Below are 57,671 nucleotides of genomic sequence, written 5' to 3'. Positions count from 1 at the left end.
GGCGTTGGCCGCCGTCCGCCGCCTGGCCGCCGATTCCGAACTGCCGCCGGTCAACCTGTACAAAAACAACACGGACAACAAATCGGTCTCCTACGGCTCGCACGAGAACTACCTCATGCCCCGCTCGGTGCCGTTCGGCGAGATCGTCCGCGGCCTCACGCCGTTCTTCGTCACCCGGCAGATCATTTGCGGTGCCGGGCGGGTGGGCCTGGGCCAGGACAGCGCCCGGGCCGGCTACCAGATCAGCCAGCGCGCGGACTTCTTCGAAACCGAGGTGGGCCTGGAGACCACCATCCGCCGGCCCATCATCAACACCAGGGATGAACCCCACGCCACCGCGGACAAATACCGCCGGCTCCACGTCATCATCGGCGACGCCAACCTCAGCCAGGCATCCAACTTCCTCAAGTTCGGCACCACCGCCATGGTCCTGAGCCTGATTGAGGCCGGGCTGGCGCCGCGGATCGAAGTCCACGAGCCCGTCGCCGCCCTCCAGGCCATCAGCCACGACACCTCGCTGACCACGCTGCTGCGCCTGGGCGACGGCCGACGGATCACGGCCCTGGACCTGCAGTGGATCTACTTCGAGGCCGCCTCGAAACACGCGCAGGACACCGGCGTCGCGGACGCCGTGGACGGTGACGGGCACACCCATGAAGTGCTGGAACGGTGGTCCGCCACATTGAGCGAGCTCGGCGGTGACCGGGCCGCGGCCGCGTCCTCGGTGGAGTGGCTCGCGAAGCTGTCCTTGCTGGAGGGCTACCGCCAGCGTGACGGCTTGGACTGGGACAGTGCCAGGCTGGGCCTGGTGGACCTGCAGTGGGCCGATATCCGCCCCGAAAAGGGGCTCTACTACCGCCTGCTGGCCCGCGACCGGATGCAGCGAATCGTCGACGACGCCGCGATCGCCCGCGCGGTGACGGAACCGCCGTCGGACACCCGGGCGTACTTCCGCGGACGCTGCGTCAGCCGGTTCGGCGCGGACCTCGCGGGAGCCAGCTGGGACTCGGTGATCTTCGACGTCCCCGGCCGGGGCAGGCTCCAGCGGGTCCCCACCCGCGAGCCGCTGCGCGGAACCGAAGCCCTCACCGGCGGCCTGTTTGCCCGGCACCGGGAGGCCGGGACGTTCCTGGCCGAACTGCTGGGACTCAGCCCCGGTTCCTAGGAATAAAGGCCCCCGCCGGCGCCCCCGGCGTGGCACTATTGCTACAGGATGTCCCTTAGGAGAAAAGGGACGGACATGAAGGAGAAAACAATGGCAGGCCAGGAGCAGCAGCAGCCGCAGTCGCGGGACACCGAGGTTGACGAGGACGTCCCCGCCGCGCCGCCGGCCCCCGCGGACGCCCAGGCGTCGGCAGCCACCCAGGGCGTGGACGATCTCCTCGATGAGATCGACGGCGTGCTGGAGTCCAATGCCGAGGAGTTCGTCCGCGCCTTCGTCCAAAAGGGCGGCCAGTAGGAGCGCCGCCGGCCGCCGGATGAGGGCGGCGGGAGGGGCTAAGGGCCGGAAGAGTCGTTGATCCACCACGTTGAGGGAGAGCGYTAGTGCAGGAAACAACAGCCAACCGAGTAGCAGCCAACGCGACGTCCTCATTCACCGAGCATCTGCAGCGCGAACGGCCTGACTTAATGCCCTTTGGCCAAATGCYGTWCARCCAGCTGCCGGCCACCGGGCATRCCGCCCAGCCGGCGGCTGSGCTGCAGGYCCCGCACGGCACGACGATCGTGGCGATGACTTATGCCGGGGGAGTGCTGATGGCCGGCGACCGCCGCGCGACGATGGGCAACGTGATCGCGAGCCGGCACATCGAAAAGGTCTTTCCCGCGGACCAGTACTCCGTGCTGGGCATCGCCGGAACAGCCGGAATCGCCCTCGACATCACCCGGCTGTTCCAGGTGGAACTCGAGCACTACGAGAAGATCGAGGGCACGCTGCTCAGCCTGGACGGCAAGGCAAACCGGCTCGGCGCCATGGTGCGCGGCAACCTGCCCATGGCCATGCARGGCCTCGCKGTCGTCCCSTTGTTCGCCGGATTCGACCGGCCCGCGGGCTTTGGCAGGCTCTTCTCCTAYGACGTGACGGGCGGCCGCTACGAGGAGCAGGAGCACCACGCCGTGGGCTCCGGCTCGATGTTCGCCCGCGGCGCGCTGAAGAAACTCTGGCGCCCCGGCCTTTCGGAACAGGACGCCGTGGCGGTCGCCGTCGAGGCCCTGTACGACGCCGCCGACGACGACTCCGCCACGGGCGGGCCCGATCCGGTCCGGCAACTATGGCCGGTGGTGTACATCGTGAACCGATCAGGCGCCTTCCGCGTCCCGGAGCGKGATCTCGCCGCCGTCGCCGGCCGCATCATCGAATCCCGGGCCGTCGCCCAGCGGGAGGCCTGAAATGACCCAGCAGTTCTATGTATCGCCCGAACAGCTGATGAAGGACCGTGCGGATTTCGCACGGAAGGGCATCGCCCGCGGACGCTCGGTGGTCGTCATCAGCTGCAGGGACGGGATTGCCCTCGTGGCCGAGAACCCGTCTCCGTCGCTGCACAAGATCGGCGAGATCTACGACAAGATCGCGTTCGCCGCCGTCGGCAAGTACAACGAGTTCGAAAGCCTSCGCCAGGCCGGGGTGCGCTAYGCCGAYGTCCGCGGCTACTCCTACGACCGGGAGGACGTCACGGCCCGCGGCCTCGCGAGCGTATACGCGCAGAGCCTCGGCGCKGTGTTTACGGCCGAACAGAAACCCTTCGAGGTGGAACTGGCCGTGGCCGAGGTCGCCCAGACYCAGGAGGCGGATCACCTGTACCGGCTGACCTTTGACGGYTCCATCGCCGATGAACAGGGCTTCATTGTGATGGGCGGCCAGGCGGACAAGGTTTCCGAAGCAGTCGCGGCGGGCTGGCAGGGCGAACTGGACTTCGCGGGCGCCATCCGGCTGGCCCTCGCCGGACTCGTGGCGGACAAGGAAACAACCACGCTGCCGGCGTCCGCGCTGGAAGTCGCGGTACTGGACCGGGCCTCGGAGAGCGGACGCGGCACCCGGCGGGCATTCCGCCGGCTCGAGGACCCGGACATCGTGGCATTGCTGGCTGAGGAGAAGTGAGATGGACAAGCGCATATTCGGCATCGAAACCGAATTCGGAATTTCCTATTCAAGTCCGGAGTCCCGGCCGCTCGCGCCCGARGAAGTAGCCCGCTACCTCTTCCGCAAGGTGGTCAGCTGGGGACGGTCCTCCAACGTGTTCCTGACCAACGGTTCGCGCCTCTACCTGGACGTCGGGTCCCACCCGGAGTACGCCACTGCCGAGTGCGACGACCTCGCCCAGCTGATCGCGCATGACCGTGCCGGCGAACTGATCCTCTGCGACCTCGTGGACGAAGCCCAGGAGCGGCTGGCGGCCGAGGGGTTCAACGGCACCGTCTACCTGTTCAAGAACAACACGGACTCGGCCGGGAACTCCTACGGYAGCCACGAAAACTACCTCATCCCGCGCCGCGGCGAATTTTCCCGGCTCGCGGAGATCCTGATCCCGTTCCTCGTGACCCGGCAGCTGATCGCCGGGGCCGGCAAGATCCTGAAGACCCCGCACGGGGCCACCTTCGCCTTCTCCCAGCGGGCCGACCACATCTGGGAGGGCGTCTCCTCCGCCACCACCCGTTCCCGGCCCATCATCAACACCCGGGACGAGCCGCACGCCGACGCCGAGTTCTACCGCCGCCTGCACGTGATCGTGGGCGACTCCAACATGTCCGAATCAACGGCCCTGCTCAAGGTCGGYACGGTGGACCTGATCCTGCGGATGATCGAGGCCGGGGTGATCATGCGCGACATGCGCATGGAGAACCCGATCCGGAGCATCCGGGAAATCTCCCACGACCTMAGCGGCCGGGCACTGGTCCGGCTCGCCAACGGCCGGCAGCTCACCGCCCTGGAAATCCAGCGCGAGTACCTGGGCAAGGTCRYGGCGTTCGTGGCCGAGCACGGCGCRCACAACGCACACGTGCCGCTGATCCTGGACCTTTGGGAGCGGACGCTGGACGCCATCGAAAGCGGCGACACGAGCACCATCGACACAGAAGTGGACTGGGCGATCAAGAAGAAGCTCATGGACAACTACCGGGAACGGYACGGGCTGGGGCTGGACGCGCCCCGGATCGCGCAGCTGGACCTGACGTACCATGACATTTCCCGCGGCCGCGGACTGTTCTACCTGCTCCAGGCGCGCGGGGCCGTCCGCAGGATWGTGGAYGACACGGCRGTCAAGGATGCKGTGGATGCCCCGCCGCAGACCACCCGGGCCAAACTCCGCGGCGACTTCGTCCGGCGTGCCCAGGAGCTCGGCCGCGACTACACGGTGGACTGGGTCCATTTGAAGCTGAACGACCGCGCCCACCAGACCATCCTGTGCAAGGATCCGTTCCGGAGCGTCGATGACCGGGTGGATGCGCTGCTGGACTCGATGGGCTGATACTCAGCTTCGCACGTTATTCTGAGGTAGGGCCGCCTGGCGGCCGCCGCTTTCTTTGCCGCGGGAAACCGAACGGCACTGAGTCCACCCTGCCTCGACGAAAGTTTCCAAGTGCGCCGACTACTAGCAATTCTTCTTCCCGGACTGCTGCTGCTGACCGCCTGCGGCGGCGGCGAAGCGCCCCCGGCTCCGGAACCCACCAGCCAGTCCGCGGGTGAGACCGCGAAGCTGGACTCGGTCAAATTGACGGAGAACGGTGACAAGAAGGCCCCCGGTGTCGAATTCACCAAACCGCTCGATGTCAAGGAACCCACCGTCAAGGTGGTCACCGAAGGCAGCGGCGACCGGGTCAAGGCCAACCAGATCGCCAACATCTCGATCGTCGCCTTCAACGGCAAGGACGGCAGCACCCTCGAAGACACGTTCCCGAACGATCCCGAGCCGCTGGAGCTGAACGACGAGCTCAAGAGCAGCAGCCCCGTGATCTACAACGCGTTCGTAGGCGCCAAGATTGGCTCCCACCTTGCCCTGGCCGTCCCCGGCCAGGCCGCAGCCGAGGGTACCGAGGCCAAGCCGACCCAGCTCCTGATCGTCAAGGTGCTCTCCGCCAAGGACGCTCCGCCGGTCCTGGACAAGCCTGAAGGCGACGCCGTCACCCCGCCGGCCGGGCTGCCGACCGTCAAGGAAAACGACAAGGGCATTCCGGARATCTCCGTGGCSGGCGTCAAGGCTCCCACCGCGCTSGTCTCGCAGGACCTCATCAAGGGCAAGGGCCAGGCCCTCAAGGAGACCGACACCATCACCGTGAACTACGTCGGCGTCGCCCTCGCCACCGGCAAGGTCTTCGATTCCAGCTTCGACAGTGGCAAGAAAGCCACCTTCCCGCTGACCGGCGTCATCAAGGGCTGGACCCAGGGCCTGACCGGCAAGACGGTCGGCTCCCGCGTCCTTTTGGTGGTCCCGAAGGACCTCGCCTACGGTGATCAGGGCCAAGGCGACGCCAAGGGCGACCTCGTCTTCGTCGTCGACATCCTCGGCGTCAAGTAATCCACCGCATCCACAACACGTCACCCCCAAAGGAGCACCCATGTCATTTGGACAGCGCAACCTCGACCGCGAAAAGCCCGAAATTGACTTCCCCGAAGGAGACGTCCCCACCGAACTGGTCATCACCGACCTGATCGAAGGGGACGGCGCCGAGGCCAAGCCCGGAGACACCGTTTCCACCCACTACGTGGGCGTTGCCTGGTCCACCGGYGAAGAATTCGACGCCTCCTGGGGCCGCGGCGCGCCGCTGGACTTCCGGGTCGGCGTCGGCCAGGTCATCCAAGGCTGGGACCAGGGCCTGCTGGGCATGAAGGTCGGCGGCCRCCGCCGCCTGGAGATCCCGTCTGAGCTCGCCTACGGCTCCCGTGGCGCCGGCGGAGCAATCGGCCCCAACGAGGCCCTGATCTTCGTCGTGGACCTCGTCGCCGTCCGCTAAGCACGGACGCCAGCTACGCGGGATAAACCCGTCGYCTGATTCAGCCCGCTGAATCAGGCGCACACGGCGCAAAGCGCGGTAACAATCGGAAAAGTTCTTCCGGCTGTTACCGCGCTTTCGTCATTTTCCGGGACGGGCTTTAGTACCCTTGCGAGGTGTCCGCCTCACGTACAGAACGCCTCCTGAACCTGCTCATCGCCCTGCTCAATACCAAGTACGGCCTGCGCCGCAGCGAGCTGCGYGAAAAGGTCTACCACGACACGACGAGCACGGACGTGGCCTTCGGSCGSATGTTCGARCGGGACAARGGCGAGYTGCGCCAGTTCGGGTTCGACGTCGAAACCGTCACGGACACGGGCTGGGGCTCCGACGACCCGGCGACCACCCGCTACCGGATCGGCAARGAATCGAACCGGCTGCCCGACGTCAGCCTCACGCCCGAGGAATGCACCGTCCTCATCCTCGCAGCGCAGCTCTGGGAGCACGCCGCCCTCGGCTCCGCCGCCGTGGACGCGGTCCGCAAACTGCAGGCCGCCGGCGGCCTGCCCGACGCCGAACTTCCCACCGGAGTCCAGCCGCGCATCCGCCCCGCAGGCCAGGCCTTCGAAGACCTGGTCGCCGCGATGCACGCCCAGCACCCGGTCAGGTTCAGCTAYCTCGCYGGCAGCACGGGCGAGGAGCAGGAACGACTGGTGGAGCCCTGGGGCCTGGGCAGCCGCTTCGGCCAGTGGTACCTCGTGGGCCACGACCGGGACCGGTCGGACAAACGGTTCTTCCGGCTGTCCCGMCTGACGTCCGCCGTGACRGTTCTGGACAAGGAGAGCTTCACGCCGCCTCCCGCCGGCTTCAACGTCCGCGCCGAACTGGCCGCTCTGGCCGAATTGCCCGTGCAGACCGCCGTCGTCGACGTCGAGSAAGGACGGCTCCTGGGACTSCGCAAACGCGCCCTGCCGGTCACGGACCCGGCACAGGAMCCCGGGGAGCCCGGATCCGRGGGAMACCGGCYCGGAGGACTCCGATCCGGGGGAYGGCGGCGCGCGGCCGGCACGGACCGRCTCRCGGTGACCTTCCGCGACGCCGAGACCCTCGGCGAGGAGCTGGCYTCCTACGGTCCCCGGGTCACCGTGATTTCGCCGCCCGACGTTGCCRCMGCCGTCCACCGCCGCCTCAGCGCCGCCGCCGCGTTCGTTGCCCGGCCGGCGCCCGAGGTGGCGTTCCCGGARGCCGGGCGCGCCGGCCGGCCCCGCAAGCGGACCTCCGAGGATCAGCTCAAGCGGATGCTGCAGCTGGTGCCCTTYCTGGTCCACAACCAGGGACTGCACATCAGCGAGGTGGCCGCCCGGTTTGGGATCACCCGCAAGGCGCTCGAGGACGACCTGCGGATCCTGATCTGCTCGGGCCTGCCGGAAGGCTACCCCGACGATCTGCTGGACATTCAGTGGGACGATGACCACGTGTTCATCACCCAGGACCTGGACCTGACCCGCCCCGTCCGGTTCACGGTGGACGAGGCCTGCGCCCTCCTGACCGGCCTGGAGACCCTCAACGGCTTGCCCGAGATCGCCGAAGGCGGCGCGCTGGAATCCGTGACGCTCAAGCTCATGGCCGCGGCGGGGGAGGAGGGGCTCAARGCGGCCGCGCTCTCCGGGCCCGAGGTGGCCCCGGGCAACACCGAGACGCTCGAAACCGCCCGCGCGGCCATCGAGTCCGGCGCGCAGCTGCACCTGARGTATTTCTCGCCGCAGCGCGACGCCGTGTCCGAACGCGAYGTGGACCCCTTGCGGCTGTATTCGCTGGACAACACGTGGTACCTCGAGGCGTACTGCCACTCMGCCAACGGCCTGCGCAACTTCCGGCTGGACCGGATCGAAGCCATGGCGCCCAACGGCCGGCCCGTGGCAGCCACGGCAAAGCCGGCGGACAGCTTCCCGGTGAAACTKTTCACCCCGAACGACGACGACACGGTGGTGGTCGTGGAGCTTGCGCCCCGTGGCACCGGACTCGCCGACGACTATTACGCCGAGCGGACCGCGGCCCTGCCCGGCGGCGGCCTCCTCGCCGAAATCCGGTTCGGCAGCACCGACTGGCTGCCGATGTTCGTGGCCCAGCACGGCGGGATGGTGCGGATCCTGCAGCCGGGSGCCGTCGCAGAGGCGTCCCGGGAGTGGCTCGCCGCGGCCCTGACGCAATACGAAGACTCCTCCGATCGCCCGATAGACTGATCCGCATGCCTTGGTGGTCCTGGATCGTGATTTGGATAGCGCTCGTCGCGCTTTCGCTGCTGTTCTTCGGCGTGCTCGGCYTGCGGCTGTACCGGCAGGCCACGACGACGCTTGAAGAACTGASTGAAGCCGCGGAMCGCTTTTCCCAGGTGCCCTCATTTGCGGACCCCGGATCGGGGCACACAGCGGCCGACGCCGACGCACCGGGCGGCGCGGACGCAGCCCCCCGGCCCGAACCCGGGAGCGCCGTTTTTGCCTCGCCYGCCCGGATGCGTCATGATTACCACGCRTCCAAGTTCWCCCGGCAGAACGCCCGCCGGTTGCGCCGCATCCAGCGCAAGAAGGACCGCGGGCAACCCCAGGCACTGCGCGACATCGAAACGCGTTAGACATAGGATGTATTCAAACGAAAGGACCTCCCCACATGAGGCTTGAAGGCTGGCATCTCATCATCATCATCGTTCTGGCATTGGTGCTGTTCGCTGCGCCGAAGCTGCCGGGCATGGCCCGCAGCCTGGGCCAGTCGATGCGCATTTTCAAGTCGGAAGTCCGTGAAATGAAGAARGACGGCTCCTCCGACGCCAAGGATGGCTCCGAGCCGGTCGAAGGCCGGGTCATCAACCACCCGCAGGCCGGCGCTCCGGAAAGCCGCACGGGCGACGGAACCGACGTTCCGCCGTCGACCCGCGCCTAAGACCGCATGGCAGTAACCATGAGCCGTCGATCGAACCCCGAGGGGAGGATGGCGCTCCTCGACCACCTGAAAGAGCTGCGCAACCGGCTCTTCAAGGCGGCAATCGCCGTCGTCCTCGGGACAGTGGTGGGTTTCTTTGTCTACCAGCCGATGCTGTCGGCGCTGATCAAGCCCATCCGCGACCTGAACACGCACGAGGGCCGCCAGGCCACCCTGAACTTTGACGGCGTCGCGAGCTCCTTCGACCTGATGATCCAGGTGTCCGTGTTCCTTGGCCTGATCATCGCCAGCCCGGTGTGGCTCTACCAGCTGTGGGCCTTCATTGTGCCCGGGCTGCACAAGAAGGAACGGCGCCTTGCCTTGTCCTTCGTGGCAGCTGCCGTGCCGCTGTTCCTCGGCGGYGTCCTGCTGGCCTGGCTCGTGCTGCCCAACGCCGTGCGCGTCCTGACCGACTTCACCCCGTCGGGCGGCTCCAACTTCATCAGCGCCCAGGTGTACCTGTCCTTCGTCCTGCGGCTGCTGCTGGCCTTCGGCATCGCTTTCCTCCTCCCGGTGGTCCTGTTCGGGCTGAACCTGGCCGGCCTGATCAAGGGCCAGCAGCTTCTCAAGAGCTGGCGGATCACGGTGTTCCTGGTGTGCCTGTTCGCCGCGATGGCCGCSCCCGGCGCCGACGCCATGAGCATGTTCTACCTGGCCGGCCCCATGCTGGCGCTGTTCTTCGCCGCGATCGGGCTCTGCCTGCTCAACGACCGCCGGCGCGAACGGCGTGCCGTCAAGCGCGACGCCGAGACSGAAGCCACGGCCGACCACGCCACCCCCRGCTCCGAGCTGGAGAATCTCTAGCCTTTCGCGCATTAGGCTGGAAGCATGTCGTCACACCCCGGGCCGGAATCACCGTCCGAACGTTACCGCGCCAGCGTCGAGCGGGCCGCCGAAGCCAAGACCTATCTGGGCGGATTCATCCGGACGCTCGAATTCGAGCTCGATGACTTCCAGCGTGAAGCCTGCCTGTCCCTGCAGGCCGGGCGCGGCGTCCTGGTGGCCGCCCCTACCGGGGCAGGGAAAACGATCGTGGGGGAGTTCGCCATCTATCTGGCACTCCAGCGCGGGCTCAAGGCGTTCTACACCACACCCATCAAGGCGCTGAGCAACCAGAAATACTCCGAGCTGGCCGCCAAGTACGGCGCCGCCCAGGTGGGCCTGCTCACCGGCGATACCAGCATCAACGGCGACGCCCCGGTGGTGGTCATGACCACCGAGGTACTCCGCAACATGCTCTACGCGGATTCGGACACCCTTGATGACCTCGGCTTCGTGGTCATGGACGAGGTCCACTACCTCGCCGACAGATTCCGCGGCGCGGTGTGGGAGGAAGTCATCATCCACCTTCCCAGCGAGGTCCAGGTGGCCTCGCTGAGCGCSACGGTGTCCAACGCCGAGGAGTTCGGTGCGTGGCTGGACACCGTCCGCGGGCAGACCGACGTGATYGTCTCCGAACACCGCCCGGTGCCCCTGTGGCAGCACGTCATGGTGGGCCGGAAGATCGTGGACCTGTTTGCCGGCGACACCAGCTTTGACGAAATYGCCCCCGCCGGCGAGGTMGAAGGAAGYGAGGCCGGCGCCGCCCAGGMGWCGGCGACCACGGCGTCGCTGAYCGCCTCAACGMAGCCCGCCGTCACTGCGGAGTTGCCCGGCCGGGCCGGGTTCGAGGTCAACCCGGAACTGCTGTCCATGGCACGGGCCGAGAGCCAGATGAATTTCCGTGGCCGCTTCGGCCACGGCGGCCGCAGCCAGCGCCGGAATCAGCGCAGCCAGCGCGACGAACCCCAAAGTGCCCAGCGCAGCCCGGTGCGGAAGGCCAGCCGGCCGCAGGTCATCGCCAGCCTGGACCGGCAGGACCTCCTGCCGGCCATCACSTTCATCTTCTCCCGGGCCGGCTGCGATGCCGCCGTTGCCCAGTGCGTCGCGGCCGGACTGTGGCTGACCACCGAGSMGGAACAACTKCTCATCGCCCAGCGCGTCGACGAAGCCGCCCAGGACATCCCCTCTGACGACCTCGACGTCCTCGGCTTCTGGAGCTGGCGGGACGGCCTGATGCGCGGMCTCGCGGCGCATCACGCCGGCATGCTGCCCACGTTCAAGGAAGTCGTGGAAAAGCTGTTYGTCGACGGACTGGTCAAGGCCGTCTTCGCCACCGARACSCTCGCCTTGGGCGTGAACATGCCGGCCCGCTGCGTCGTGCTGGAAAAGCTGGACAAGTTCAACGGCGAGGCGCACGTCAACATCACGGCGGGGGAGTACACCCAGCTGACGGGCCGCGCCGGMCGCCGCGGAATCGACGTCGAGGGCCACGCCGTCGTCCTGTGGCARCCGGGCACGGATCCGGCYGCCGTCGCGGGCCTCGCCTCAMGACGGACCTACCCGCTGAACTCCAGCTTCCGGCCCACATACAACATGTCGATCAACCTCCTGGCGCARTTCGGCCGRCCYCGWGCGCGGGAGATCCTCGAATCCTCCTTTGCCCAGTTCCAGGCGGACCGTTCCGTGGTTGGGCTGGCCCGTCAGGTCCGGAGCCGGGARGAATCGATCGCCGGATTCAGCAAGGCRATGACCTGCCATCTGGGCGACTTCACCGAATACGCGCGGCTGCGGCGGGCGCTAGGCGACGCCGAGACGACCGCCTCCCGGAGCACCTCCCGGGCCAGGAAGTCCCTCACCGAGGACTCCCTGAGCCGGCTGCTTCCAGGGGACGTGGTGGACGTCCCCGCCGGCAAATCACCAGGCCTCGCGGTGGTGCTCAGTTCCGACCACGAGTCCCGGGAACCSCGCCCCGCCGTGATGACCCTGGACAACCAGCTGCGCCGGATCGGCCTGCACGACGTGGAGGGTCCGTTGTCGCCGATCACGCGGATCAGGATTCCCAAGTCGTTTAACGCCAAAGTGCCCAAATCACGGCGTGACCTGGCGTCCTCGGTGCGCAACGCCATCCGCGAGCACCGGCCGCCCGCGCCCCCGCGCCGCGACGACGACTTCGGCCGGGCCTCCGCCGCGCCCAACCAGGAGAAGCGGATCGCCGAGCTGCGCCGGGAGCTCCGCGCCCACCCGTGCCACGGCTGCAGCGAACGCGAGGACCATGCCCGGTGGTCCGAGCGCTGGTGGAAACTGCGCCAGGAAACGGACGGGCTGATCCGTCAGATCCAGGGCCGGACCAACACCATCGCCAAGACGTTCGACCGCGTGTGCGGCGTCCTGACCGGCTACGGCTACCTGGAGACCTCGGACACCGGTGCGCTCTCCATCAGTGCAGACGGGCAACGGCTGCGCCGGATCTACGGCGAAAAGGACCTGCTGATTTCGCAGTCCCTGCGAATGGGTGCGTTCAACGACCTCGACGCCGCCGAAATCGCCGCGCTGGCCAGCGTGCTGGTCTACCAGGCCAAACGGGAGGACCGTGGGCTTCGGCCCAAGATGCCCAGCGTGTCGCTGGAATCCGCGGTGGATACCGTGGTGCACGAATGGTCTGCCCTGGAGGACGTCGAGGAGGCCAACAAGCTGCCGCTCACCGGCGAGCCCGAGCTTGGCCTCGTCTGGCCGATCTTCAAATGGGCCAAGGGCCGGCACCTCCAGGACGTGCTCAGCGGCACCGACCTGGCGGCGGGAGACTTTGTCCGCTGGGTCAAACAGGTCATTGACCTGCTGGACCAGCTCGCCGACATCCCGAACCTAGACCCCCGGATTGTCCGGCTCTGCTCGGAGGCCATCAAACTGATCAAACGCGGCGTCGTCGCCTATTCCTCCGTGGCCTAGGGCCGCAGCAGTGGGGCCGCGCCCGGGGCCTCGACTGCGTTTTGTGAGCTTTCCGTGTTTTTTGCGCCTTATTGAGTTTGCCGAATTTTCGATCGCGCCGGCGTTGGGCCGGCCACCAGCTACAAGGAGTGCCCGCCCCATGACCGATTCGCCGGCCGCCGCCCGCAACGTCACGCTGTACCGCAATGGCTCCGTCTACACAGCGGCCGATCCCTTTGCCACCGCCATGCTGGTCGACGGCGACACCGTGGCCTGGGTCGGGTCCGAGCAGGCTGCGTCCTCCATCGCGGACTCCAGCATGGAGATCATCGATCTGCAGGGCGCGCTCCTGGCACCGGGTTTCGTCGATTCCCACGCCCACCTGACGGAAACAGGAATCGCGCTGGACGGGCTCCAGCTGGCGGGCGTGCGCTCGGCCGCCGAACTGCTCGATGCTGTTGCGGCTTCCAGCGCCTCCGCCTCCGCCTCCGTATCCGGTACCGTCCTGGGCCACGGCTGGGACGAAACCACGTGGGCCGATCCCACCCTGCCCTCCCGGGAGGAAATCGAACGCGCGGCCGGCGGCCGCCAGGTCTATCTGTCGCGCGTGGATGTCCACTCGGCCCTCGTGTCCAGCTCTCTGGCGGCGGCTGCGAGGCTGGACGGCCTCGACGGCGACGGCGGCGGCGGCCAGGTCAAGCGCGGGGCGCACACCGCCGCCCGCCTGGCGGCCCGCCAACTCCCGACGGCCGCCCTGCGCGCCTACCAGCAGCAGGCCCTCACAGAGGCGGCCGCCAACGGGTACGTTGCCCTCGCCGAAATGGCCGCCCCGCACATCGGGAGCATCGAGGACTTGCAGGTCGCCTCGGCCTGGAACACCACCCCCGGCGGGGAGAACCATGCAGACAACGCGGCCGGCATGGCGGTGCCGGAGATCCTGCCGTACTGGGGCGAGCTCGCCACATCCGAGGAACATGCCCGCTCCATCCTGGACGGACTGGGTATCGCGGTCCTGGGCCTGGCCGGCGACCTCAACATCGACGGCTCCATCGGCTCACGAACCGCGTCCCTCCGCGCGGACTACGCCGACGCCCCCGGAGAGCGTGGCAGCCAGTACCTCTCCGTCGCCGACGCAGCGGCCCACCTTGCGGCGTGCTCGCTCCTGGGGATCCAGGCAGGCTTCCACGTGATCGGCGACGCCGGCCTGGACGCGGCCCTGGACGCCCTCGACCTGGCTGCCGCCGAGGTAGGTGAGCAGCGCGTCCGCGCCGCAGGGCACCGTTTCGAGCACGTCGAACTCGCCGACCCTGCGGCCATCAGCCGGCTCGCACGCTATTCGATTACCGTCAGCGCCCAGCCGGTCTTCGACGCACTGTGGGGCGGTGAGAACAGCCTGTACCAGCAGCGCCTGGGTTCCCGGCAGCTGGGAATGAACCCCTTTGCAAGCTTCTACTCAGCCGGTGTGCCGATCTGCTTCGGCAGCGACAGCCCGGTGACGCCGCTGCGGCCGTGGTCCAGTGTGAGGGCCTGCCTGCAGCACACCAACCCTGCGGAGCAGATCTCCGCCCGGGCAGCGTTCCTTGGCCACACCCGCGCCGGCTGGCGGGCTGCCCGCTACCCCAACCCGATGGCCGGACAACTGGTGCCGGGGGCTCCGGCCAGCTTCGCGGTCTGGGAAGTCGAGGAACTCATGGTCCAGGTCTCCGACGGAAGGGTGCAGTCCTGGAGCACCGACCCGCGCGCCCGGACGCCGCTCCTGCCTGCGCTGGACACCGGAAGCGACCCTGTCTGCCTCCTGACCGTACGAGACGGCCAGCGGCTCTACGCCAGTGGCACCCTCGGCGCCTGAGCCGTTCTCCTAAACTGGGCACCCGAAGCGGGCGGCCGCCGTCGGGCCCCTGTTACTAAAGCCCGTCATCAAGGCCCGTCATCAAGCCTGCGGAGCCGAAACATTCCCCCGCGCCGCTCTGCCCTGAACTGGAACGACGGACATAAGGGCAGGTCACGACTCGGTTGACAGATCGGGCCGCCCCCGTAGCATTGAGGGGCAACGGCGGCTTGCGTATGGCGTAGGCTCCGGCAGTCCCCGGTCCATTCCAGGTTGCCGCACCCGCGGGAACTTATACTGGTCATGACCACGGGCACCCCCAGGGGGCGGGTCTACTTCGCAGCAGAAAACGGTTCCGGCGCCGCAATTTTCAGGCCTGACGGAACTGGCCCGAAGCGGGTGGACCTGCCCGGGCGATGATGCGGGCCTGTCATGCGCGCACAACTCCCTATAATGGGAAGTTGCGCCTGAATTTCCCGAACGATCGTCTTTCGGCGCACCGACCGCTCCCTTCAAGGAAAGGCCTCGCTGTGCGTGTCCTCACCATCATCCCCACCTATAACGAGCTGGAATCGTTGCCCAAGACCCTCGGTCGCCTGCGCACAGCCGTGCCCGCGTCCGACGTGCTGGTTGTCGACGACAACAGCCCCGACGGCACGGGGCAGCTGGCAGACCGCATGGCCGCCGAAGACGGCCAGGTCCACGTCCTGCACCGCGCTGGAAAGGCCGGGCTCGGAGCCGCGTACATCGCGGGCTTTAAGTGGGGCCTGGACGCCGGCTACGACATCCTCGTGGAGATGGACGCCGACGGCTCGCACCAGCCCGAACAGCTGCCCCAGCTGATTGAGGCCGTGGAGCAAGGCGCAGACCTCGCCATGGGGTCGCGCTGGGTGCCCGGCGGCAGTGTGGTCAACTGGCCCATCTACCGGCAGGCCATCAGCCGGGTCGGCAGCACCTATGCCCGGATCATGCTGGGCGTGAAAATCAAGGACGTGACCGGTGGTTTCCGCGCGTTCCGCCGGACCACTCTGGAGAAGCTAAACCTGGATGCGGTGGACTCGGTGGGCTACGGCTTCCAGGTGGACCTGGCCTGGCGCGTGGCCAAGCTCGGGCTGACGATCGTGGAGCGCCCCATCACCTTCGTCGAGCGCGAACTCGGCGCTTCGAAGATGAGCGGCAACATAGTGGTCGAAGCCATGATCAACGTCACCAAATGGGGACTGACCGCCCGCTGGAACAAGCTGCGCGGCAAGCAGGACGGCAAGTAGGACCACCGGCAGCGCGGACGGCTCCCGTCCCGCAAGGCACCTAAGGCGCGCAAAGCACGCAAGGCAATTGCCACAGAAAAGGGCCGGGCCCGCATCAATCAACTGWTGCGGGCCCGGCCCTTCCCGTAGCGTGTGTGCCGGGCTCTAGGCTGAGCGGCGTTCGCCGCGGCGTTCGCGCAGGATCGTGAGGCGGTCTTCGAGGATCTGCTCAAGCTCGGGAAGCGTGCGGCGCTCCAGCAGCATGTCCCAGTGCGTGCGCACTGCCTTTTCGTTGCTGTTTACGGGGCGTTCGCCGTCCACCAGCAAGGCTTCCTTGCCCGTCTTAGAAACCCAGACCGGGGGGATTTCGGCTTCCGAGGAGAACGTCACGAACACCTGCTCGCCGTCCTCGCAACGGTATTCAACCCGCTGGCGCGGAGCCGGTTCGACGCCGGATTCGGTCTCCATGCTCTGTGCGCCAAGGCGCATACCCCGCAGGCTGCGATCGCTCATCTTTTCTCCCTCTATTCGGTTCGCAGGGTCAAGCCCTGCGTTGTCCGGGGACCGTCGGGCGCCGGACTTCTGGTTGCACAGCGCTGTACCGTGCCTGGCCCGTGTGGCCCGGCCAAATGACAGTCACCAGTGAACAAAACTGTTTGGAACGTCATTGGAATCAACGCTGTGCGGAGCGTATTTGTTCCGGACGACTGAACGGACCGGACAAATATTCAAGTATACGGGAGTGGTGTGGGTGAGGTAAAGCGAGTACCCATGCAGCGCGAACTGCGTAGGCTGTACCCGGCCAATCAGGCCTTAAGCTGATTGGCCCCCGCAACCGCGCCGGAAAGGCGGGGCTGCGGGGGCCGACAGGTGCGGGGGCTAGGACCGGCTTACTTGGCCATCAGCCGCGGCGGGCGCTGGCTGCGGAGCAGCCTCCGGCGTCGACGGCTCCTGCGCCTGGGCCGGGACGCCGCCCAAGACGCTGCCTATCCCCTTGAGTGCCTCGCCGATCTCGCTCGGAACAATCCACAGCTTGTTCGAGCTGCCTTCGGCGATCTTCGGGAGGGTCTGCAGGTACTGGTAAGCCAGCAGTTTCTGGTCCGGGTTGCCCTTGTGGATCGCGTCGAAGACCTTCTGGATGGCCTGCGCCTCGCCGTCTGCCCTCAGGATTGCKGCTTTGGCGTCGCCTTCGGCTTTCAGGATGGAGGACTGGCGCTGGCCTTCGGCGGTGAGGATTGCAGACTGCTTGGTTCCTTCCGCGGTCAGGATAGCGGCGCGGCGGTCACGCTCGGCCCGCATCTGCTTCTCCATCGAATCCTGGATCGAGTGGGGCGGATCGATCGCCTTGAGCTCCACCCGGGAGACGCGGATGCCCCASCGTCCGGTCGCYTCGTCCAGGACTCCGCGGAGCTGGCCGTTGATCTGGTCGCGGGACGTCAACGCTTCCTCGAGGTTGAGTCCGCCGACCACGTTGCGCAGGGTGGTGGTGGTGAGCTGCTCCACGGCCTGGATGTAGTTGGCGATCTCGTAGGTCGCGGCCCGGGCGTCAGTGACCTGGAAATAGACCACGGTGTCGATCGAAACAACCAGGTTGTCCTCGGTGATGACGGGCTGCGGCGGGAAAGAAACCACTTGCTCACGCAAGTCCAGCAATGGCAGCAGGCGGTCCACAAACGGAATCAGCAGGGTAAGGCCGGGATTCAGGGTGCGTTGGTATTTGCCCAGCCGTTCAACGACGCCGGCCCGGGCCTGTGGAATGATCCGGACCGACCGGACCAGCACAATAATTACGAACACAATTAGTACCAGCAGCACAATCGCGACTGCGATATTCATACTTCACCTATTCCCCAGTTGTTTGATTTTGGTCCCGCGCCTTGCAGATCCGCGGCCTGCTGCCTGCAGGTGACCGCAGAACTGGCGTCCCCTATTGGATGGCCGATTCCGGCTGCGGCGCCACGATGGCAGTGGCACCGTCGATGGCGCTGACCACCGCCTGTTGGCCGGGTGCCAGGACTCCTGATTCGGACCGCGCGCTCCAAACGTCCCCGCCAATTTTGACGAGCCCGCCGCTTTCGCTCACCGCCTCCATGACGACGGCGGATTCGCCGATGAGTCGCTCAATGTTCGTGCGTTGATCTGCAGGGCCTCGATGGAGGTGTTTAAGTGCCACCGGCCGGACAAAGCCGATCATCAGCAGGGATGCCACGCAGAAGGCAATAATTTGAAGCCACAGATCGGCCCCCGCGAAGTCCGCTACTAATCCGGCGAGAGCGCCGCCGCCGAGCATGATGAAAAACAGGTCCAGGGTGAGCATCTCGACCACGGCAAACAGGAGAAACAGGGCGAGCCACAGCGCCCACCAATTCTCGACCAGCCATACAGACATCAATTCCCCCTTGAGTTCCGGGAGCTGAAGGCACAGCCCCCCAGTACTGTATTTCCATCCTATGCGGAAGGCAGAGGGCTGGGACCGGCAGGCGGAAATTCATGGCCAAAGTGGCCAAGTCGTTATTTCCCGGGGCAATTTCTCCGTCCGGAGTCCCCGCCCTGGTGGGCTAGGGGCGGCCTGAACCGCTCCGCGGCACCCCGGGAGTGTTCACGCGACGGGTTCAAAAACGCTGATCCGGAAGCGTGCCGAGACGGCGGTCCGCTCCGGAAGGCCGGCCTCGAGGGCACCGAGCGCGGCACGGTCCAGGTGATGGCCTGCGGGCCCCATGAACGCAAGGTTGGCTACATCACGCGGGCTCAGGGACAACGGCAGGTCCAGATCCCGGGATTCGACGGGCGCGAAGTGCTGGCCCAGGGACGCCACGAGACGCTCGTCCTTGCCCGGCTCGATCCCCAGCATCCCGGCCTGCCCGGCAATCTCGGCCAGATGGCCGGGCCGCGGCGTGACCACCACCAGCCGGCCGCCGGGTCGGAGCACCCGGGAGAACTCGGGCGCGTTGCGCGGCGCAAAGACCACCATGACGACGTCGACGGCGTTATCCGCGACGGGCAGCGGCTGCCAGACATCCGCGACCAAATTCACGGCTTCCGCGTTCATCCGTGCGGCGCGGCGCAGTGCGAACTTCGAAATGTCCAAGCCGATTGCCGCGGCCAAGTCACCGTCCTGCCGATCCACTGCCGTCAGATCGAGCAGGGCCCTGAGGTAGTGGCCGGTTCCCGTTCCGGCGTCCAGCACCACCGGGGGGCGGGACGTCGCCTCCATGACGGCGGGCGCGGCCATCCGTGCGACGGCTTCGGCCAGGGGCCGATAGTGCCCGGCGGAGAGGAAATCGAATCGAGCGGCCACCATGTCGGCTGAATCTGCTTCAAACACGGTTCCCTTGCCGACCAGGAAGTTGAAGTAGCCCTGCTTGGCGGCATCAAAACTGTGGCCGCCCTCGCACACGAGCGTGCGGGCCGCGCCCCCGCCGGGCCGGAGAACGTTCCGGCAAACCGGGCACAGGAGGGGGAATTCGAGGGCGGGAGGCATAGCTTCATCCTAAGCGGGCATCCGGTACTCCCTGCGGGCCAGGGAATACGCGCCGGGCCACGTGGGAGCGGTCCCGGCCCGGCCCTACACACCGCGGGTGGACGGTTGGAGCGTCCGCGCCGCACCGCAGGGAGTGAGGTATTTCACAGTGCGCGCACCACGGGCTAGGCTCGCAAGCGTGAAATCTGAACAACTTCCGCTGCTCAATTCCGTCTCCGCCCCCGCCGTGCACCCTGACGGCTCTCGCGCCGTGGTGTCCGTAATCCGGCCGGACTTCGACGCCGACGCCTACGTGGGACAGCTCTGGACCGTCCCCGTGGTCCCGGACTTGGACTCTCCGGACTTCGACGATTCTGCCCAACGGCCCCGCCGATTGACCCGCGGATTCCGGGACACGGCACCTGACTTTTCGCCGGACGGGCAGGCGCTGGCCTTCCTGCGCGCGGCCCCCGGCGGCAAGCCGCAGCTGCACGTCGTGGAGGCAACCGGCGGCGAACCGCAGCCGCTGACGGCAGCCCCGCTGGGAGTCAGCTCCTTCGCCTGGTCACCCGGTTCCCGGACCATTGTCTTCAGTGCCAGGACCCCTGATGGGGGCCGGTACGGCAGCGTCGAGGGCGTGGGCGCGGGCAGCGAGGACGCCCGGCTGATCACCGATTTCAAGTACCGGATAAACGGTCTTGGCTACACCGCGGACAAGCCCCTGCACCTGTTCCTCCTCGAAGTACCGCAGCTCGATGCCGAGCCGAAGGTGGCCCCGGCCGGACGCGCGCTGAAGGCACTCGGCGCCGCGGCTGATCCCACGGAGGCTGCCGGGCGCGTCCTGCCGGGCGCCAAGCAGCTCACCACCGGTCCAGCCGATCACAACGGCGCCAGCTTCAGCTCCGACGGCGGCACTATCTACGTCACGGCGGCGCTCCATGAAGGCCAGGACACCGACCTCGTCAGCCTGATCTATGCGATTCCCGCCGGCGGAGGGCAGCCGCAGGCCATCACGCCGGCCAACGCCCGGCCTCAGACCGTCAGTGCCGTGCGCCAGTCCGCGGACGGGAAGTGGCTGTTCTTCCTCGCGCAGGACCTGGGCCCATCCGGCCGGGACTTCGTTGGCCAGAACACCGCCCTGTACGCCATGCCGGCCGGCGGCGGACAAGCCACGGCGCTCAGCGACGTCGAGACTCTTGACCTCTCCGGCAGCAACCGGATCGAGCTGCGCGGCCCCGCCGGCGCGCTGGTCCTCAACAATGCGCGAGGAACCGTGGAACTGCACGAGTTCGGCGCTACGGGCGGCCACACCGTCCTCCTGGAGGGAAGCCGGGTGGTGACCGGCGCTGCGGACGGCGGTGGGTCCGTGGTGGTCAGTTTCACCGATTCGACCACGGCAGGCGACCTCGCCGTGCTCGACGGCGGGCGGGTTCGGCGCCTGACGGACTTCTCCGCGCCGCTGCGGAGCGTCGCGGGCATCTGCGAGCCGCAGGAACTGACCTTGCCCTCAGCTGACGGGTACCCGGTCCATGGTTGGCTCGTGAAGCCGGCGGGCCCGGGCCCGCACCCGGTGCTGCTGAACATCCACGGCGGCCCATTTGCCCAGTTCAGCGGGGCCTTGTTCGACGAAGCCCAGGTCTACGCCGGCGCAGGCTACGCGGTACTGATGTGCAATCCGCGGGGTTCGGCCGGCTACGGCCAGGAGCACGGACGGTCCATCAAGGAGCGGATGGGAACGGTGGACATGCAGGACGTTCTCGCCTTCCTGGACGGGGCCTTAGAGAAGTTCGAGGACCTGGACGCCGCCAATGTCGGCATCATGGGCGGATCCTACGGCGGCTACCTGACGGCGTGGACCATCAGCCACGACCACCGCTTCCGGGCGGCGATCGTCGAGCGCGGTTTCCTCGATCCTGTGAGCTTCATCGGTTCCTCTGACATAGGTTGGTTCTTCGGCGGCGAATACACCGGCCGGTCCGAGGAGCAAATGGCGGCCCAGAGCCCCATGGCCCGCGTGGACAACGTGCGGACGCCCTCGCTGGTGATCCACAGCGAGGAGGATCTCCGGTGCCCTGTGGAGCAGGGGCAGCGGTATTTCACCGCCCTCAAGCAGCGGGGCGTGGAGACCGGGTTCCTGGTCTTCCCGGGCGAGAACCACGAGCTGTCCCGTTCCGGCACCCCGCACCACCGGAAGCAGCGGTTCGACGAGATCCTGAAATGGTGGGCACGCTACCTTCCATCCGCCGAGAATCCGGCACCGCAGCCCTAGTCGGCCGCCCTAGTCGGCAGCCCCAGTCAGCCGCCTTAGTCCTCCGCCGGGTCCGGCAGGAACCCCAGTTCCTGCCGGGCGCGGCTGATGTCCGGTTGCGCCCAGCGGGCGGAGTATTCGGCACTGCTGCTGATGGAGCGCAGCTCTGCCCGGTCAAGGAACAGGACCCCGTGCAGGTGGTCGGTCTCATGCTGGACAATCCGTGCCTGCCAGCCGGAGAGGGACCGCTGCATCGGCGTGCCGTCCGGCGCCGCGAAGTCGAGCTGGACCGATTCCGGCCGCATCACCGCAGCCTGCAGGCCCCCAATGGAGAGGCAGCCTTCGTAGAACGCCACAGACTTGGGGCCAAGGATCCGATAGCTCGGGTTCACCATGGCGAAGAACGGCAGCGGCTCCCGGCCACGGACTGCGGCTACCTCGGCATCGACGTCGAACTGGTCCTCCAGGACCGCGATCTGCAGCGGAATCCCCAGCTGCGGTGCCGCCAGGCCAACCCCGGGGGCCTTGTGCATTACGCTGCGCATGAGGTCGATGAGGTGACCGAGTTCGGCGTCCGTCAACTGGCCCTCGTACGGTGCCGCCACGTGCCGAAGCACTGGATGCCCTGCCTGGACAATCGGCGGAAGGATACCCGCGCTGAGGATCTCCTGGACCGTTTCGCTAATCCGGGCGGCGCTGAAGTCGGTGGGCCTGGCGTCATAGGACATGCCCCCACACTACTGGCGGCCGCACGCCGTTGTAACAAAGTCGTAGATCCGGCCTCGAAGTTGGGCATCGGCGCCTACTTTCAGGACCCCCTCCCGGCCGGCCACCCTGACCCGCAGCGGCAGGAGGGTGCCTACCTTGTCTTCGGCCACGGCATGCGGGTCGCAGCGGGCGGGCCGGATGCCGAGCCGCACTTCCTGCGGCGGCCCGCCGGCGCGGAGCGTCAAGGAGCGGGGCCATGGAGCCTGCGTGGCTTCCGCGAGGAGGGTGGTTTCGTCTATCCGGTCGATCACCAGTTCAGCGCCGCCTGCATCGGCGGCATCGGTGGCATGCGGTTGCACCAGCAGGCGCACGACGGCGGTCCGCCCGCCCGCGGCGACCTCAAGGTCCGGAGCGAGCCGGATAGCGGCCACGGCCGAGGCCGCACCGGTCAGGCACATCTCGGCATTGTTCCGGGCCAGGACGCCGAACGGGTCTGCCGCCGGCGTTGTGGTGCCGGCTGGGCCACCGTCTGGGGGCTGCGCCAGCCGGAGGGAGACGAACGCGGTGCCCGGTGCGCCGCCGGATGCAGCATTCGTCCCTGGCGGCCCCGTGGTCGCGGCCGGGCTGCCGCATTCGGGTGCGGGCAGCGGTGCCGGCAGGCTCTTCGTCTGTCCGGGCGGGAGGACGATCCCGCCGGAGTGCGCCGGCCAGGCGATCGCGGCGGAGAATAGCGGGCTGCTCAGCTCCGCGCCCAGGACCGTCAGGGCGCTGCCGGTGGTGTTCGTGAGCTGGATTTCGATGATTTGCTTGCTATAGTTGTCGCGGAACTGGCTGATTTCCGCGGTGACAGGCCCGGCGGCGGTGGGTGTGACCGTCGTCGTCGGCGTTGGGGAACCTGTGCCCGGGAACCCGTTGCCCGAGCAGGACGCCGCGGTCCCAAGCACGGTCACGGCAGCCATGATCCGCAACAGAATCCGGCACTGGCGCGTCACAGGGTGGCCGTCCATGCGCACAGTCTATTCCTGGGCGCCGCCCAGTCCGGGGCGCGGGCTATCGGCAGGCGGAGCCCGGGTGGGGAGGCAGACGACGGGAGCCGGCTAGTGCATCGTGAAGCGGCGGGCGATCAGTGAATTTACCGCCGGAACCGCAGCGATGCCCCCGATGGCCCGGTTCCGCACCGCCAAGAGGCCGTCCGCCAGGGGCCTGCCCAGGGCCATGTTGATTTCCGCCTGGCGCGCCGCCCGGGCTGCCGCCCTCAGCCGGGTGTGTTCGAAAGTCCTGAGGGAACCCGTCACATCCCTGCCGCGCACCGCCGCCTTCACGATCGGCGCCAGCATCGCGGCATCCAGCCAGCCCAGGTTCATGCCCTGTCCTCCGATGGGACTGACCTCGTGGGCCGCGTCCCCGATCAGCACCGTCCGGCCGGCCACCATCCGGCGGGCAAGGCGTGAGTGGACGCCGAAGCTGCTGACCATGCTGTTGGTCCCGGCGTCGATCTCCAGGCCAGTCCGTTCCCGCACGCAGCGCATCAGCCAGCACGCGTCGCCGCCCTGATCGCTGGCCGTGAGACCGTTGGCAGTCGGGCCGCCTGCACGGGGATCGGCTGGCCCCAGGCGCACCACCCACCGGCGCCGTTGACCGGGCAGGGGGAACGACTCCACGATGCCCGCACTGGCCAGGAACAGCGCGGCGTCCGGACCGAACCCGGTCCGGTCGGCGAAGTCACCCATGAGGTAGCTGTCCGGATACTCCTTGACGCGCAGGCCGATGCCCTGGCTGGCCCGCACCGTGGAGCGCACGCCGTCGGCTGCTATGAGCAGCGGCGCCGAATAGCGCAGCGCGCCGCGCGGGGATTCGGCTTCGGCGGTGAACCGGGCGCCGTCGTCGGAGAGCCGGGTGAGGCGGACGGCGCGGTGTACGGCGCCGTCGTCGAGCTCGCTGACCCGACGTTCCAGCAGCGCCTCTGTCCTGCACTGGGGCAGGGACAGGACGAACGGAAACCGGTCCGAGACGCCGTCGAAGGACATCTCGGCAAGGGTCTTCCCGCGGGCCACGGCCACTCCGCGGCGGATCTGGACCCCCTCGGCAACCAGGGACCCGGCAACGCCGGCCCGGGCCAGGGCCGTGAGCGCCGGCGGATGGATGCCGATGGCACGCGAATGGGGTTCCGGTGCGCTCCGCTGTTCCAGGACCTGGACATCGACGCCGTCCTGGAGCAGCAGCGCAGCCATGAACAGTCCCACGGGGCCGGCGCCCACAATCAGCACCTCAGCCACGGGGATCGGGCCCCGTCCTCGAGCCCCCGTCGGCGCTGTCCAGCAACAGCAGGTTCCGGAAGGGGGCGTGGCGGGCAACCGTCCATCCGTCGGGAGCGGCGGCAGCCAGCTCCGCGGCGGTGTAGCTCCGCCGGATCGAGGTCAGCCCGTCCCGCCGGATATAGGAGCCGGTGAACACCCAGGAGGAGGCAAAGAAGAGCGCGTAGGCGGCGGGGCTGCGGCGGATGTCGTTGTGGACCACCGTGCTCCGGGACAACGCGGCCGACTCGGCCAGGAACGCTGCCAGCCCCTCAAGGTGGTGCAGCACGTGGTTGGACACCACGACGTCGTACAGCTCGCCCTTCTCGATCAGCTCCGCAGCGGACGATTGCCGAAACGTGACATTCTCTGCCGCGTGGCGGCCGCGGGCGAACAGGATGGCCCGCGGATCCGGGTCAATGGCGGTGACCTCGAGGCGCAGTCCATCCCGGGCGGCCCAGCGGGCAAGCAGCACCGAAACGTCGCCCCCGCCGCAGCCGATATCCAGCAGCGAGGTAGGGGAGTCCGCGGACAGCCGCGGCCGCACCCGGGTGCGATAGATACCGTGCCAGCCGGCGATTGCGCGGTTGACCAGCGCAAACTGGGCATAGGTTCGCTCCAGCAGGCCGGGATCGCAGCCGGGCAGGTCCATTTCCTCGACGGCGTCCCAGGCGCGGTCCCGCAAGAGGGCCGAGCGGAGACGCTTCGTGCCCAACTGCTTCACGCCGAGCGGTTTCAGGGTCGCCGCTCTCAGGCCTGCACCGAGACCGGCTCCGCGGCGTCAGCAGAATCCGCCGGTTCCGCGGCCACCGACGCGACCGGCTCGCGCCGTGCGGCCGCAGTGGAACGCGGAGCGGCCAGCCTGGTGAAGAGTGCCGTTTCCACGGTCAGGCCCGGGCCGAAGGCCATCGAGCAGATCCGTTCCTCACCCGGGCGGGCTGGGCCGTCTGGGTCACTTTGGTTGGGCTGGCTGCCTGCACTGCCGCCGGCGTCGTTCGCGGCCGGCAGGTCCAGGATGTGCCGGATGACGAACAGGACGGTGGCGCTGCTCATGTTGCCGTAGTTTCGGAGCGTTTCGCGGGCGGGGACCAGCTGTTGGTCGCTGAGGTCCAGCCTGGATTGGACCTTGTCCAGGATGCTGCGGCCGCCCGGGTGGATTCCCCAGTGCTGGATGTCCCGGTAGGGGAGCCCCTGCAGCGAAGGGTCGCGGGACAGGAGTGGTTCGAGGGCGCCAATGATGTGGTCATCGATGATGTGGGGGACATAGTTGCCCAGAACCATCTCGAAGCCCTCATCGCCGATGTTCCAGGCCATCGAGTCCTCGCCGACCGGCGTGAGGACGGTTTCGAAGTGGTCCAGCCGCAGCAGGGCAGGTTCGCCGGGGATGTCCCGCGCGGTGATGATGGCGGCTGCGGCGCCGTCGGCGAACAGGGCCGATCCCATGATGGTGTCCGGATCGTTGGAAGTCCGCACATGGAGGGAACAGAGTTCGGCGCAGACCACCAGGACCGTCGCATCCGGATCCGCCTCACAAAATGACTTCGCGGCCCGCAGCGCAGGGAAGGCGGCGTAGCAGCCCATGAAGCCGAGGTGGTACCGCTGGACGGCCGGGTTGAGGCCGAGGGCCCGGACGATCTTATAGTCCGGGCCGGGATTGAAGAATCCGGTGCAGGAGACGGTGATCAGGTGGGTGATGTCCGGCGCCTCGATTCCCGGACAGGCATCGAGGGCTTTTTGGGCGGCCTCGATGAAGAGTTTGGTCGCTTCCGTGGCGAATATGCCGTTGCGGATCTTGGTGCTGGGGCTGAGCACCAGGCCGGTGGCCGGGTCGAAGAACTGGGGATCTTTTGCCCGGCTGTCCGTGGTGAGTTCCTCGACGGCCGTATGCCGGGTGTCGATGGCGGCCGAGTCAAAGCACGTGTTGACCAGCCGGGATCCGAGGCGCGTGAGCCCGGGTTGGGCGGCGAACACGGCCCTGGCCTCGGGCTGGACCAGGATGGTTGGCGGGACTGCAGTTTCTAAGGACCTCAGGTAGACCGTCATGGTTCATTCTCAGTGAGCCCGCCGCCAAAGACAATGGACGGACCCGGGATTTGGCTGGGGTCCGGGGTGGACATCTTCGGCGCGACGTAGCACGATCTGACTTGTGACCAGCAAACCCGACATGGCGCAGCACTTGCGCGACCTCGCGCTGCTGCGCCGCGTCCGTGACCGGATGGACCGGGAGTACGCCCAACCGCTCGACGTCGAGGCCCTCGCCCGCGGTGTGCACATGTCCGCCGGGCACCTCAGCCGGGAGTTCCGCGTGGCCTATGGCGAGTCGCCCTACAGCTACCTGATGACGCGGCGCATCGAGCGTGCCATGGCGCTGCTGCGCCGGGGCGACCTCAGCGTCACGGAGGTCTGCTTCACGGTCGGCTGCTCGTCCCTGGGCACCTTCAGCACCCGTTTCACCGAACTGGTCGGCGTACCGCCCAGCGTCTACCGGCGCGAGGCGGCACGCGCGACCGCAGGGATGCCGTCCTGCGTGGCGAAACAGGTCACCAGACCGGTCAGGAATCGAGAAGTACCGGCCCTGGAGCCGCAGTTAGCATGAGTGCCATGGACATCAACATTCACGCTAGTTTCCTCCCGCACAACGATCCCGACGCCGCCCTGGCGTTCTATCGGGACACCCTCGGCTTCGAGGTCCGCAACGACGTCGGCTACGGCGGAATGCGCTGGCTCACGGTCGGCCCCGCCGACCAGCCGGACACGTCAATCGTCCTGGAGCCGCCGGCCGCGGACCCCGGGGTCACCGACGACGAACGCCGCACCATCGACGAGATGATGGCCAAGGGCACCTATGCGCGCATCCTCCTGGCCACCAAGGACGTCGACGCCACCTTCGACCGGGTGCAGGCCAGCGGCGCCGAGGTGGTCCAGGAGCCGACCGACCAGCCCTACGGGGTTCGCGACTGCGCCTTCCGCGATCCCGCGGGCAACCTGATTCGCATTCAGCAGCCGCACTGAGCCGTCCGGTGACCGGGAAAACCACAGAACCAGAGAACCTCGGGACAACCTGCCCGCAGCTGGTTAGATAGAGCAAAGCGACGCTGGCGGAAGCCGGCTGGGGCAGGCAGCCCCGCCCAATAGATGGAGACACGATGAGCATTGCCACGAGCCCGGAGACCCAGTCGCCTGCGCTGCACGTAGCGGACAGCCACGATTTGATCAGTGTGCAGGGCGCGCGAGAGAACAACCTGAAGGACATCAGCGTCGAGATCCCGAAGCGCCGCCTGACGGTGTTCACGGGTGTTTCCGGCTCAGGCAAGAGCTCGCTCGTGTTCGCCACCATCGCCGCCGAGTCGCAGCGGATGATCAACGAGACCTACAGCGCCTTCGTGCAGGGATTCATGCCCAGCCTGGCGCGGCCCGACGTCGACCATCTCGAAGGACTGACGACGGCGATCATCGTCGACCAGGAGCGGATGGGCGCCAACCCCCGCTCCACGGTGGGCACCGCCACCGACGCCAACGCCATGCTCCGGATACTCTTCAGCCGGCTGGGATCACCTCACGTGGGCCCGCCCACTGCGTTTTCCTTCAACGTCCCGACGCGGAAGGCAAGCGGGGTGATGAGCACCGAGAAGGCCGGTGGCCGGGTCGAGAAGAATGTGGTGCACGGCGCTGTCTACCTGGGCGGCATGTGTCCGCGGTGCGAGGGCATGGGTTCGGTCTCCGACTTCGACCTCACCGCGTTGTACGACGACAGCAAGTCGCTCGCCGGCGGCGCCCTCACGATCCCCGGCTACAGCATGGACGGCTGGTACGGGCGCATTTTCAGCGGCGCCGGCTTCAACATGGACAAGCCGATCAGCAAGTTCACCAAGAAGGAACTGGACGACCTTCTCTACAAGGAACCGACCAAAATCAAGGTCGAGGGCATCAACCTCACCTATGAGGGACTGATTCCCAAGATCCAGAAGTCGATGCTCTCCAAGGACGTCGAGGCGATGCAGCCGCATGTCCGGGCCTTCGTGGAACGCGCCATCACGTTCCAGTCCTGCCCCGAATGCGGTGGCACGCGGCTCAGCCCGGAGGCCAGGTCCTCCAAGATCCAGGGCAAGAACATCGCCGACCTGTGCGAGATGCAGATCAGCGATCTGGCCGCGTGGGTCCGCGAGCTCAATGAGCCCTCTGTGGCACCGCTCCTGAAGGGTTTGCAGCACCTGCTGGACTCCTTTGCCGAAATCGGGCTGGGCTACCTCTCGCTGGACCGGCCGGCAGGCACGCTGTCCGGGGGAGAGGCCCAGCGCACCAAGATGATCCGGCACCTGGGCTCGTCCCTGACAGACATCACCTATGTCTTTGACGAACCGACCATCGGCCTGCACCCGCACGACATCGAGCGGATGAACCAGCTGCTCCTGCAGCTGCGCGACAAGGGCAATACGGTCCTCGTCGTCGAGCACAAGCCGGAGACCATCGCCATCGCTGACCATATCGTCGACCTAGGCCCCGGCGCCGGGACCGAGGGAGGCAGCGTCTGCTTCGAGGGAAGCGTGGAGGGGCTGCGGGGGAGTGACACCATCACTGGCCGCCACCTCGATGACCGGGCCGCGGTGAAGGAATCGGTGCGGACGCCGGCCGGCAAGCTCGAGGTGCGCGGCGCCTCGACGCACAACCTCAAGGACGTGGATGTCGACGTTCCGCTCGGCGTGCTGTGCGTGGTCACGGGTGTGGCTGGTTCGGGCAAGAGCTCGCTGATCCAAGGCTCGGTGGCCGGCCGCGACGGTGTTGTGGTGATCGACCAGGGCGCCATCAAGGGCTCGCGCCGCAGCAACCCGGCCACGTACACGGGCCTTCTCGAGCCCATCCGCAAGGCGTTCGCGAAGGCCAACGGCGTGAAGCCGGCGCTCTTCAGCTCCAACTCCGAAGGCGCCTGCCCCACCTGCAACGGCGCGGGCGTCATCTTCACCGAACTGGGCGTTATGGCCACCGTCGAGTCCGTCTGCGAGGACTGCGAAGGCCGGCGGTTCCAGGCGCCGGTGCTGGAATACAAGCTGGGCGGCCGCAACATCGCCGAAGTGCTGGCATTGTCGATGACCGAAGCCGAGGTGTTCTTCAGCGAAGGGGAGGCCCGTACACCGGCGGCCCACAAGATCCTCGACCGGCTCGTGGACGTCGGACTCGGCTATCTCACCCTGGGCCAGCCGCTCACCACGCTCTCCGGCGGTGAGCGGCAGCGCGTGAAGCTGGCCACCCAGATGGCGGAGAAGGGCGACGTCTACGTCCTCGACGAACCCACTACCGGCCTGCACCTTGCCGACGTACAGAACCTGCTGGGCCTCCTTGACCGGCTTGTCGAGTCCGGCAAGTCAGTGATCGTCATCGAGCACCACCAGGCCGTCATGGCGCACGCCGACTGGATCATTGACCTCGGCCCCGGCGCCGGGCACGACGGCGGCCGGCTGGTCTTCGAGGGCACGCCCGCCGAGCTCGTCGCGAAGCGCTCCACCCTCACCGGTGAGCACCTCGCGGCCTACGTGGGCGCCTGAGGTACAGCGAACCCGAGTTACAGGGGACCCGCCGCGTCGTTCAGGGCCTGGCCTGGGCGCGGAGGTACTGGCGAAGGCCGGGTATGGCGAAGTCCACCTTGCCATACCCGGCTGATTCGATCAGGCCGGCCGCAATGAGCCTGTTGCGGTACTTGGACACCAGGTTGGGCCTGGATTCGATGATGTGGCCGATCTGGGCAGCCGTTGAGGGACCGTCCTGCTCGGCCATGGCATCGAGGAAGTCGCGGTCCTTTTCGGAGACGTCTGAGAGCGCCGACTCGACGACCACCAAGGTATTCCGCCGCTGCGCGGCCGCAATGGCGGTGCGCACGCTGTCCGCGCCCAAGGTCCAACCGGCCCGGTCTGCCTCCATCCACAGGTAGTAGCCAACGAGCTGAATGAGGAACGGGTAGCCTTCAGTTGCCTCCGCAGCCTCGCTCATCAGGTCCGCAGAAACCTCGATGCCTCCCTCGCTGAACAGTTCCAGGAAGGACGCGGTGACTTCGGCGATTGCCGCCTCGTGAAGATTGATCCTGTCGGCCCGCCGCAGGAATGTGGCCACGCCTTCGTTGAGCAGGTCGGACACGGCAGACGGCAAACCGGCAAAGACCAGGCCGATGGGCAGACCGTCGCGGATGAAGTGCTGCACATCGGCGGCCAGCTGCGAGATTTCGGTCCGGTCAACGGCGTGGATCTCGTCAATGGTGATGACCAGGCCTGTACCTTTCTCATCCAGCAGCCGCAGCAGCTCCTCGCCGGTCCGGCGCCAGTCCGGCACCCGCTCCTGGGGGAGCTGGGTGGTCAGGCCGAATCCCGCCGCGGAGAAGGCGGTGATCTTCCGGGTGGGCGGGCCGTCGCCGAACTCGTCGATGAGGCGCAGCATGTCATCACCGATTCTGGCCAGGAACCCCGGATTGGCCGTCCGGGAGACCACGGCCCACCCCTGGCTCCTGGCGATCGCCTCTGCAGCGCTCAACATGACGGTCTTGCCGATGCCCCTGGAGCCGGTGATGATGGTGAGGAGCCCCGGGGCGCCCGAACCCTGCCGCAGGCCATATTCGAATTCGTCCAGGAGCCCTGCGCGTCCGATCAGGTCCGGCGGGGTAGCTCCAGCGGTGGGTTTAAAGGGATTCTGCACCGACGCCTCCGGGGTGAATGTAGGTGAAACTGGTGAATCTGGTGAAACTTCGGCCAGCCTACCACCCTGACCCTGCTAGCTGATGGCCTCATTTGGACGCTCCGGCGGGTTGCCGCAGGGGGAGTCGGGCCAGCTATGCCCTGGTCTGACCATTCACAATGCTTCGCCAGGGCACGCCGAAGTGGCGGCGACACATTGCTCAGCCAGCAGCCCCGGGCAGCCATCCAGAGCGGCCATGCGTCGCCGTCGGGCAATTTTCTGTTGCCTGACGACGACGAATGTGGAACTCGGGATTCCATCAGCTTGCGGCTGGCGATAATCGGCAGCATGGCGATGTCGCCTGAATACCGGACTGGGATCGCTGGCGTGAGCTCGTGTCACAAAGACGTGCCAGGCGCTCAAGATCAGCCCCTTCCGGCTGATTCTAAAACGCCGATAATCAACATTATGTAAAGTAGAATCGTGATATTGCATCTGATGCAATATCACCAGCCGCACGGTCCATCCCCCCATAGCGGATCCGTTCCGACCAACGAAGCTGCCTCCGCCACCCAGAAACACGCCACCGCGTCAGCCGAAGCCTGGTCCGGCTATCTAAGGATCAAGTCCACACGGATAATGGCTGACACCATCGGAATGGATCGATAACCACTCTCAAAGATCTTCAAATCCGGTGCGGAGGCGGAGGCTATGGTGGCAACAAAGGATGAAATGCCGCGGAGGCTTCAACGCATCGTCCGCTGGTCCCTTCCAGTCATGGTCATCATGCTGATCTCCACCGTCCTAAGCTTCGTCGGTGTCGATTCGGAGCCATGGCTCTGGACTCGGACCATCCTCTTCGGCATCGCCGCCGTCGTGATGGGCGTCCAAGTAACCAGACTCTCGCTATGGCAGCGAAATGAGTACTGGCGGGAAAAGGACGGGAGCCTAAGCATCCGGAGCGATTTCCGTCGGCCGACGCTGAATAGTTCTAAATCGAATAATGCTGGTTACCAGTAATACTCTGCGTATCTCGTCCGATGAATCATCCAGGCCCTCTCCCCCGGCGTTCCGCGGCACGCGTTCGACCAGTTCCACCGGTTGCGACGGAAAGCATTCGGATCAGGACACCGGCGAACAGTATGAGTACCCACCAGGCCGTATAGAAGGCTCCCCGTTCCCTGCCTTTCCACCAGCCAAGACTCCCCTTGACGTCGCCCGGGGGCTTACGATCGGCGCTGGAGAACTGGCCCACGAGCAGTCCCGCTATCGCGACTGCCTCAACCGAGTACAACAGGACGCCGCTGGCAGGGCCTGCAGAATGAATGATCAGCGCAGCCAGCAGGAACGCGACCACGGCCAACCAGCGTCCCTCAAAAAAGGAGCAAGTCATGGGTGAAGCATTCAACGCCGTGGATGGCGTCCAGATTTCCTTCCAGGAATCGGGCACCGGCCCCACCATCGTTCTGGTGCACGGCTCAGGGCTTTCCAGAGCCATCTGGCGGGGCCTCGGCTACGCGAAAGCGTTGGAAGAACGATTGCACGTGGTGACTCTGGACCTACGGGGACATGGCCGAAGCGAAAAACCACATCACGAAGACGCCTACAGTATGGATCTGCTCGTCGGAGATCTTCTGGCAGTCCTGGACGCCGCGGGAGTGCAGTCAGCCCACTACTTGGGGTATTCCGCTGGCGCGAGGGTCGGATTCTCCCTGCTGGCCAGCAGCCCCCAGCGTGTCGAGACATTCACTTCTGTTGGCGGCACCTACCGGTCGCCTGCCGGGCAAATCGAATCAATCTTCTTCCCCGGATATGACGAGGCGCTGGACCGGGGCGGCGTGCCCGAACTTCTGCGTCAATGGAGTAGTTCCACGGGTCGCGAGATCGATCCACAAACCGCGGCAGCATTTCTGGCCAATGACGCCGCCGCACTACGCGCCTACTTCCGGCGCAGCGAGGACGAACCCGGAATCCCGGAGGCTGATCTCCGGACAATGGACACACCCACCTTGCTGCTCGCCGGCACAGAGGATCCGCTCCGGTACCGGGACTCGGAACGAGCGGCACAACTGATGCCCAACGCCCAATTCCGTGCTCTACCTGACCGCAATCACGGCCAGACTTTGATTCCCGCCAGCCCCGTCCTCAACATGGTCAACTCATTTATTGCATCGACTCGAGGGTATTGAGCAGGGAGGCTGTCCGGGTATCGGACATGCTCTTCAGCACCGGAGTATCAGGCGCGTCCTTGTCCGGCCACGCTTCGATGACTCCGGGCAGCAGAATACGCACCAACAGGATCCGCAGGAGTGCCAGTAAGACCTCGGAGCGTTCCCCACCCGCTAGTCGGGCGTCCCGTCGCTCTCGCTTCGCTGGTGCAGGCGTTGCAGTTGCCCTGCGTGCACGTCGCTCACCCATTCCCAGCCGGGCTTGGCCGACGAACCGATCCGCGGGTCGCTGGGATCCAGGCCGTCACGCAAGGCGTGCATGTAGGCCCGGTCCTGATCGATCCGTGCACGCAACTGGTCAGCTCCGCCAACTGACCCGTGGCCCGGAACTACAACGTCGACGTCGCCCGCCACATTCTCGAGCAGCCTCAGCGCCGTGAGATAGTCCTCTATCGGGTCGGCGGCGCCGTTAAGGTCGAGCATCGGCATCAGGACATCAGAAAGCATGTCGCCGGCGACGAGGACGCCGTGTTCCTCGATCAGCAAAGCCGCATGCCCCGCAGCATGCGCCTGATGCTCAATGATTCGGATTTCCGGCCCATCCCACGGAATCCGCGCCGTCCCGTCGGGCAGGCCCGTGATGAGGCCGAGCAGATGCAGGGAGACGTCCTCTGGGATGCCGAACCGGCGTGCATCGATGCCGCCCGCCAGCCGATCCCGGACGGTCGCCGCACAGCGCGCCGTGCCGTAACGCGGCGCCGTACCGAGCCCTTCGTGCCAGAGCAGGTGATCCCAGTGCGGATGCGTCGAGAAACCTGCCACGACGGCGTTCCCCAAGTCCGACAGGTCGCCCACGAGACAGGCCATCTCGCTCTCGTGCACCCCGGCGTCGATCAGCAACGCGCCGGCCCCGCCCTGCACTACAACGGCGTTGCTCTGGCAAAACTCACTCTCGTGGATGAGCACACCTTCCGCGACCTGCCTCAGCACGCGCTGGCCTCTCTTTCATCCCGGGTGGCATAGCAGGGCTGCAGAGGCATCGTCATGCGCAAAATACTCCCCCGGTGACCCTCGGCGACGCAAGGGCAGCGAGAACCCGCCGGCCAGGAATCGGGGCCTCTCCCCCGGCCGCGGCGCAGCTCCGGTGACCTATCCATGGGGGCGGCAAGGCCCCGCCGCCTCCGTTCATCTCTCGACCTGCCATGTGCTCGACGCTAGTCTGGCACTCAGAGGCGCCGATTCCGGATCTTCTTGATTCAACGCTGGTAGAGGCGGCATCCGGCCGTCGTTCACGCGAAGGAGCACACCGTGGGAATCCTCTCCGTCGACCTGTTCATCACCCTCGACGGCGTGTATCAGGCACCCGGCGGCCCTGACGAGGACCTTGAGGGCGGCTTCAAGTTCGGCGGCTGGCAGGCGGCATATTCCGACGACGAGACTGGCGGGGCGATCGTCGAGGGCATCAACCGCATGGATGCGCTTCTTCTCGGACGCAAGACCTACGACATCTTCGCGGCGTACTGGCCCACCAGGGGCGACAACGATCCGATCGCGGTGACGTTCAACGCCCTGCCGAAGTTCGTGGTGTCGCGCTCCCTGACCGACCCGGCATGGCAAGGCACCACTGCGCTGTCGGATGTCGCGGAGGTGGCAGCGCTGAAAGACCGCTTCAGCGACATTCACGTCATCGGCAGCGGCGAGCTCGCACGGTCACTGCTCGACGCCGACCTGGTCGACCGGCTGAACCTCTTCCTGTACCCGCTCACCTTCGGATCGGGCAAGCGGCTGTTCCCGGATGGCACCGGCGTGCCCGCGGCGTTCCGATTGGCGCAGCCGCCGCAGGCGTTCCCAAAGGGCTCCGTCTCGCTCGTCTACCAGCGCGCGGGCGAGCCGATCACGGGAATCGATATCAGCCAGGTGTGACGGCACCCTCGAAGTGCTGGTCCACGCCACCAGCGCGGACTTTCCGCCTATTTCTTGATCCCGTAACGCTGCACAGCTTAGGGATCGGGTCATTCGTTCCTGGCATGGCTCAAGGCAACGATTTCGTCATGAAAGGCAAGGTAAACGTTCGCAATTACCCGCGAGCTCGAGAGCGATCCCCCAACCAAGTTTTCAGCCTTCTTCAGGCGATACCGGACAGTATTCGGGTGGACGAACAACATCGCGGCAACCTTCGCGACGTCCAGGTCATTCACTAGGTAGCAGATGACCGTCTGCTTCAGTTCGCTGTCGACGTTAAGGTCTGCGACAAACCGTTTCAGCTTGTCCTCCGTGGCCTGTGGCGACTGCTGACGTGCAAGGAGCCATGTGGCCGGGTCGACCTCATCCAGCCGGACGATCCCCCGATAAGCTCCGGAGGCGGTGGTCGTTGCGGCCTGGATCTGCCGTCGGGCAATTCCCGCTGCTGTTTCTGCTTCTCGGAAAGCCTCGGGGGTCCTTGCAAGATCGGTATAGGGTTCAGACAGCCCAAGGAAAATGGCCCTGTCCGTCAACTCCAGCCAGGCGTCCAGGGCTGATGAGTCCGAGACCACTGCATGAAAGCCCGGTGGGTGTTCGGGTGTCCGCCCGTTCTCTGCCAGCAAGAGCCCCAGGCCACTGGTTTCGGCTCCTCGCAGGAGCCGTTCGAAAAAGGCATGGTCCAAGGGCTGCTGCTCGAGATTTGCTGCGACCACCGCCCGTAGCGGTTCGTAGGGCGTAAATCGGAATGCGCGCATCCGCTCCCAGTGCCTGAACTCGCGGGCCACCGGCACACCGTCTTGCAGCATGGTCAGCAGCTGCGTGTTTTCGTGCCGTTCCCTTGTATCTGAGAACTGAGCGATCCCATGTACTGCGGCCAGGAGCCGCTGTGTAGTTTCCAGCAATGCATCTCCGAGATCCTCCAGCACGCGGTGGTTCCTACTCGCCACGGCCAGGGTGAATCCATCGCCCCGAAGCACCAGCGGCCTCGCCACGACTCCCCACTGGCCTATCACGATGGGATCAGACTCGCTTTTTCGATTGCGCAACTCCTTCCAGACCAGGTGAGTCGGGCCGTCCCCGGAGGATTCGACAATCCGCCCGGAATCTTCGTAAAGCACCGCTGTACCCCGGCATGCCGTGGCGAGTCGGGCTATGAGGGCTTTGACAGGTTCCTCAGCAGAAATGCTCTGCAGCAGGTCATTACTTAGCCACAGTGCGCGTTTTTGCCGGTAGGCATCAGGAGATGCCTGCGACTTGTTGATGAAGTTCTCGATGCGGTGGAAGGGAACATCAGGTGCCACGGTATACAACGGGAAGCCTGCTTGTTTGCAGGCCGCGACCAGCTTGGCGGGCACGCGGTCAAAGTAGACCCCGATGCCGAAAAATATGGCTGCCACCCGGGCTTTCCTTAGATCTTCTACCAGTCTCACGGCCAGCAGTTCATCCCGTTCGGCATCCACAAACCTCAGCCCGGTGGTCAGCAGAACGGTGTCCGGCTCCAGCCAGGCCGCCGGGTTGTGGATGTCACTGGTGTGCGCGCCCGTTATGACTATGGCGGGGTTACCCGGAACGACGGGGACCAAGCCTAGAGGAGCTTCTGCGGCTACGTCACTAAGGGTGACGGCGGGCTTGTCGGGCATCTGGGCTCCTGGCCGAAGGGTACGGAATGCCGGAGTGGAAGCTGATTGTAGTTTTCACAACGGTCTCTGCCTCTTATTTTAGTTTCGCCAGTGACAGAGACGCACGTCACATCGGATGGTTGTTGGGACCCAATCAGCATCCTGGAGGAACAAAGATGTCCAATGTTAGAGTCGCCGTCGACGTCGGGGGCACATTTACTGACGTCTGCATTTTCGATGAAGAAACGCAACGCATGCGTGTCACCAAGGTCCCGTCAACCCCGGCCGACCCCATGCTGGCGATCCTGAGTGGCGTGGAACGCGCCGATATCAATCTGGCGGACGTCTCACTGTTCTCACACGGCACCACCGTAGCAACGAACGCCCTGATTACCCGGAACTTTCCTCCCGCAGCCATGGTCACGACGAAGGGGTTCCGGGACGTCATCGAAATCCGGGACGGTACGAAGGACGATCTTTGGGACGCGTACAACGACGTAAGCGGCCCCTATATCCGCCGGCGCGACAGGTTCGAAGTGACGGAGCGTATTGACTACGCAGGCAACATCGTCGCTCCCCTTGACGAGGAGGAAGCCCGCCGCCTGGCCGCGGTGCTCCGTAAACGCGGCGTCACCACCATCGCTGTTTGCTTTATCAACTCCTACGCCAACGCCGAGCATGAAATCCGGATGCGGAAAATCCTGGAGGAGGAACTTCCGGAAGCCACGGTCTCCACCTCGGCCGAAATCCTGCCCGAAATCTTCGAGCACGACCGCTTCAATACCGCCGTCTCCAACGCCGTACTGGGACCCCTGGTGTCCGGCTATGTCAGCCGTCTCGCCGAAGAGCTCAAAACCGGCGGTTACGACGGCGATCTGCTGCTCCTGCACTCCGGCGGTGGTTCCATGACTCCGCGCATGGTCAAGCGCTACCCTGTCCGCCTCGCAGCATCCGGCATCGCGGCCGGCGCCATCGCGGCCAAGCACGTCGCCCAGCAGTGTGGCTTCGAAAACGCGGTGGGCCTGGACATGGGCGGCACGTCCACCGATATTGCCCTTGTCTCCGACGGCGAGCTCCGCATCACCAAGGAATGGCAGGTGGAATACGGCCACCCGATCGTGTTCCCCAGCATCGAGGTTCTGACCATCGGCGCCGGCGGCGGCTCGATTGCGCACATTGACATTGCCGGTTCGCTGCGCAACGGCCCGCAGTCCGCGGGCGCCGATCCCGGACCCGCCTGCTACAACATGGGCGGCGAAGAGCCGACCAACTGCGACGCCAACGTGGTCCTGAACAGGCTCGGATCCACCCTGGCCGGCGGCGCGAAGACGTTGGACCGCGGACTCTCGCAGGCTGCCATCAAGCGTGCCATTGCCGAACCGTTGGACATGAGCGAAGCGGAGGCCGCCCACGCCATCCTCCAAGTCGCCAACGCCAATATGGCCGACGCCGTCCGCCTGATCTCCATCCGCCGCGGCTATGACCCCCGGGACTTCGCGCTGATCGCCTTCGGGGGCGCGGGCGCCCTGCACGGCGCGGAGGTGGCCAGGGAACTGAACATTCCCACCGTCGTCGTACCGCCCAACCCCGGCGTCACGTCCGCCCTGGGGTGCCTCCTGGTGGACATCAGGCACGACCTGTCCGCGATGTACACGGCCGTTGCCGCGGACGCGGATCCGGAGGATCTGGAGAGCAAGTACAGGGCCCTCGAAACGGAAGCCACCGCCCGGCTCCGCCACGAAGGCGTGTCGGAAGAAAATTCGGTCCTGCAGCGGATTATCTCCATGCGCTACCAGGGACAGTGGCGCTCGCTGGCCGTAAATATGGGAACCGGCGAAGGTGCTCTGGAAGAAGCTATCCAGAGCTTCCACCAGCAGCACGAGCGCGAATTTGCGTTCCGCCAGGATGACCAGCCCGTGGAGATTTACCAGCTGCAGCTGTCCGCTGTGGGCAAGACGCCCAAGCCCTCCTTCGCCCCGGCGACGGAGTGGGTCTCCGAGCCCGGCGAACCCGATTCTGTCCGGCCGGTGTACTTCGGCGAGGACGGCTGGGTCGACACCCCGGTCTACGACCGGACCAGGCTCGGCGCCGGCGCGAAGTTCCACGGACCCGCCATCATCGACCAGCTTGACTCAACGACAGTTGTGCCKCCGCGCACCATCGCCGAGATCGACGAGTGGCTCAACATCCGGATCCACCTCACCGAGTTCAACGACGAGCAGGAAGCCTAATCATGACCGACGTGATCACCATGCCAGATCTCCGTGTCGCACACGCCGGCGCACGGCAGGCCTCAGGCCTTGACCCCGTGACCTTCGAAGTGCTGAAAAACGCCTTTGTCACCAGCGTCGACCTGATGAGCGAGCAGATTCTGAGGACCTGCTACTCCTTCGTTATCTACTCCCGCGACTTCTCCTCCGCCCTCTGTGACGCCAACGGAAACACCGTCATGCAAGGCAGCGGCGACATCGCCGTCCACGTCGGTACCCTGCATTTCCAATGCAAGGCCGTCATCGATGAATTCGGAAGCGACATCCACCCAGGCGACGTGTTCGCCATCAACGACCCCTACCGGGGCGGCACGCACTTCAACGACGTCAGCTTCATCCGGCCGATCTTCTCCGACGGGGAGGTGATCGCCTTCGCCCAGAACAAGGGCCACTGGGCTGATATTGGCGGTAACGTTCCGGGCTCGTTCGATGTCAACGCCAAGGAGCACTTCGGTGAAGGCCTGCGGATCACACCGGTCAGGATCTGGAGCAAGGGCGTCTTCCTTCACGACGTCGCCCAACTCCTGGTGTCAAACACCCGGGCACCGCGCCAGGCGATGGGCGACCTCCACGCCCAGTCAGAAGCGACCGCCGTCTGTGAGCGTGAAATCCACCGTCTTGTGGCCAAGTATTCGAAAACCACGGTTGTCGCCGCGATGCAGGAAACCCAGGACTACGTCGAAAGAATCGTTCGACGTCGGCTCGAGCACCTGCCGCAGGGACAGTGGGAAACCACCGATTACATCGACTTCGATCCCGGCAAGGGCGAGGGCCTGGTGCCCATCAAGATCAAGCTGACCCTGGATGGCAAGGGCATCCACTACGACCTGACCGGTTCCGCGCCCGCCGTGGAAACCTTCCTTAACTCCGGTTACGGCACCACTCACTCCGCCATCTATGCCGGCACCAAGACGTTCTTCCCGGACGTTCCGCTGAACTCGGGCTTCTACGCCGCCGTGGATGCGGAAATCGGGCCGGAAGGCACCGTGGTCAATGCCGGTTGGCCTTACGCGGTCACCGGGTTTTGCTCCGGTCCCTACGAAAAGCTGATGAACGGGATCTTCGAGCTGTGGTCCCGGATCATGCCCGAGCGCGCCATGGCATGTGCATTCAACCTCGAGTACCTCCTGGTGGGCGGCCGCGATGGCCGCACCGACGACAACCCCTACTTCATGTGGTACGACTGGATGGCCGGCGGCTGGGGTGGCCGAGCGAGCAAAGATGGGGCGAGTGCCACCGCCCCTGTCTTTGGCCCGGGCCTGGCAGTACAACCCATAGAAGGCCAGGAGCGGCTCTCACCGGTCCTCACGACCGTCCACCAAATTGGAACCGATTCCGGAGGGCCCGGCAGATTCCGTGGCGGCCTGGGAATCGAGAAGGGCGGCATGCTCGTAGACGCGACGAAAACGGTCATGAGCTACTGCTGCGACCGCGCACGTTCCATCACCTGGGGAATAGAGGGCGGGTTGCCATCTATCCCTCATGGAGTCTGGATGAACAAGGACACCGATCAGGAGAAATTCCTCGGCTCCAACTTCTCGGCGGTTCCTCTCCACTCCGGGGACTCGTTCACACGCCCGTCCGCAGGTGGCGGCGGTTACGGCGATCCCTTGGACCGCCCCTTTGACGAAGTCCTCGAAGACGTCATCGACGAGTACGTGTCAATCGAACGGGCAGCAAAGGACTACGGCGTCGTCATCCGCGAAATCGACCGCGAACTGGACCAGTTCGAGATTGACCACGCAGCCAGCGCCGAGCTGCGCCAGCAGATCCGCACCGACCGCCACGCGTGGCTGACTGCCGATCCGGTCGCCGTCGCGGAGAAGTACCGCGCCGGAGCGGTGGACATGCTCGACGTGATCCGCCGCCATGGCGTCATCCTGGACTGGGGCACCGGCGAACTGTTCCCGGAAACCACCTCAGAGTTCCGCAAGAGCATGCAGAAGCGTTCCTCGTCCCACTGGCATTAGGCACATTCTGGCCCAACACCGGGTGCGCCGATGCTTGCGTCGGCGCACCCGGCTGGTAATATCCGCCCGTGGTCCAAGCCGTCACCATTCCCTCTTCCCCCGCGTCCTTGCCCTGAAGGAGCATCAATGTCAGTTACACCTGGTCAGGCGGCAACATACTCGTCGTATGTTCTCCCACCACAGCAAAAAGTCCGCCGCTGGTCCCTCACCATGGCATGGTGGGCTTTGTTCTCCGCCATGTTCTGGATTTACATCGCGGTCGCGTCAGCGGGCGCAGTCGGCGTACCCAATACGATCATCGGCATGATCCTGACGGTCGCCACCTACGGCGTCATCAACATGGTGCTMACCAAGTTTGCTGCCAGGACCGGCCTATCCGTTGAGCAGTTCTCCCGCACCCTCTTTGGACTGATCGGTTCAGCCTTGGCTACCTTGATCTTCGCCGCAACGGCCATCTACTACGCGGTCTTTGAAGGTTCAATYATCGCAGTCGCCCTCGAGAGCTTCTTCGGCGGATCAAGGATCATGTGGTACGCCATTGTCGTCGCCTACGCCATCCCCCTTGTTGCCGGCGGAGTCCAAAACTGGCTGGACAAGCTCAACGGTTTCCTCCTGCCCCTGTACTTCGCAGGCCTAGTGGCCGTTGTGGTCGCCGCGACCGTTATCCGCGGCGTGCCCACTGACTGGATCGGGCAGGCGGCAGCTGCCTCGCCGACGCCTGGCTGGGTGACGTCCTACCTTATCTACATGGGTGTTTGGGTCATGATGATGTACACGTTCGACTATGCCCGCCTCGGGCGGCAGCGGGACGAAAAATTCCACGCCACCGTGAGTTTCGGCTGGGTGTTCTACGCGTTCACTTTCGGACTGAACGGACTCGTCGGCATTTACATCATGAGCGCCTGGGGCCTCGAGGCCACGGAAACCGGAGTGGTCCAGGCTTTCATTTCCTCCCTGGGCTTCTTCGGGCTGCTGGTCATCTTCATCTCCCAGACGCGCATCAATACAGCCAACTACTACTTGGCATCCCTGAACCTGGGCGCATTCATGGAGCGAGCCTTCAGCCTCCGCCTCCCCCGCTTCGTCTGGGTCCTCGCCTCCGGCGCCATTGCCTTCCTATTCATGCTGACCGACGTGCTCTCCTACCTCCTAAAAGCCTTGGCATGGCAGGGCGTCTTCGTCACCGCCTGGGTCGCCGTCGCCCTTGTCTACATTGCCCTCCACCGCAACACCCTGGGCAGCACCCTTCCCGAGGTCCGGCCCGAGAAACTCAAGCCCATCTCCGCCGGCGCAGTGGCGTGGCTCGTGGCCTCAGGGACCGGCATTTTCCTCACCGAGCAGACCGCTAGTCCCCTGGCGGCCCAGTTCGCGCCGGTCATCACAGTCGCATTGGCCGGGGGCCTGTACTATGCCGCACACCGCCTGCAGGCACCGCCCGCCATCAGCGCCGCAGAGGCTGAGGGACTGACAGCCTCACCTCACCACGAAAAGGCCGCAGCACAGCTCTAACCCGTTCCATGGTCCCGCTTCGCCGTCGCTTGCTGCCGGCGAAGCGGGACACACGCTTTTTCCACGCCGAGGATCACGACGCCGGTCGCCGCGCTCTCAGAACTCATTCCGCACACTGGACGGCGATCTCAACGAATGCAACTCGCTCCGCTACGGCGGCAGACCCGGGGGTTCGGCGTCGGTCCCGGCAGGTGAGATGCGCGCGGCACGAACCTTGGCTTTGCCCCGCACCTAACCATTCTGACGAATTCCTACTGTTGAAACATGAAAACAAGAGCAGCTCTCGCACTGTCCCTCACCGGCATCCTTCTCACCGGATCCGCCGCTCTCGCCGGAAACTCGCAAACGCCCAGCAGATCCCATCCGGGCATCAGCGACGACGTCAAGAATGTCCTTGTCACGGACGATTCTGTCACCGGAACCCCCGCCCCTTCCCGAGCCACAAGCGTAGCTAATGCAGTACCGGAGGTGGCTGCCAAGGCCAGCGACGATAAGAACGTGTCAGCGGCCAAGAAGGCCGTCAGTCCCGCCGAACCAGGCGATGACAACGGCGGGCGGACCACTGCTCGAACGATCCCCGGCACCACCTTTACGTCACAACCGGGCGATGACAACGGCGGTATACGGACGACACGGGAACCTTGGGATGACAACGGTGGTCCCCGGTCGGACCCGGCGCCGCGGGCCGCCCAAGCCAGCGATGACAAGGGCGGACTCCGGAAGACGTCTGAACCGGGAGGTGACAGCSGTGGGCATGGTGGCCACGGCGGTGACGACTGAACCWTGACCTGGTTAGCCATCCGCATCCCTGCAGCTCCCAGCGGTACAGGCCGCCACCCYACGTAACCGGCGGCGGGCGGGGCCGRCKCCACAGTGGCAGAGTGCCTACGCCACGGCAGRSGCTCCGAACCAGGYTCTCAGTGCGTCAGCGAGCCCCGCCTCGGTGCGCTCCCCCACCCAGGCCACATAGCCGTCGGGCCGAATCAGCACACCGGTGGGAGCCGGGATTTCCCCGAGCACCGGAAGCTCCCACCGGCCACCGTATTCAGCATCGATCRGCCGCACCCGATCCGGCAGCGGAAYAGCGTCGAACGCCCCGGGCGCACCGAGGTTGAGCAGGAGCGGCCGGGCATCATGGAGCAGGGSGAAGAGCCGCAGGGTGCCGTCCGGGGCGACCAGGTCGAGATCGGGCATGCGGCGGCCGAGCAGCGGGTGACCTTCGCCGGCGTCGTAATGGCCGACGTCGTAATGGACATCCAGACCGGACTGCATCGCGGCGAAGCGTTTGCGCGGCTCCTCCATGCTGAGGAGCTCGGCCAGGACCTCGCCGACGGCCTTGATCCGGTCATCCGCGCGGCGAAGCGCCGTCTGCGCCATCGTGTTGCGCAGCACGCGGGCAGCYACCGGGTGACGCTCGGCGTGGTAGGTGTCCAGGAGRCTGTCCGGGGCTGTCCGGTTAACCACCWGGGCCAGCTTCCATCCCAGATTCACTGCATCCTGCACACCGATGTTGAGGCCCTGCCCRCCGTCCGGGGCGTGCACGTGCGCAGCGTCGCCMGCCAGGAGGACCCGCCYGTCACGGTACGCGGCCGCCTGCCGGGTCATGTCCGTGAACCTGGAAATCCAGGTGGGGCTGTGGGCCCCATAATCAGTCCCGCAGACGGCGATGAGGGCGTCGCTGAGGTCGCGCAGGGTGGGTTGTGTCGCGGGTCCGACGTGTTCTTCGGTCACCATTACCCCCACCGGGCCGCCTTCCTTGTAGACCACCTGCCCGTCGTGGATCTCGTACTCCAGCTTGCCGAAGGAATGAATGCCAAAGGGATTGCGGTGGACGCCTAGTTCCGGTTCCTCCACCATTTCGACCTCGGCGATCAGGCTGCTGGTCGTCGGATCCCACCCGGGAAAATCGATACCGGCCGCCTTGCGGACCAGGCTGCGGCCGCCGTCGCACCCGGCGACGTATTCCGCCCGCAGCGACTGGCCGTCAGAGAGTTCGACGTCGACGCCGGCGCCGTCCTGCGCGATCCCCACGACTTCGCGTCCGCGGTAGATCGTCACGGCCAGTTCGTCGACCCAGCCGGCCAGTATGCGTTCGATGTGTTTCTGCCACAGCCCGAGCCCGTAGGGGTGCCGGGTGGGAAAGTCGCTGATGTCCAATCGGTTGGAGGCGAACCCTGCGACCTGGGCCACCTGTCCCTCCGAGAGGAACCGAYCGGCGATTCCRCGCTGGTCGAGGACCTCGATRGTGCGGGAGTGCAGACCGCCGGCGCGSGCGCCCGGGAGGTCCTGGTCGGCGCGCCGCTCGACAATGGCGACGTCGACRCCCGCGAGCGCCAGCTCACCCGCCAACATCAGYCCTGTCGGGCCTCCTCCGACGATCACCACCGCATGCTCRATCATTTCGYTTCTCCCGTTCCGTAGGTTCTGGCCACTGGCGATTATGCGGCACCACCGGGGSCTTGCCACAAGCCCSGGGGCGGAGGATAGATTGGAAATGGAAGCAGTACGGCCTGGCGCCGCTCTGCCCGGCCAGGACGGCYTGSGCGGGGCACGACGGCGACAACTGCGGGGCTCCGGCCGGACTAGAACCGCCACGGTGATGGCATGATGGGCCCATGAGCCAAGTCACGTGCGATCTGACCATCTCCCTTGACGGATTCGTTGCCGGCCCGAACCAAAGCCTGGCGGCCCCMTTGGGCGAGGGCGGCGAGCGCCTGCACCGATGGCAGTTTGAAGAACCCGAGGCCAACGCGGCCGCGCGCGAAGGCATCCTCGCGGCCGGCGCCTACATCATGGGACGGAACATGTTCGCGGGCCCCGGGCCGTGGGATGAACAATGGCGGGGATGGTGGGGTGAAGAGCCTCCCTATCACGCGCCCGTATTCGTCCTCACCCATCATCCGCGCGAGCCCCTGCAGATGCAGGGCGGCACTACGTTCAGCTTCGTGACCGATGGGATCGAATCTGCGCTGGCCCAGGCGCGGTTGGCCGCCGGCAGCAAGGACGTGGCCATTGCCGGAGGGGCGGATATCGTTCGCCAGTACCTCTCGGCCGGGCTGATCGACGAGCTGCGGCTCCACATCGCGCCGATGGTCCTGGGAGCGGGYGAGCGGCTGCTCGACGGCGTCGGCAACCTCAAGCTTGAACCGACGGAAGTGAGCGGTACCGGCCTCGTAACCCAYGTGCGGTATCGGGTCCTCSGCTGAAACGCTGAAGCCTGAAGCCTCCAGGAACTGACCCCGGCGTGGGAAAGCGGAATCGACGCCGTCACCGTGTTGCCGTACGAGGGGTACTTCGCACAGCGACTGRGCCGGCGGCACCTCGTTGTGTCGGCCGCAACCAGGAAYAGCACTGRGTACTACGGCACGGCGCTAAGAGAAAGCACACCGTAGGGCTGTTGGTTCGCTTCTRGTTAGGATGAGCCRGTGAAAGCACTTCCAGTCCTCCTCGCCGCCACCCTGGCCGCTGTCTTGTCCGGCTGCACCGTCGCGGCGAACGAGGCTCCCTGCCSGAACTTCGAAACGGCCTACAACTCGGTCGATCTGGGRGCCCAGGCAGGGCCCCTGGAATCCGGCGGAACTTCCTACGGAGCCGCCCTAAAGCTCCTTGCCGACAAGACTGAACCAGACGCCCGGAATGTGGCATTGGGCGAAGTCCAGAGGTACATGATGGCAGTCGTGATCGGACAGGTCAGGTATGACGACGCCGGCACCAGCCGCGCAAACGGTGASTACACCATCTCTGATGTYCGSGCCGAACTCAGCGAATCCTTCGCTGGCCTGGCCAAGGCCTGCAAAGACTCYGGCTACCCGATCGAGCTCAAGCCGGAACACCCCGCTCCCTGACGCCGGCAGCCGAGCCGAGCCGTGGAGGCCTCTCGGTCACCGTCCGCGCTAGGGTGCTTCGGGCATGAGGATGGTAATTCCAGCGGACCCTTTGGGACCCTCGTTAGACGGCGAGCCGGTGCCACCGTTGACCATCCACCGGGCACCGCTCTCCAAGATCGCTTTGTGTCCGGCACAGACAGGCGCTTCCAGGTTGGAACCGGGCATCAGCCGAAAGAGGGCCGTCGGAGTCTCGGGACAGCGCAGCACAGAGCATGTGGTCATGCTGGTGATGCTACTGAAGGGATGGGCGATCTGGAGTCCGGATCCCCTCCTTCAGCGGTAGCAGTGCCGCGAGGAAGGTCTTTTGTCGGACCGGGCGGATACACTGAATGCATCGAACATATATTCGAATAAGGGTGTGTTGTGGGCGTTGTTGTCGGTCCCCGCGTAATAGACGCGGGCATGTCGCTGCTGTCGGTGCTGATCTCCCCGGTCCCGGTCGCGGCAGGGTACCCGTCGCCCGCGCAGGACTACTTTGATGGGCGGATCGACCTGAACGAGCATTTGATCAAGGACATCACCAGCACGTACGTCGTGCGCGTGTCCGGGGACTCGATGGAAGGTGCCGGGATCAGCGACGGCGATGAACTGATCGTGAACCGGGCCCTGGAACCCAAGGACGGGTCCGTTGTCATTGCCGTCCTGGACGGGGAGCTGACCATCAAGCGGCTGAGGGTCACGGCCGCCGGCGTCGTGCTGCAGGCGGAGAATCCGGCGTACCCGGACATCCGGGTCCCGTCGGTCGCGGACCTGGTCATCTGGGGCGTCGCGACCCGGTGCCTGCACCATGTCTGAGGCACGCGATGCCTGAGGAGAACCATGTCTAAGCCCGCTACGATGCGCCGCATGCCCCAGATCGCACACGTGGATGTGAACTGCTTTTATGCCTCGGCCGAGCGGGCGTTCGACCCGTCCCTGGAGGGCCGGCCCGTCGTCGTGCTGTCCAATAATGACGGCTGCGCCGTCACCCGGTCCCCGGAAGCCAAGGCCCTCRGCATCCCCCTGGGGGAGCCCTGGTTCAAAATCGCCCCACGGGCCAAGGAGTGGGGACTCGTCGCCCTCTCCAGCAACTACGAGCTCTACGGCGACATCAGCGCCCGGGTGATGGAACTGCTCGGCCGCTACTCGGCATGGCTGGAGGTCTACAGCATTGACGAGGCCTTCCTCGGCGTCAAAGGCRCCCCGGGTGAACTCATCGCCCTGGGGCGGACCATGAAGGCCGCCGTGCGCCGCAACGTCGGCGTACCGGTCTGCGTGGGGGTCGCCGGGACCAAGACCCTGGCAAAACTGGCCAACAAATGGGCGAAACACAACCCGGCCTTCGACGGCGTCTGCCACTGGGACTCCGTACCCGCCGCCGACAGGGAATCCCTGATGCGGCGCCTGTCCGTAATCGAGATCTGGGGTGTCGCCACCCGACTGACCAAACGGCTCAACGGCCAGGGCATCCATTCCATCTTTGACCTGTCCCGGGCCGATCCTGTCACGATCCGGGATCGCTTCTCCGTGGTCATGATGCGCACCGTCCTGGAACTGCAAGGCACCCCCTGCATCCCGATGGAGGAGGAACGGATCGGCCGCGACCAGCTCATCTTCTCCCGCTCCTTCGCCACGCCCATCACCACCGAGGCCAGCATGCGGCAGGTCCTGAGCGTCTACGGCCAGCAGGCTTCGGCGCGGCTGGCCAAGCACGGCCTCCAGGCCAAAGTCCTCACCGCGTTCGCCGGCACYTCACACTTCAACCCGAAAGACACCTCCTACCCCTCGGTCTGCGTTCCGCTGCCGATGCCCACCGCGGACCCAGTTCTGCTCACCAAGGCCGCCCACGCCCTMCTCCCCCASATCCACGAAGGCATCAGGTACGCGAGRGCCGGCATTATGGTCACCGACCTGCGGCCCACCGGCAACCAGGCACCGCTGGCCCTGTTCGAGAACCCGCACGAGGAACGCCGCATCGGAACCCTCTTAGAGGACGTGACCCGACGCTACGGCCGCGGCTCCATCGGCCTCGGCCACGCCGGAATACGGGCCGGACCGGACTGGACCATGAAAAGGGACATGCTCTCCCCCCGCTACACCACCCGCTGGGACGAACTCCTCCTCGTCAAAGCCGCATAAACAAAACCGCACCGCCGCACCACGAAAGAACACCGCCACATGACCCTCGCGCCCAACGCCMCCGCAAAGACCCCCGGCCTGCAGGTCCGAACAGACCCGACCGGCAAACCCCTCGCCATCCGGCACAACGGACAGATCTGGCTAGTCGATCCCGCCACGGAGTCCCATCACCTGCCCGGGCGGGACGCCCGGCGGACCACCCAACSCGRGGCARYAGCGCRCGGCGGCGAGCCGGACGGCGTCGAATGTTGGCGGGTCCACGCCCGCCTCGGTTCAACGACTGCCCTCCGGATCTTTACCCTCCGCCGCGAACGGACCTCCAACCAGTGGGGACTGGAARACATCAGCGACGGCGACTAGGCACCAGTGCAACTTGACCGCCAACCCATCAGTGATCAGACATGGACTGGGATTCGWAGCGAATTCACCCTTCCTGCCCTGGAGCAWGTYCGCCGCCGGCTCTCCGAGCTCATGGAAGACCCCGAGCCAGTCATGCGGCAGCTTGTCCGCGTTTWCATCGACGACGGCACGTTCTGCCCCGGMTTCCAGTTCCTCCCGGGAGGACAACTCCACCCGACCGTCGTTGAACTCTTTCACCGGGCGATGGAACGGCAGATCCCGCACAACTACTTCACCGTCTGGATGGTCACCCCATCCCGGGACCTGGCCGGAGCCCGCCCGGTTGACCTCCTGAAAGGCAGCCCCGCTCCCCTGCTTCGCGCACTGGGATCCAGCCGATGGAAGTAGTGATGACYATTGCAAAGCATGCTTAKCAATGTCTAGGGTGACCTTGGGAGGAGACTCGCCAGCGAACGCGGGCCCCCGGCAYACGCCWMTTGCCGGCTCTCCGACGGCCGGTTCCRCGSCCAGKCGCGGGCCGGCCTAGAGAGGAAGCGCCGACGATGCGGGCCCGGCAATCATTGCGGACSSTACMAAACTTGCCTATCGTAGTGCCATATAAGTGGCCCKGGGCAACCACTATCGGGGGCGGGCCATTGTTGCCTYGGCGACGATATCAAAGCAGGACCCCCACCTGAGCACGGAGAAGTGCAGGTGGGGGTCCTGTCCTTTGCCCCRGGCCGCCGRCCCGCAGGTCCGGGCGAAGACCCGCAGTGATTCCTGTGGAAGATGCGCAGATGCGCGGCCTTCTCKGTGGACGGATCCCACATTCGGATCGATCAGGATCTAAGAAGCAATCAGCCGGCCCGCGGCATAGTGTCAAGAGCATCACCAGTCCGCCTCACTGAAGGACCTGCCATGACCTCCATCGAATCAGTCACCCTCGAAGTAGATGACCCCGCGGCCGCCACCGCCTTCTACACCGCCGCCTTCGGACTGGGAACKCACGTGCGCGTGCGAGCCACCGACGCCCCGACCAGCGGGTTCCGTTCGTTCACACTGTCGCTCGTCGTGTCGCAGCCGTCCACCGTCAGCAGCCTGGTCGAGACCGCCGTCGCGGCTGGCGCCACGACGCTGAAGCCGGCCCAGAAATCGCTGTGGGGCTACGGCGGCGTCGTGCAGGATCCGGATGGCGCGATCTGGAAGGTCGCGACGTCGGCGAAGAAGGACACTGGCCCGGCCACCCGAAAGGTCGACCAGATCGTGCTCCTGATGGGAGCCGCCGACGTTGCTGCGAGCAAACGGTTTTACATTGACCAAGGCCTCGCCGTCGGGAAGAGCTTCGGCAAGTACGTCGAGTTCGCCATGCCGTCGAGTCCCATAARGCTGGGGCTCTACGGGCGCCGGGCGCTCGCCAAGGACGCCGGCGTCTCTCCCGAGGGCACCGGGTCGCACCGACTCGCGATCGGCAGCGACGCCGGCCCGTTCACGGACCCGGACGGGTTCGCCTGGGAGGGCGTTACGGCCTGAGCCAGGTGACGGCGTCGACGTCGTTACCCCGCCTGCCGATTCGCTGCCGCCTTTGGCGGCGTCCTTCCGCACACGGGCGCTGCGTGCGATCGTTACAGCATGCAGACCGTGTACGAGGCTGCCGGCGGCGACGGCTTTTTCCTGTCGCTGGCCGGCGCGTGGCATGTCAGGGTGCTGGCGGACGAGGTGGTTGGGCACGCTTTCAGCCATGGGTTCCATCCCGAGCACACGCGGCGGCTGGCMKCKTATTGGGCGGAGGCGTTGGGTGGCCCGACGACSTATTCGGACTCCTATGGCGATGAGACATCAGTGGTGCGGATGCACAGTGGCAACGGCCCGCACGAGGACATSGACCGCAGGGCGATCGYCTGCTTCGATCAAGCGCTGACAGACGTCGGGCTCACCGACGCYGACCCGCTMCGCAAGGCGCTCCACGACTACTTCGCTTGGGCGACCACCACCACGATGTCCCKGTACCAGCGCTCCGCAGATGACGTTCCGTTCGGCCTTGCCATCCGGCAGTGGTCTTGGGATGGGCCCGTCAGCAGGACGGGTCCAGGCGACTCCTGATCGCACAGGCGCCCGCTGCGGACGCGTCGGCGCTTATGGTCAGTCCCGTGGGTCGACGTCGGGCGGGCTGACCATTGCGGTGCGCGATTTTCCCGCCGCCGGACGGGTTGGGACCTCTTCCCCTGCGCTCCAGTTAACGAGGAAGTCGAGCTGTTCCTGGGCGTGGGAGCCGGGTTCTGCGGTGTAGGCGATGAGGGTCAGGCCCTCYCCGGGGAGTTCGAGTGCGTCGCCGGTGAGTTCGATGTCGCCGATCAGCGGGTTATGCAGTGTCTTGCGGGCCGAGCGGTGGAAGCGGACGTTGTGCCGYGCCCAGCGTGTCGAGAATTCCGTGCTTCCGGTGGCGAGGTCACCAATGAGGCTGTTSARGGCCCTGTCGCGCGGATTGCGGCCTGCTTCGGTGCGGAGGGCGGCTGCAAGGTCATCTGCGAGCGTCTCCCATTCGAGAAAGAAGTCTTTCGAGCGGGGGTCAAGGAACATGAAGCGGGCGAGATTCAGCGGCAGGTTCTCGGGGCTGAGGATCCCCGCGTAGAGGGCGAAGCAGAGGCTGTTGGCGGCGACAATGTCTCCGCGCGAGTTACGGACGTAGGCGGGCGTGCCCGTCATGCCGGCCAGGATRCGTTGAACACTGGGGCGCAGTTCTGCCCGCACYCGGCGCSTACCTGATTCCCGCGAGGGCGCCGCGGCCTTCGCCAGGTCGAGCAGGTGCGCCCGTTCAGCCTCATCGAGCTGGAGTGCGCCGGCGAGGGATTCGAGGACACTCTCGGAGACTCCCCGCAGGTTGCCCCGTTCGAGCCGGGCATAGTATTCGGTGCTGACGCCGGTCAGCATGGCCACTTCCTCGCGCTTGAGCCCCGCCACCCTCCTCGTGCCGCCGTAGTCCGGCAGCCCGGCCTGGGCCGGAGTGATGCGCGACCGCCGGCTCATCAGGAACTCGCGGACGTCTTGACTGTTCTCCATGACCTCAACGCTACGGCGGCCCGGCCCGGCCTAACAGGAACTGGCAGTACACCGCACGACAGGCACTGCCGCGCGCCGGAAATTGCTGGTTGTCTTGAATGCAGGGCAGCACGGCACTCAGCACCGGCTGACATCCGGGCAAAGGAAGGACGCAATGCAACTCATACCCACCACCCCAACGATCAAGGGCCCCAGCGACAGGTTCGCCGGWGACGTCTACCTCAACAMSCTTTACCAGGGTCAGGTTCCCTCCCGGTTAATGGCCGCGATGGTCCGCTTCACCCCGGGCGCCCGCACCAASTGGCACTCCCACCCCCTGGGCCAGACCCTGCACTGCACCGACGGGACCGGGATCATCGGCACCCGCGACGGCACTGTSATCGTCATGCAGCCCGGGGACACGGTCCACACCCCGCCCGGCGARGAACACTGGCACGGCGCCACCCGGGACTCCATGATGTGCCACCTGGCCCTGGTCGAACACCTCGACGGGGCGAGCGCCACCTGGCTGGAACCCGTCACGGACCMGKCCTACGAAGCCGCCCACACCCAAACCCGCCGATAACCACTGACGAATCAAAGGAATTTCATGAACAGCGTCACCCTCAACAACGGCGTCAAGATGCCGATCCTCGGCTTYGGCGTCTTCCAGATCCCCGACGCCGAAACCCAGGCCGCCGTYGAAGCAGCCCTCGCGGCCGGCTACCGGCAYCTGGACACGGCCGCCTCCTACCTCAACGAGGCCGCCGTCGGCGCCGCGATCAAGGCCAGCGGCATCGCCCGCGACGAGCTCTTCATCACCACCAAGCTCTGGATCCAGCATGCCCCCACCGGCAACGTCCAAGAGGACACCAGGCGCGCCTTCGAAAACTCCCTCAACCGGCTCGGACTGGACCACCTCGACCTCTACCTGATCCACCAACCCCTCGGSGACTACTACAGCGAGTGGCGGGCCATGCAGGACCTCCACAAGGAAGGCCTSGCCCGCGCGATCGGCGTGTCCAACTTCCACCCCGACCGCCTCGTGGACCTCATCGACCACAACGAGATCRTCCCGGCCGTCAACCAGATCGAGACCCACCCCTTCCACCAGCGCGCCACCGACCAGGAACTGATGCGCGAACGCGGCGTCCAGATCGAGTCCTGGGGACCCTTCGCCGAGGGAAAGAACCACCTCTTCACCAATCCGGTCCTCAGCGCCATCGCCGAAGCCCACGGCAAATCAGTCGCCCAGGTGGTGCTCCGCTGGCTCATCCAGCGCGAGGTCGTCGTCATCCCCAAGTCCGTGCGCCCSGARCGCATGGCCGAGAACCTCGACGTCTTCGGCTTCACCCTCACGGACGAGCAGATGAGCCAGATCACCACCCTGGACACCGGTGCCAGCCTCTTYTTCGACCACCGCGACCCCGCCATGGTCAGCTGGCTGGGCGGACGCCGAATCGYCTGAGATGRCTACCGGCCCAACGACCACTKGGMGGCAGGTCCTGCGACCAGCGGTCGCGTGTCCGGGCGCCGCCACGCTCCCAGACAGGGTCATAAAAGCTGCGCCCCGGGAGACCGTGCCTGCAGCCATTCCCGCGTAGGCTGCAGGCACGCAAGCCGTGAACTTGCTGTGACTTCCAGTGTTTTGGCTGTGAATCATCCGGCGTTCCTTGCGCGAGTCTGGTTGCCTGCGGCAAGCTGTTGATGACCTGAAGAATTGATCTTCATGGGGGTCCGACAGCAAGGGTGCCGTGGGACCTTGCCGTCGCGAAACCGCAGCCGGGCAGGAGCCCGCAGAACGGGAGGCACGTACCATGAACCGTGCACCATCCAGCCCGGCTAAAACTCGMGCCATCGTCATTTTCTCGATTGTTGCGGTGGTGGCAGTTCTGGGACTTGTTTTTATTTTCATTTCCCGGCCCGCCGTGACGCCGCCTCCCGGYGCTTCGTCGACTCCGGGCGCGACGTCCGCTCCGGGAGGGTCCGGGGTTTCGCTGAGCAATCCTGCAGTGTCCGGGCGCGCGACTTACCAGAAAGTCCCCAATCAGGTCCTGTACGCGCTCGACAGCGCCGGTAACCCGAATATCTCCGGGAACCTGACCAATATCAAGCAGGGCGACGCCGGCGATTGCTATTTCCTGGCAGCCTTGATGACAGTGGCCGCGCAATCGCCCGAAACCATTTTGAACATGGTCCGCGACAACGGCGACGGTACKTACACCATTTCGTTCCACAGCAAGTATGACGGCGTTCCCAATCCGGTGAGGGTGACGGTCAACGGCGACCTTCCATACCGCCGCGGCACTCCCTTCGAGAACGGCATCGAGAACATCGACGGCAAGAACGTTTCCTGGGCCGCAATTATCGAGAAAGGGTGGGCGGCCGTCAACGGCAACCACTACAACGGCATCGATGGCACCGATCTCAGCAACGCCCAGGATCACGATGTGCACAATGCCCTCTATGCCATCACCGGCAAAGAGGGCGTCGACCGCAATCCCGGGGGCCCCATGACGGGAGTGACCTTTGAGCAGATCCAGCAGGATTTCACGAACGGCCTGATAACCCTTGGGACCTCCAACGACAACGGCAAACTGGTGKCCGACCATTCCTACGCATTGCTGGGCGTGAATTCCTCCGACCAGACCGTSGTGGTGGGAGACCCGGAGGGCGGCCAGGAGACGCTGTCGTTCGAGACGTTCCAGTCCACRAACATCAACCAGTACATCGCCATYCCGACCTATCCCAAGGCCTGAACGCTGAAGGCATGACGGCCGTCCCTTCGCCCATCGGRCCACTTCAGCTATGAGGGCTTTGGCCGGGCGCGTACRTGCATCCGCTCRCCCTGCTGTCCAAAYAGACTGATGAACTCGACGGGTCTGCCGTCAGCGCTGGCGAACCAGTGCGGCGTRTGGGTGTCGAATTCCGCRGCTTCGCCGGGGCGAAGTTCAAAGTCCTTGTCGCCCAGAACCAGACGCAGTCGTCCGTTGAGGATGTACAGCCATTCGTAGCCTTCGTGAACGCGCGGGTCGGGCTCTGCCCCGCGGTCTTCACCGGCGAGCACCATCTTGAAGGCCTGCAATCCACCYGGCCGGCGCGTGAGGGGAACAGCCGTCATGCCGCCATGGGTGATGGGCCTGAGGTGAATTCTCGGATCCCCGGTGGGTGGGGCGCCGACCAGATCATCGAGGGGAACACCGTACAACCTCGCGAGGGGCAGCAGGATTTCGAGGTTTGGCCTGCGTTGGCCGGACTCGAGGCGGGACAGCGTGCTGATTGATACCCCGGATGCGGAGGACACCTCTCCAAGGGTGAGGTTKCGTTCCGCGCGCAGAGCCCGAAGCCGGGGACCGACCGCRCCGAGKACATCGTCMAGCTCATTTGCCATATCCMYACTTTGCCATAWCGGCAAATACATTTGTCAATCCTCGTGCATGCGGTGAAAGCTGGTGTGACCGCCCAAGGACGCTGGCGGCGAACTCTCAGGACTCGACGAAGGAAWAATCRGTAATGGACACCACACGGCATGACGTTGTCATTGTTGGCGGCGGCGCGGCGGGACTGAGCGCGGCCACGACGCTGGGCCGGGCGCTGCGCTCGGTACTGGTCATCGATTCCGGAACYCCACGCAACRCACCYGCGGCGGGTGTACACGGTTATCTTTCCAGGGACGGGATGAACCCCGGSGRGCTCCTGTCCGTCGGGCGCAGCGAAGTGCGCTCCTATGGAGGAACGGTCATTGGCGGCGAAGCCGTTTCGGCACGGCGAACCCCCGATGGGTTCGAGGTGGCCCTCGGAGATGGCCGCCGGTTCTCCGGCAGACGCCTCCTGGTCACCACTGGATTGACGGATGAGCTGCCGYCCATCGACGGGCTGCGGGAGCAATGGGGAAAGGGTGTTGTGCACTGCCCCYACTGCCATGGCTGGGAAATCCGSGGGCAACGGATTGGAGTGCTGGGCACGGGCCCGCTGTCCGTCCATCAGGCACTGTTGTTCAGGCAGTGGTCCCGGGATATCACMCTTTTCCTCAACGACACCGTGGAACCCACCGACGAGGAGTGGGASAAGCTCGCMGCCCGGTCCGTAACGGTCGTCGAGGGCGCYGTGGCTTCTGTTGACGCCGTCGATGGTGTCCTCACCGGGCTCACSCTCCGCCAGGGTTCGTCGTTCGACGTACAGGCSYTTGCTGTCGGAGCGCGRATGGAGGCMAGATCCACATTTCTGGAATCACTCGGGCTGACTTCTCARGTGCACCCSTCGGGGGCCGGACGGTTTATYGAGACCGACGCTATGGGTGCCACGGCMGTCCGCGGCGTGTATGCGGCGGGCAACGTCTCRAACTTGATGGCCCAGGTAATCACGGCGGCGGCAGAGGGTGTCATGACTGGCGCGGGAATCAAYGCCGACCTCATTGAAGAGGAAACCCGGTGGGCCGTCGAGGGCCACTTCGGCCCCTTCTCGGCCGCCGCGGAAGCCGCCGCCTCTCAKATCCTGCCGGGTCACCGACGCCACGGCGTTGATGATTGGCAGGAAGCCGCCGGCATGGGCCGTGCGGCCACAGTAGAACAGTAGARAGGTAACCGGCATGGATCACCAKCCCCACCGGACACGGGACAATAACCACCAGAACCACCAGCGATCTGGCGGTCATGASCAGCACCGYGTCCTCGATCTCGATGCCGAGGTGTTCGGCGACCACCTCGCGGCCGCCCTGGACTTGGCCCGGGTGCCAGTTGCGCGCAGCGTCGTTGACCTCGGCGCCGGCACCGGTGCAGGCAGTCGGCTGCTGCGCRGGCGGTACCCCGATGCTGCTGTGATGTGCGTCGACAACGACCCGCAGATGCTCARGCTGCTGCGCGGGCAAGGCTTCGCCGTGGTCGAGGCCGACCTCGACGACGGCTTACCCGCACTTCCCGGCCCCTTGACCACGGCGGATCCAGCGGCTGAAGCGCACATTGACCTGGTGTGGGCGTCCTCCTCACTCCACCACGTCGCCCACCCCTCGCGGCTCCTGTCGGGAGTCCGCCGGGCGCTGGCACCGGGCGGGATCCTGGTCGTCGTCGAGCTCGCCGCCCTGCCCCGCTTCCTCAGCGATCCGCGCGAAGCGCAGCTGGAGCAGCGCTGCCACACCGCCGCGGCGGCCGAGGGGTGGAACCATCACCCGAACTGGGCGCCGGTCATCGAGGTCGCCGGGTTCAGCGTCACCCAGTCCGAGGTGACGACAACCGCACCCGCGACCCCGGCTGCACGGGAGTATGCCCAGCAGTGGTTCGCGCGCTTCTCGCACCTGACCGCCCTGACCGCGGACGACCGTGACTCCGTGGAAGACCTGCTGGAACGGTTCCCCGACGACATCGAGCTGGAACCCCGCGCCACCCGGACCGTCTGGGTGGCCACCCCGGACCAGAACCAGCAGCTGCCCTGAACCAGCACGCCCCAAGGCAGAATCCGCACGCAGGAGAAGGGCCTGCTTTTCACGGCTCCACGCGACAACGGGCCCGCATTCTCCGCCGGTACCAGCGCTGTTCAAAGACCATGAACAACCCCAGAACGGCAATGTTGATGCCACAGATGACCACCGCAGTGACCAAAGACCCCCTGCACATCCCGTATTCCGGTGCCCGAATCTGACCTCGCCTGACAACAGCTGAATGTGGCCTTGCACGTTGCTAAAGGCCTTGTTTGGGTGGGAAACGACCA

At 65.9% G+C, this 57,671-nt stretch carries 51 protein-coding genes (1 of these 51 running past the window's edge); 36 read left to right on the top strand and 15 right to left on the bottom strand.

The genetic code is table 11. From position 1 onward, the window contains the following. From dop to AC1DEY_RS11760, 14 genes are all read left to right on the top strand, one after another. On the top strand, positions 1-1,165 hold the 3' portion of the coding sequence (gene dop / locus AC1DEY_RS11825) for a depupylase/deamidase Dop (protein ID WP_476868130.1). It extends 446 nt beyond the left edge of the window; 1,165 of the gene's 1,611 nt are visible here — the last part of the coding sequence; the start codon falls outside the window, past its left edge; it ends in the stop codon at positions 1,163-1,165. A 90-nt stretch (positions 1,166-1,255) separates the two neighbouring features. Beyond that, the gene (locus AC1DEY_RS11820; RefSeq protein WP_026266331.1) at positions 1,256-1,459 is read left to right on the top strand and encodes a ubiquitin-like protein Pup; all 204 of its coding nucleotides are present in this window, start codon (positions 1,256-1,258) and stop codon (positions 1,457-1,459) included. Positions 1,460-1,629: 170 nt separating this feature from the next. Next, positions 1,630-2,388 carry a proteasome subunit beta gene (prcB, locus tag AC1DEY_RS11815; protein ID WP_476868129.1) on the top strand — a complete coding sequence of 253 codons (759 nt, stop codon included), beginning with the start codon at positions 1,630-1,632 and terminating at the stop codon, positions 2,386-2,388. A gap of 1 nt (position 2,389) precedes the next feature. Beyond that, positions 2,390-3,097: a proteasome subunit alpha gene (gene prcA, locus AC1DEY_RS11810; protein ID WP_441408658.1), complete on the top strand. Its 708-nt coding sequence runs from the start codon at positions 2,390-2,392 to the stop codon at positions 3,095-3,097. Position 3,098: 1 nt separating this feature from the next. Continuing rightward, on the top strand, positions 3,099-4,463 hold the full coding sequence (gene pafA, locus AC1DEY_RS11805) for a Pup--protein ligase (RefSeq protein ID WP_476868091.1): 1,365 nt from the start codon (positions 3,099-3,101) through the stop codon (positions 4,461-4,463). 111 nt (positions 4,464-4,574) lie between these two features. Further along, positions 4,575-5,510, top strand: coding sequence for an FKBP-type peptidyl-prolyl cis-trans isomerase (locus tag AC1DEY_RS11800; RefSeq protein WP_441408660.1), 936 nt, complete (start codon positions 4,575-4,577; stop codon positions 5,508-5,510). A 40-nt stretch (positions 5,511-5,550) separates the two neighbouring features. After that, positions 5,551-5,946, top strand: coding sequence for an FKBP-type peptidyl-prolyl cis-trans isomerase (locus AC1DEY_RS11795; protein ID WP_476868090.1), 396 nt, complete (start codon positions 5,551-5,553; stop codon positions 5,944-5,946). A gap of 155 nt (positions 5,947-6,101) precedes the next feature. Beyond that, positions 6,102-8,168, top strand: a complete 2,067-nt coding sequence (locus AC1DEY_RS11790) for a helix-turn-helix transcriptional regulator (protein WP_476868089.1) — start codon at positions 6,102-6,104, stop codon at positions 8,166-8,168. Positions 8,169-8,173: 5 nt separating this feature from the next. Continuing rightward, on the top strand, positions 8,174-8,557 hold the full coding sequence (locus tag AC1DEY_RS11785) for a hypothetical protein (RefSeq protein WP_476868088.1): 384 nt from the start codon (positions 8,174-8,176) through the stop codon (positions 8,555-8,557). A 35-nt stretch (positions 8,558-8,592) separates the two neighbouring features. Further along, entirely contained in the window at positions 8,593-8,862 is a 270-nt protein-coding gene (tatA, locus tag AC1DEY_RS11780; protein WP_390202465.1) for a Sec-independent protein translocase subunit TatA, read from the top strand. 48 nt (positions 8,863-8,910) lie between these two features. Next, a complete protein-coding gene (gene tatC / locus AC1DEY_RS11775; protein ID WP_476868128.1) occupies positions 8,911-9,705 on the top strand; it encodes a twin-arginine translocase subunit TatC in 795 nt (264 codons plus the stop codon). Between the two features lie 24 nt (positions 9,706-9,729). Continuing rightward, positions 9,730-12,669, top strand: coding sequence for a DEAD/DEAH box helicase (locus AC1DEY_RS11770; protein ID WP_476868087.1), 2,940 nt, complete (start codon positions 9,730-9,732; stop codon positions 12,667-12,669). A gap of 139 nt (positions 12,670-12,808) precedes the next feature. Beyond that, entirely contained in the window at positions 12,809-14,497 is a 1,689-nt protein-coding gene (locus tag AC1DEY_RS11765; RefSeq protein WP_476868086.1) for an amidohydrolase, read from the top strand. A 509-nt stretch (positions 14,498-15,006) separates the two neighbouring features. Next, positions 15,007-15,744, top strand: coding sequence for a polyprenol monophosphomannose synthase (locus AC1DEY_RS11760; RefSeq protein WP_441408666.1), 738 nt, complete (start codon positions 15,007-15,009; stop codon positions 15,742-15,744). Positions 15,745-15,888: 144 nt separating this feature from the next. Here the strand turns inward: AC1DEY_RS11760 and AC1DEY_RS11755 are convergent, their stop codons facing one another. From AC1DEY_RS11755 to AC1DEY_RS11740, 4 genes are all read right to left on the bottom strand, one after another. Next, positions 15,889-16,236: an RNA polymerase-binding protein RbpA gene (locus AC1DEY_RS11755; protein ID WP_208748926.1), complete on the bottom strand. Its 348-nt coding sequence runs from the start codon at positions 16,234-16,236 to the stop codon at positions 15,889-15,891. Positions 16,237-16,602: 366 nt separating this feature from the next. Then, positions 16,603-17,559 carry an SPFH domain-containing protein gene (locus AC1DEY_RS11750; RefSeq protein ID WP_476868085.1) on the bottom strand — a complete coding sequence of 319 codons (957 nt, stop codon included), beginning with the start codon at positions 17,557-17,559 and terminating at the stop codon, positions 16,603-16,605. A 91-nt stretch (positions 17,560-17,650) separates the two neighbouring features. After that, complete coding sequence (locus AC1DEY_RS11745) at positions 17,651-18,112, bottom strand: NfeD family protein (protein ID WP_441408668.1); 462 nt, start codon at positions 18,110-18,112, stop codon at positions 17,651-17,653. Positions 18,113-18,322: 210 nt separating this feature from the next. Beyond that, positions 18,323-19,204: a methyltransferase domain-containing protein gene (locus AC1DEY_RS11740; protein WP_476868084.1), complete on the bottom strand. Its 882-nt coding sequence runs from the start codon at positions 19,202-19,204 to the stop codon at positions 18,323-18,325. Positions 19,205-19,382: 178 nt separating this feature from the next. On the opposite strand from AC1DEY_RS11740, the gene AC1DEY_RS11735 reads away from it, so the two are divergent. Continuing rightward, entirely contained in the window at positions 19,383-21,452 is a 2,070-nt protein-coding gene (locus AC1DEY_RS11735) for a S9 family peptidase (protein WP_476868083.1), read from the top strand. Between the two features lie 35 nt (positions 21,453-21,487). On the opposite strand, the gene AC1DEY_RS11730 is transcribed toward AC1DEY_RS11735, so the two are convergent. The 5 genes from AC1DEY_RS11730 to AC1DEY_RS11710 form a co-directional block, all read right to left on the bottom strand. Further along, the gene (locus tag AC1DEY_RS11730; RefSeq protein ID WP_476868082.1) at positions 21,488-22,159 is read right to left on the bottom strand and encodes a peptide deformylase; all 672 of its coding nucleotides are present in this window, start codon (positions 22,157-22,159) and stop codon (positions 21,488-21,490) included. 9 nt (positions 22,160-22,168) lie between these two features. Further along, positions 22,169-23,146: a hypothetical protein gene (locus tag AC1DEY_RS11725; RefSeq protein WP_476868081.1), complete on the bottom strand. Its 978-nt coding sequence runs from the start codon at positions 23,144-23,146 to the stop codon at positions 22,169-22,171. A gap of 90 nt (positions 23,147-23,236) precedes the next feature. Continuing rightward, positions 23,237-24,415, bottom strand: coding sequence for an FAD-dependent oxidoreductase (locus tag AC1DEY_RS11720; RefSeq protein ID WP_476868080.1), 1,179 nt, complete (start codon positions 24,413-24,415; stop codon positions 23,237-23,239). Next, a complete protein-coding gene (locus AC1DEY_RS11715) occupies positions 24,408-25,148 on the bottom strand; it encodes a class I SAM-dependent methyltransferase (RefSeq protein WP_476868127.1) in 741 nt (246 codons plus the stop codon). Before AC1DEY_RS11715 ends, AC1DEY_RS11720 begins: the two co-directional genes overlap by 8 nt. A gap of 35 nt (positions 25,149-25,183) precedes the next feature. Then, positions 25,184-26,476, bottom strand: coding sequence for a type III polyketide synthase (locus AC1DEY_RS11710; protein WP_476868079.1), 1,293 nt, complete (start codon positions 26,474-26,476; stop codon positions 25,184-25,186). A gap of 121 nt (positions 26,477-26,597) precedes the next feature. On the opposite strand from AC1DEY_RS11710, the gene AC1DEY_RS11705 reads away from it, so the two are divergent. The 3 genes from AC1DEY_RS11705 (at position 26,598) to AC1DEY_RS11695 (ending at position 29,973) form a co-directional block, all read left to right on the top strand. Further along, complete coding sequence (locus tag AC1DEY_RS11705) at positions 26,598-27,029, top strand: helix-turn-helix transcriptional regulator (RefSeq protein ID WP_476868126.1); 432 nt, start codon at positions 26,598-26,600, stop codon at positions 27,027-27,029. After that, positions 27,026-27,445: a VOC family protein gene (locus AC1DEY_RS11700; RefSeq protein WP_476868078.1), complete on the top strand. Its 420-nt coding sequence runs from the start codon at positions 27,026-27,028 to the stop codon at positions 27,443-27,445. The genes AC1DEY_RS11705 and AC1DEY_RS11700 overlap by 4 nt, the downstream gene beginning before the upstream one ends. A 134-nt stretch (positions 27,446-27,579) precedes the next feature. Beyond that, positions 27,580-29,973 carry an ATP-binding cassette domain-containing protein gene (locus AC1DEY_RS11695; RefSeq protein ID WP_476868077.1) on the top strand — a complete coding sequence of 798 codons (2,394 nt, stop codon included), beginning with the start codon at positions 27,580-27,582 and terminating at the stop codon, positions 29,971-29,973. Between the two features lie 40 nt (positions 29,974-30,013). Here the strand turns inward: AC1DEY_RS11695 and AC1DEY_RS11690 are convergent, their stop codons facing one another. Further along, positions 30,014-31,111 carry an AAA family ATPase gene (locus AC1DEY_RS11690; RefSeq protein WP_476868076.1) on the bottom strand — a complete coding sequence of 366 codons (1,098 nt, stop codon included), beginning with the start codon at positions 31,109-31,111 and terminating at the stop codon, positions 30,014-30,016. A 1,370-nt stretch (positions 31,112-32,481) separates the two neighbouring features. Between AC1DEY_RS11690 and AC1DEY_RS11685 the strand changes: the two genes are divergently transcribed. Beyond that, positions 32,482-33,279: an alpha/beta fold hydrolase gene (locus AC1DEY_RS11685; RefSeq protein WP_476868075.1), complete on the top strand. Its 798-nt coding sequence runs from the start codon at positions 32,482-32,484 to the stop codon at positions 33,277-33,279. Positions 33,280-33,432: 153 nt separating this feature from the next. On the opposite strand, the gene AC1DEY_RS11680 is transcribed toward AC1DEY_RS11685, so the two are convergent. Beyond that, complete coding sequence (locus AC1DEY_RS11680) at positions 33,433-34,248, bottom strand: MBL fold metallo-hydrolase (RefSeq protein ID WP_476868074.1); 816 nt, start codon at positions 34,246-34,248, stop codon at positions 33,433-33,435. Positions 34,249-34,566: 318 nt separating this feature from the next. On the opposite strand from AC1DEY_RS11680, the gene AC1DEY_RS11675 reads away from it, so the two are divergent. Next, positions 34,567-35,181, top strand: a complete 615-nt coding sequence (locus tag AC1DEY_RS11675; RefSeq protein WP_476868073.1) for a dihydrofolate reductase family protein — start codon at positions 34,567-34,569, stop codon at positions 35,179-35,181. 89 nt (positions 35,182-35,270) lie between these two features. Here the strand turns inward: AC1DEY_RS11675 and AC1DEY_RS11670 are convergent, their stop codons facing one another. Continuing rightward, the gene (locus AC1DEY_RS11670) at positions 35,271-36,860 is read right to left on the bottom strand and encodes a helix-turn-helix domain-containing protein (protein ID WP_476868072.1); all 1,590 of its coding nucleotides are present in this window, start codon (positions 36,858-36,860) and stop codon (positions 35,271-35,273) included. Positions 36,861-37,015: 155 nt separating this feature from the next. On the opposite strand from AC1DEY_RS11670, the gene AC1DEY_RS11665 reads away from it, so the two are divergent. The 3 genes from AC1DEY_RS11665 (at position 37,016) to AC1DEY_RS11655 (ending at position 42,588) form a co-directional block, all read left to right on the top strand. Further along, complete coding sequence (locus tag AC1DEY_RS11665; RefSeq protein ID WP_476868071.1) at positions 37,016-39,070, top strand: hydantoinase/oxoprolinase family protein; 2,055 nt, start codon at positions 37,016-37,018, stop codon at positions 39,068-39,070. A gap of 2 nt (positions 39,071-39,072) precedes the next feature. Further along, positions 39,073-41,079: a hydantoinase B/oxoprolinase family protein gene (locus AC1DEY_RS11660; protein WP_476868070.1), complete on the top strand. Its 2,007-nt coding sequence runs from the start codon at positions 39,073-39,075 to the stop codon at positions 41,077-41,079. A gap of 126 nt (positions 41,080-41,205) precedes the next feature. After that, complete coding sequence (locus tag AC1DEY_RS11655) at positions 41,206-42,588, top strand: purine-cytosine permease family protein (RefSeq protein ID WP_476868069.1); 1,383 nt, start codon at positions 41,206-41,208, stop codon at positions 42,586-42,588. 885 nt (positions 42,589-43,473) lie between these two features. Here AC1DEY_RS11655 and AC1DEY_RS11650 read toward each other — a convergent pair. Next, a complete protein-coding gene (locus tag AC1DEY_RS11650; RefSeq protein ID WP_476868068.1) occupies positions 43,474-44,988 on the bottom strand; it encodes an FAD-dependent monooxygenase in 1,515 nt (504 codons plus the stop codon). Between the two features lie 215 nt (positions 44,989-45,203). Here AC1DEY_RS11650 and AC1DEY_RS11645 point away from each other — a divergent pair, with 215 nt between their 5' ends. The 8 genes from AC1DEY_RS11645 to AC1DEY_RS11610 all read left to right on the top strand — a co-directional run bounded on the left by AC1DEY_RS11645 (position 45,204) and on the right by AC1DEY_RS11610 (position 51,032). Further along, positions 45,204-45,794: a dihydrofolate reductase family protein gene (locus tag AC1DEY_RS11645; protein WP_476868067.1), complete on the top strand. Its 591-nt coding sequence runs from the start codon at positions 45,204-45,206 to the stop codon at positions 45,792-45,794. 219 nt (positions 45,795-46,013) lie between these two features. Next, on the top strand, positions 46,014-46,433 hold the full coding sequence (locus tag AC1DEY_RS11640) for a hypothetical protein (RefSeq protein ID WP_476868066.1): 420 nt from the start codon (positions 46,014-46,016) through the stop codon (positions 46,431-46,433). Between the two features lie 405 nt (positions 46,434-46,838). Further along, positions 46,839-47,270: a LexA family protein gene (locus tag AC1DEY_RS11635; RefSeq protein WP_441411020.1), complete on the top strand. Its 432-nt coding sequence runs from the start codon at positions 46,839-46,841 to the stop codon at positions 47,268-47,270. Positions 47,271-47,294: 24 nt separating this feature from the next. Further along, entirely contained in the window at positions 47,295-48,593 is a 1,299-nt protein-coding gene (locus tag AC1DEY_RS11630; RefSeq protein ID WP_476868065.1) for a Y-family DNA polymerase, read from the top strand. Positions 48,594-48,632: 39 nt separating this feature from the next. Beyond that, positions 48,633-48,953, top strand: a complete 321-nt coding sequence (locus AC1DEY_RS11625; RefSeq protein WP_476868064.1) for a hypothetical protein — start codon at positions 48,633-48,635, stop codon at positions 48,951-48,953. A gap of 243 nt (positions 48,954-49,196) precedes the next feature. Next, positions 49,197-49,340, top strand: a complete 144-nt coding sequence (locus AC1DEY_RS11620; RefSeq protein ID WP_476868063.1) for a hypothetical protein — start codon at positions 49,197-49,199, stop codon at positions 49,338-49,340. Positions 49,341-49,850: 510 nt separating this feature from the next. Then, positions 49,851-50,462, top strand: coding sequence for a VOC family protein (locus AC1DEY_RS11615; protein ID WP_476868062.1), 612 nt, complete (start codon positions 49,851-49,853; stop codon positions 50,460-50,462). 99 nt (positions 50,463-50,561) lie between these two features. Further along, positions 50,562-51,032 carry a group II truncated hemoglobin gene (locus AC1DEY_RS11610; protein ID WP_476868061.1) on the top strand — a complete coding sequence of 157 codons (471 nt, stop codon included), beginning with the start codon at positions 50,562-50,564 and terminating at the stop codon, positions 51,030-51,032. Positions 51,033-51,071: 39 nt separating this feature from the next. Here AC1DEY_RS11610 and AC1DEY_RS11605 read toward each other — a convergent pair whose 3' ends face one another. After that, on the bottom strand, positions 51,072-51,989 hold the full coding sequence (locus tag AC1DEY_RS11605) for a helix-turn-helix transcriptional regulator (RefSeq protein ID WP_476868060.1): 918 nt from the start codon (positions 51,987-51,989) through the stop codon (positions 51,072-51,074). A 154-nt stretch (positions 51,990-52,143) separates the two neighbouring features. Here AC1DEY_RS11605 and AC1DEY_RS11600 point away from each other — a divergent pair, with 154 nt between their 5' ends. The 3 genes from AC1DEY_RS11600 to AC1DEY_RS11590 all read left to right on the top strand — a co-directional run bounded on the left by AC1DEY_RS11600 (position 52,144) and on the right by AC1DEY_RS11590 (position 54,727). Further along, positions 52,144-52,554 carry a (R)-mandelonitrile lyase gene (locus tag AC1DEY_RS11600; RefSeq protein WP_476868059.1) on the top strand — a complete coding sequence of 137 codons (411 nt, stop codon included), beginning with the start codon at positions 52,144-52,146 and terminating at the stop codon, positions 52,552-52,554. Between the two features lie 24 nt (positions 52,555-52,578). Continuing rightward, positions 52,579-53,436 carry an aldo/keto reductase gene (locus tag AC1DEY_RS11595; RefSeq protein WP_476868058.1) on the top strand — a complete coding sequence of 286 codons (858 nt, stop codon included), beginning with the start codon at positions 52,579-52,581 and terminating at the stop codon, positions 53,434-53,436. 349 nt (positions 53,437-53,785) lie between these two features. Further along, entirely contained in the window at positions 53,786-54,727 is a 942-nt protein-coding gene (locus tag AC1DEY_RS11590; RefSeq protein ID WP_476868057.1) for a C2 family cysteine protease, read from the top strand. A 47-nt stretch (positions 54,728-54,774) separates the two neighbouring features. On the opposite strand, the gene AC1DEY_RS11585 is transcribed toward AC1DEY_RS11590, so the two are convergent. Beyond that, positions 54,775-55,359, bottom strand: a complete 585-nt coding sequence (locus AC1DEY_RS11585) for a helix-turn-helix domain-containing protein (protein ID WP_476868056.1) — start codon at positions 55,357-55,359, stop codon at positions 54,775-54,777. Between the two features lie 122 nt (positions 55,360-55,481). Here AC1DEY_RS11585 and AC1DEY_RS11580 point away from each other — a divergent pair, with 122 nt between their 5' ends. Continuing rightward, complete coding sequence (locus AC1DEY_RS11580) at positions 55,482-56,543, top strand: NAD(P)/FAD-dependent oxidoreductase (RefSeq protein ID WP_476868055.1); 1,062 nt, start codon at positions 55,482-55,484, stop codon at positions 56,541-56,543. A gap of 13 nt (positions 56,544-56,556) precedes the next feature. Beyond that, positions 56,557-57,396: a class I SAM-dependent methyltransferase gene (locus AC1DEY_RS11575; protein WP_476868054.1), complete on the top strand. Its 840-nt coding sequence runs from the start codon at positions 56,557-56,559 to the stop codon at positions 57,394-57,396. The last annotated feature ends 275 nt before the right edge of the window (positions 57,397-57,671 follow it).

This window comes from Arthrobacter sp. 05T47 (assembly GCF_056395825.1).
This window is presented reverse-complemented; position numbering and strand designations above follow the sequence as displayed.

Coding starts and splice junctions, on each gene's coding strand:
- AC1DEY_RS11820 (WP_026266331.1), top strand. CDS start 1,256: ATGGCAGGCCAGGAGCAGCAGCAGCCGCAGTCGCGGGACACCGAGGTT.
- AC1DEY_RS11765 (WP_476868086.1), top strand. CDS start 12,809: ATGACCGATTCGCCGGCCGCCGCCCGCAACGTCACGCTGTACCGCAAT.
- AC1DEY_RS11755 (WP_208748926.1), bottom strand. CDS start 16,236: ATGAGCGATCGCAGCCTGCGGGGTATGCGCCTTGGCGCACAGAGCATG.
- AC1DEY_RS11745 (WP_441408668.1), bottom strand. CDS start 18,112: ATGTCTGTATGGCTGGTCGAGAATTGGTGGGCGCTGTGGCTCGCCCTG.
- AC1DEY_RS11740 (WP_476868084.1), bottom strand. CDS start 19,204: ATGCCTCCCGCCCTCGAATTCCCCCTCCTGTGCCCGGTTTGCCGGAAC.
- AC1DEY_RS11730 (WP_476868082.1), bottom strand. CDS start 22,159: ATGTCCTATGACGCCAGGCCCACCGACTTCAGCGCCGCCCGGATTAGC.
- AC1DEY_RS11725 (WP_476868081.1), bottom strand. CDS start 23,146: ATGGACGGCCACCCTGTGACGCGCCAGTGCCGGATTCTGTTGCGGATC.
- AC1DEY_RS11710 (WP_476868079.1), bottom strand. CDS start 26,476: ATGACGGTCTACCTGAGGTCCTTAGAAACTGCAGTCCCGCCAACCATC.
- AC1DEY_RS11705 (WP_476868126.1), top strand. CDS start 26,598: ATGGCGCAGCACTTGCGCGACCTCGCGCTGCTGCGCCGCGTCCGTGAC.
- AC1DEY_RS11700 (WP_476868078.1), top strand. CDS start 27,026: ATGAGTGCCATGGACATCAACATTCACGCTAGTTTCCTCCCGCACAAC.
- AC1DEY_RS11695 (WP_476868077.1), top strand. CDS start 27,580: ATGAGCATTGCCACGAGCCCGGAGACCCAGTCGCCTGCGCTGCACGTA.
- AC1DEY_RS11685 (WP_476868075.1), top strand. CDS start 32,482: ATGGGTGAAGCATTCAACGCCGTGGATGGCGTCCAGATTTCCTTCCAG.
- AC1DEY_RS11670 (WP_476868072.1), bottom strand. CDS start 36,860: ATGCCCGACAAGCCCGCCGTCACCCTTAGTGACGTAGCCGCAGAAGCT.
- AC1DEY_RS11660 (WP_476868070.1), top strand. CDS start 39,073: ATGACCGACGTGATCACCATGCCAGATCTCCGTGTCGCACACGCCGGC.
- AC1DEY_RS11620 (WP_476868063.1), top strand. CDS start 49,197: ATGGAACGGCAGATCCCGCACAACTACTTCACCGTCTGGATGGTCACC.